Raw genomic sequence first — 56,323 nt, 5'->3', positions numbered from 1 at the left:
AACTGCCGCGCCAGCTTGCGATAGGCGCGCTTGATCTCGTCGTCGGAGGCCTCCCGGCTCACGCCGAGAATGCCGTAGTAGTCCCTGGCCACTGCGTCTGGTGTCCTCATGTTCGTCTCGCGTTTGCGCGGTCGTCAGCCGGAGCCGGCCGCCGGCCCCTGCCCTGGGTCAGTTCTGGGCCAGCAGCTCGCCCACGTAGCGTGCCACGGCCCTCACGGTGGCGATGGTGCCGGGGTAGTCCATCCGGGTGGGTCCGAGCACCCCCAGACCACCGACGATGGTGGCGCCGGGGCCGTACCCGGTGCTGACCACCGAGGCGGCCCGCAGGTTGTCGACCTCGTTCTCGTCGCCGATCAGCACCCGGGTGGTGCTGGGCTCGGCCTCACCGATGAGTTTGAGCAGCACGACCTCCTCCTCGAGCGCCTCGAGGATGGGGCGCAGCGAGCCCTGGAAGTCGAGCAGGCCGCCGCGGGTCAGGTTGGCCGTGCCGGCCAGCGCGATGCGCTCCTCGTGCCGTTCGACCAGCGTCTCCAGCAGCACGGTGGAGAGCGTGGTCATCGCCCCGCGCAGGTGCGGGGCGGACTCGTCGACCAGCGCCTGGACCAGCGGCGGCGTCTCCGACAGCCGGCTGCCGACCAACTTCTCGTTGACCAGCCGGCGCAGGTCGATGACGTGGTCGGCGGGAATCGGCGCGGGCAGCTCCACCAACCGCTGCTCGACCCGGCCGGTGTCGGCGATCATGACCAGCATCAGCCGGGTGGTGGAGATCGGCACCAGCTCCAGGTGGCGCACCGACGAGCGGGCCAGGCTGGGGTACTGCACCACGGCGACCTGCCGGGTCAGCTGGGCCAGCAGCCGGACGGTGCGGTGCACCACGTCGTCCAGGTCGACCGCGCCGACCAGGAAGCGCTCGATCGCCCGGCGCTCGGCCGGGCTCAGCGGCTTGACCCGGGAGAGCCGGTCGACGAAGAGGCGGTAGCCACGGTCGGTGGGCACCCGGCCGGCACTGGTGTGCGGCTGCCGGATGTAGCCCTCCTCCTCCAGCACGGCCATGTCGTTGCGCACCGTCGCCGGGGAGACGCCGAGCTGGTGCCGCTCGACCAGGGCCTTGCTGCCGACCGGCTCCTGCGTGGCGACGTAGTCCTCGACGATCGCGCGCAGCACGGCGAGCTTGCGGTCGTCGAGACCCATCTCCCCACCTCCTGACGCACGTCGGCCCGGAGCAGCTGGCGCGTCCCCGGGCGAGCGCACTGGCACTCGACTGTAGCGAGTGCCAGTCTACGTCGGCGCCCCCGCCGACGTAATGATCGGCGACGGACCACGGGTGCGCCCCGCCGCCCGGACAGCACGGTAGAGCCGATCATCCGGACATCCGGGGCGGTGTCGCTCTGGTGGGGACTTGCCCACAACCCCTACCGTGACGTCCATGACTGAACCACCTCGCCCTCCCGGAGCGGGGGACCCCGGTGACCGGCCGGACCCGACCGCTCCCTCCGGCTCGTCGTACGAGCCGCCCACCGCACCACTGTCCGGGGCCCCGGGGGCGGGCGGCTATCCCCCGCCCGGTGGCTATCCGCCACCCACCGGTGACCAGCCGCCGTCCGGCGGCTACCCCCCGCCGAGCGTCGGTTATCCGACCGGTGGCGCCTACGGCGCTCCCTCCGGCGGGTACGGCAACAACGAGGACAAGACCTGGATCCTGGTGGCGCACTTCGGTGGCGCGGCGGGCATGTTCCTCGGCGGCGGCGTGCTGGGCTGGCTGGCCCCGCTGATCGCGCTGATCGCCCGGGGCGGCCAGTCGCCGATCGTCCGCGCGCACGCGGTCGCCGCGCTGAACTTCCAGATCCTCTGGTCGGTCATCGCGCTGGTCGGCTGGGTCCTGAGCTGCATCGTCATCGGCATCTTCATCGGCCTCGCCGCGATGATCATCGGCATCATCTTCGGCGTCATCGCCGGGATCAAGGCCAACGAGGGGCAGCCCTACCGCTACCCGATGTCCGCCAGCTTCATCAAGTGAGCCTCGGCCGGCCGCTCCCCCGGCCGGCCGGGCACCCTCAGGGCAGCAGGTCGCGGACCACGGCGTCGGCGAGCAATCGCCCGCGCAGGGTGAGCACGGCACGGCCGGCCGCGTACTCCGGGCCGGCCAGCAGGCCGTCGGCCAACGCCCGCTCGGCGCCCGCCCGGCCCGCCGGGTCGAGGGCGTCCAGCGGCAGGCCGGAGGCGAGCCGCAGCCGGAGCATGACGTCCTCCATGTGCGCCTCGTCCGCGGTCAGCACCTCCCGGGCCAGGCCGGGCGACTCCCCGGCGGCCAGGCGCTTCGCGTACGCCGTGGGGTGCTTGACGTTCCACCAGCGCACCCCGCCGACGTGGCTGTGCGCCCCCGGGCCGAGGCCCCACCAGTCCGCGCCGGTCCAGTAGAGCAGGTTGTGCCGGCACCGGGCCGCCTCGGAGCGGGCCCAGTTGGAGACCTCGTACCAGGAGAAACCGGCCGCGCCGAGGGCGGCCTCCGCGGCCAGGTACCGGTCTGCGGCGACGTCGTCCGAGGGGTACGGCAGCTCGCCGCGCCGCATCCGGGCGGCGAGCCGGGTGCCGTCCTCCACGATCAGGGCGTACGCGCTGACGTGGTCCACCCCGGCGGCGACCGCCTGGTCGAGAGAGGCGGCGAAGTCCTCCGCGCTCTCCCCCGGCGTGCCGTAGATCAGGTCGAGGTTGACGTGGTCGAACCCGGCGTCCCGCGCCTCCCGGGCGGCGGCGGTGGCCCGGCCGGCGCTGTGCGTGCGGTCGAGCACCGCCAGCACCCCCGGCGCCGCGGACTGCATGCCCAGCGAGATCCGGGTGTAGCCGGCCGCCCGCAGCGTCTTCAGCGACTGCGGGGTGACCGACTCGGGGTTGGCCTCGGTGGTCACCTCGACGTCGGCGGCCAGCCCCCAGGTGCGGTCGATGCCGTCGAGGATGCGGGCCAGGTCGTCGGCGGGGAGCAGGGTCGGCGTGCCGCCGCCGACGAAGACGGTGTCGACCCGCGGCGGCGAGGTGTCGCCGAGTACCCGGGCGGCCAGCGCCAGCTCGGCCAGCACGGTGTCGGCGTACGACTCCCGGCCCACACCGCCACCGAGTTCGGCGGCGGTGTAGGTGTTGAAGTCGCAGTAGCCGCAGCGGCTGGCGCAGAACGGCACGTGGACGTACACGCCGAAGCCGCGCGCGCCGACCGCGCTCAGGGCGGTGGCGGGCAGCGACCCGTCGACGGGGACGGTCTCGCCTTCTGGAAGGACGCCGGGCATGGCCACTAGTGTGCCCGGCATGACCTCTCCCGACCGCCTCGTGCGGGTCGCCACGGCCCGCGGGGTGACCACCCTCACCCTGGACAGCCCGCACAACCGCAACGCGCTCTCCACCCCGCTGATGACCGAGCTGCTGGCCGGGATCGCCGCGGCGGTCGCCGACGACGCCGTACGGGTGATCGTGCTGGACCACACCGGGCCGGTCTTCTGCTCCGGCGCGGACCTGAAGGAGACGGCCGCCGCGTACGCCGGCGGGACCGTCCCGGCCGGGATGCTCGGCGACGTGCTGGCGGCGGTCTGGGAGTGCCCCAAGCCGGTGCTGGCGAAGGTGGCCGGGCTGGCTCGGGCCGGCGGGCTGGGCCTGATCGCAGCGGCCGACCTGGCGGTCTGCGCCGAGGAGGTGACGTTCGCCTTCACCGAGGTGCGGATCGGGGTGATCCCGGCGGTCATCTCCGCCACCGTGCTGCCCCGGTTGCACCCGCGCGCGGCGGCCGAGCTGTACCTGACCGGGGACACCTTCGACGGCCGGCGGGCCGCCGAGATCGGCCTGGTGACCGCCGCCGTCCCGGCGGACGGGCTGGACGCGGCGGTGGAGCGTTGGTGCGCCTCGCTGGTGCGGGGGGCGCCGGGGGCGCTGACCGGGGCGAAGGGGCTGTTGCGCCGCCCGGCCGCCAACGACCTGCGCGGCGAGATCGCCGAGCTGTCCGCCCTCTCCACCGGCTACTTCCTCTCCGAGGAGGGCCGCGAGGGCGTGCTGGCCTTCCGCGAGAAGCGACCTGCTCGATGGGTGGCCGCTCTGGACGGTGGTCCGGCAGAGCAGGCACGGTAGCGCCCATCTCGGGCGGTTTTCTTCCTTTGCTCCCGGGAACGTGAACCGGTCGGCCGACCCGGCTCGCCTTTTCGGAGACGTACGCTGGGGAGGACCGTGAAACAGGAGGTGCGGGTGCGAACCAGGGCAATCGTGGCAGTCGGTGTCGTGTTCGCGGTCGTCGCCCTTCTCGGGGTCTGGGTCGTCGTCCGCCAGCTCGGTGGCCAGCTCCGGCTCCCCGTCGCCAGCCGCACCTGCACCGTCCAGGCCGACGGCACCGTGGTGCTGGACGCCGACCAGATGGCGAACGCGGCGACCATCGCGGCGATCGGCATCCAGCGGCAGATGCCCGAGCGGGCGGTGGTGGTCGCCCTGGCCACCGCGTACCAGGAGTCCGGGCTGCGCAACCTCGCCGGTGGCGACCGGGACTCGGTCGGCCTGTTCCAGCAGCGCCCCAGCCAGGGCTGGGGCACCCCGGAGCAGATCCGCGACCAGCGGTACGCGGCGAACCGGTTCTACGCCGCGCTGAAGAAGGTGCGCGGCTGGGAGAAGATGCGGGTCACCGACGCGGCCCAGGCGGTCCAGCGGTCGGCCTTCCCGACGGCGTACCAGAAGTGGGCGGACGAATCCGAGGTGCTGACCCGGGCGCTGCTCGGCGAGGCCACCGGCGCGGTGGCGTGCACGGTGGGCCGGACGCCGGCCATGCGGGGCGAGGCGGCCGCCGCCGCGCTGACCCGCGGCCTGGCCCTGGACTGGGGGCTGTCCGGCACCGGCACGGTCGCCGCGCTGACCGGGCTCACGGTGCCCGCCGCCGACCGTCGCGACGGCTGGCGGTACGCCCACTGGCTGGTCTCGCACGCGCCCGACCACGGCGTGAAGCGGGTCCGCTTCGCCGGCCTGGAGTGGACCGCCGAGGACGGCACCTGGGCCAAGGTGTCCGACGGCCGTCCCGCCGACGCCCAGGTGTTGGCGGAGGTCTTCGCCGAGGGGTGACCCCGGCCGCCCGCCGCTCGGACGGCTGCCGGGCCTCCCATTAGGGGCGGCTGCCCGCCACCCGGCGGCGCACCTTCTCCAGGATCGGCTCCGGCAGCTCGGCGACGTCGAGCAGCCGGGGCAGCAGCCCCGGTTCGAGGTTCATCGCCCGGAACACCTCGCCGATGGTGACCCCGTGCGCGGGCCGATCCACCACCTCGACCGGGTCGCCCGCGCCGATCTCGCCCGCGCGCAGCACCCGCAGGTACGCCCCGGGCGCCGCCCGCACCGTGAACCGCCTGATCAGGTCGGGTACGCCCCAGAAGCCGGCGAAGGTGGTGCAGGGGGTGCGCGGCTTGGTCACCTGAAGCACCGCCGAGCCGATCGCCCACTGTTCGCCGATGACCGCCCCGGTCACGTCCACCGCCCAGGTGGTCAGGTTCTCGCCGAACCCGCCGGGCGGGATCGTGCGCCCCAGCTCGGCCGACCACCACTCGGCGTCCTCCGCCGCGTACGCGTAGACCGCCTGGTCGGGGCCGCCGTGGTGGGCCCGCTCGCCGATGAAGTCTCCGGTCACCCCGTCGGCGCGCAGCAGCACCGGGCCGTCGACCGGCCGCTTGTCGATGCCGCTGCGGCCGCTCGGGTCGCCCGCCCACTCCGCCTCGGTCACCCCGCCGAGGTTCACCGCCGCCAGCCTGCCCGTCATGGCCGAGAGCCTAACCGTGGCCGAGGGATCCCGGCACCCGCCGGACCACCCCTCGACGGCCGGCCACCACGCCGCCGGCTCAGGCCTCGACGGCGGCGGCTCAGGCCTCGACGGCGGCGGCTCAGCCCTTGACGGCGCCGGCGACCAGGCCGGAGACCATCCGGCGCTGCACCAGCAGGAAGAAGACGACCACCGGCAGGGTGAACAGCGTCGAGGCGGCCATGACCGACCCCCACGCGGTGTCGTCCCGCCCGAAGAAGAAGGTCATCGCCACCGGCAGGGTGTACCGGTCCTGGTCGTTGACGAAGGTCAACGCGAAGATCAGCTCGTTCCAGGCGGTGATGAAGGAGAAGATGCTGGTCGCGACCAGGCCCGGCGCCACCAGCGGGAAGAGGATCCGGCGGAAGGTCTGGGCCCGGCTGGCCCCGTCGATCGCGGCGGCCTCCTCCAGCTCCTTGGGCACCGCCGCCACGAAGCCGCGCAGCATCCAGACCGCGAACGGCAGCGAGAAGCCGAGGTAGGTCAGGATCAGGCTGGGCAGGGTGTTGTAGAGGCCGAGCCGCTGGATCATCAGGAACAACGGGATGACGAGCGCCTCCAGCGGGATCATCTGCACCACCAGCAGCATGATCAGGAAGCTGGTCCGCAGCCGGAACCGGAACCGGGCCACCGCGGTGGCCGCGAGCAGCGCGACCAGGCCGCTGAGCAGCACCGTGCTCACCGCCACCAGGGCGCTGTTGAGGAAGAAGTCGGCGAACGTCACGCCCGGGATCAGGTTGCCGGTGAGGATCTCCCGGTAGTGCTCCAGGGTCGGTTCGGCCGGCACCGGCCGGGGCGCCGCCGAGAAGATCTCCCGGTTGGGCTTCAGCGACGTGGCGACCATCCAGTAGACGGGGAAGGCGGCGAAGAGCGCCACCAGCAGGCCGGCGCCGTTGAGCGCGACCCGCTTCACCATCGCGCCGCGCCTCACGCGTCCTCCTCCTGCTTGAGCACCATCCGGACGTAGAGACCGGTCACCACCAGCAGGATCAGCGTGAGGATGACCGCGATCGCGGAGCCCACACCGTACTTGGGCGGCGGCGAGAAGGCCTCGGCGTACGAGTAGATGGAGAGCATGAACGTCGGCCGGTCCTGGGTGCCGCCGGCCAGTACGAACTGCTGGGTGAAGACCTTGAAGTCCCAGATGGTGCTGAGCACGATCAGGATCCCGAAGACCGGCCGGAGCAGCGGGAAGGTGATCTTCCAGAAGACCTTCCACGGCCCGGCCCCGTCGACCCGGGCCGCCTCGTGCAGCTCGCTCGGCACGCTCTTGAGCCCGGCGAGCACGCTCACCGCGATGAACGGGAACGAGTGCCAGACCACCACCAGGGTGAGGATGGCGAAGAAGAGCAGGGGCGAGTTGAACCAGCCGTACCCGGTCCAGTCGCTGCGGCCGAAGAGCGCGGTCGACAGCCCGTCGGGCAGCTTGTTGAACAGCCAGGTCACCAGGCCGGAGGTGTCGTCGAAGATCCACTTCCAGACGATGGTGCCGGTCAGCGCCGGGGTGGCCCAGGCGAGCATCACGCAGCTCGCCACGAAGGTGGCCATCCGCCGGCCGAGCCGGTTGAGCAGCAGCCCGACCAGGGTGCCGAGGATCATCGTCAGCACCACGTTGGCCGCGGCGAAGAGCAGCGTGTTGCGCAGCACCGTACGGAAGAACGGGTCGCCGATGATCTGGGTGTAGTTGCCCAGCCCCACCCACGGCCACTCGCGGTCGCCGCGCAACTGCCGGACACTGTCCAGTTTGTAGAACGACATCGCCACCACCTGGCCGAGCGGCCAGAGCAGCAGCACGCCGATGACCGCCAGGCAGGGCAGCAGGAGCAGGTACGGCAGGCGGTCCACGCGGGGCCGCCGCCGCGCGGGTGTCTCCCGCGCGGCGGCCGTCCCGGTGCCCTTGGTCAGGGTGCTCACTTGGCGTTCAAAATGCCTTCCATCTCGGCGGCCGCCTCGGTGGTGGCCTGCTCCACCGTCTTCTGGCCCTTCATCACCGAGCTGTTCATCGCCTGAGTCACCGTCTTGGTGCGGCTGACCTCCACCCACTTCGGGGTCAGCGGGGTGACCTTGGTGTTCTGCATGGTGGTGGCGAACGCGGCCATGATCTTGTCGTTGGCGTATTCACCGCTGCCGACCAGGTCGGAGTAGACCGGGAAGAAGCCGAGGCTGCTGGCGAAGGTCTTGGCGTTCTTCTTGTTGAGCAGGACGGTCAGGTAGTCCCACGCCAGGTCCTGCTTCTTGCTGTCCTTCCACAGGGCGATGTCCGAACCGCCGGCGAAGGCCGGGGCCGGCTTGCCGTCCGGGCCGGGGATCGGGAAGGTGCCCCACACCTTCTCGATGTCGGGGTTGTCCTTCTTGATGGCGCCGCCCTGCCAGCTGCCGCCGAAGGCCATCGCGGCCTTGCCGGTGGCGAACTGGGTACGGGCGTCGATCTCGTTCCAGCCGGCGGCGGCCGGCGGGGCGACCTTGTGCACGGTGACCAGGTCGGTCCAGAACTTGACCGCCTTCTGCGCCTCCGGGCTGGTGTAGCCGGACTTCCAGGTGCCGCCCTGGTTGGTGGCGATCTCGCCGCCGGCGCCCCAGAGGAAGGAGTAGAAGGGCAGCTCGGAGTTGCCCGGCAGCGCGATGCCGTAGGTGTTCGGCTTCTTGGCCTGCACGGCCTTGGCGGCGGCGACCAGCTCCTCCCAGTTCGTCGGCGTCTGCACGCCGGCCTCGGCGAACCAGTCGGTGCGGTAGTAGATGCCGCGGACGCCGGCGTACCAGGGGACGCCGTACTGCTTGCCGTCGAGCTGGGCGTTGCGCACCAGGTCGGGCAGGAGGTCCTTGCTCTCGGCCCAGCCGGACATCTTCCCGGTGACGTCGGCGAGCGCCTCCTGGGCAGCCCAGCCCTGGGTCTCGGTGTTGCCCAGCTCGGTGACGTCCGGGCCCTCACCACCGGCGAGCGCCGCCTGGAACTTCTTCGGCGCCTCCAGCCACGGGATGTACTGGACCACCACGTCGGTGCCCGGGTGCTTCTGCCGGAACTCCTTCTCGACGCCGTCGAGGAAGGACGTCTGGGCGTCGCTGCCCTCGCCCATCATCCAGACCGTCAGCTTGCTCTTGTCGGCGGCGTCGTCGTCGCCGGAGCCCCCGCAACCGGCGAGCACCATCGCGGCCGAGGCCACGACGGCGGTGACCGGAGCCAGCCGCTTCCACCTGTTCACGCCACTTCTCCCTCGCGCCGTCTGGCATTAACCTTCTCTGCCGCACCCTAGTAGGAAAAATTCCTTTACGACAGGGGTGAGGGTCGGGCGAGGCGACGGTACCGCAGCCGACAGTTCACGGGGCAGACCCTTTTCCGGGTACGCGGACGGGCGCCCGACCGGGGGGTCGGGCGCCCGTCGAAACGCGGTGTCGCTGCTTACCGGTGGGTGACGCCGCGGCGGCGACCCACACCGGACACCAGGGCCACGCCGATGGCGGCGAGCACGACCTGGACCAGCAGCTCCATCCAGTCGATGCCGGCGGTCTCCGTCGCGATGCCGATCGCGCGAGCCAGCACGGTGCCCAGCAGGGCCGCGCCGATACCGATCAGCATGTGCAGCCAGATCGGCATGTCCTGGCGGCCCGGCACGACCAGCCGGCCCAAAGCGCCGACGATGAGACCAACAACGATCGCGGTGATGATGCCCCAAACGGTGAGCTCCACGGTCGCCCTCCTTCTGAAGATTGAGTCACACGGTGTGTGTGGTTCGTGTCGTGACCGCTAAGTTCCCGACCGTCCGAAAATCCAAACCGACCCAGCGGAACAGCTGTCGCCGCCCGTCGATGCGCGACCCCCGCGTCGATTGCCACTCGGGACGAGCAACCCGCAGCTCAGGGCGCGCGCGACGACCTCCGGGCAGGGCCGCTCGACCACCGGAAATTCCCGGGTACGACGTGGGAGCGCACGCGAAACGGCCGGCACCCACCTGTCGGGGGTGCCGGCCGTGGCCGTCGCGGCGGCGGGCGCTACTTCTTGCCGGGCGCCTTGGCGTCCCCGGAGTCGGAGGAGAGCGCGGCGATGAAGGCCTCCTGGGGGACCTCCACCCGGCCGACCATCTTCATCCGCTTCTTGCCTTCCTTCTGCTTCTCCAGCAGCTTGCGCTTACGGCTGATGTCACCGCCGTAGCACTTGGCGAGCACGTCCTTGCGGATCGCCCGGATGGTCTCCCGGGCGATCACCCGGCTGCCGATGGCGGCCTGGATCGGCACCTCGAACTGCTGGCGCGGGATCAGGTTGCGCAGCTTCGCCGCGATGGTGACCCCGTAGTTGTACGCCTTGTCCTTGTGCACGATCGCGCTGAACGCGTCCACCGGCTCGCCGTGCAGCAGGATGTCGACCTTGACCAGGTCGGAGGCCTGCTCCCCGGAGGGCTCGTAGTCCAGCGAGGCGTAGCCCTTGGTGCGGCTCTTCAACTGGTCGAAGAAGTCGAAGATGATCTCTGCGAGGGGCAGCGTGTAGCGCAGCTCCACCCGGTCGGCGGAGAGGTAGTCCATGCCGAGCAGGCTGCCCCGGCGGCCCTGGCAGAGCTCCATCACCGCACCGACGTAGTCGTTCGGGGTGAGCACGGTGGCGCGCACGACCGGCTCGTACACCTCGGCGATCTTGCCGGTGGGGTACTCGCTCGGGTTGGTCACCACGAGCTCCTGGCCGTCCTCGGTGATGGCCCGGTAGACGACGTTCGGCGCGGTGGAGATCAGGTCGAGGTTGTACTCGCGCTCCAGCCGCTCCCGGATGATCTCCAGGTGCAGCAGGCCGAGGAAGCCGCAGCGGAAGCCGAAGCCGAGCGCGCCGGAGGTCTCCGGCTCGTAGTCGAGCGCGGCGTCGTTGAGCTTGAGCTTGTCCAGCGCCTCGCGCAGGTTGGGGTAGTCGGAGCCATCGATCGGGTAGAGGCCGGAGTAGACCATCGGCTTCGGGTCCTTGTAGCCGCCCAGGGCCTTGGTCGCCGGCCGCGAGTTGATGGTGACCGTGTCACCGACCCGGGACTGGCGGACGTCCTTCACGCCGGTGATCAGGTAACCCACCTCGCCGACCCCGAGCGCGTCGGCCTTCACCATCTCCGGCGAGATGACGCCGATCTCCAGCAGCTCGTGCACCGCCGCGGTGGACATCATCTTGATCCGGTCGCGGGCGCTGATCCGCCCGTCGATCACCCGGACGTAGGTGACCACGCCCCGGTAGACGTCGTACACCGAGTCGAAGATCATCGCGCGGGCGGGCGCGTCGGCGTCGCCCACCGGCGGCTGGAACTGCCGGACGATCTCGTCGAGCAGGTACGGCACGCCCTCGCCGGTCTTGCCGGAGACCTTGATGCAGTCCGCCGGGTCGCCGCCGATCAGGTGGGCCAGCTCCTCGGCGTACTTCTCCGGCTGGGCGGCCGGCAGGTCGATCTTGTTGAGCACCGGGATGACGTGCAGGTCGTTCTCGAGCGCCAGGTAGAGGTTGGCCAGCGTCTGGGCCTCGATGCCCTGCGCGGCGTCGACCAGCAGGACCGCGCCCTCACAGGCGGCCAGCGAGCGGGACACCTCGTAGGTGAAGTCGACGTGGCCCGGGGTGTCGATCATGTTGAGCACGGCCTGCTCGCCGGCCCGCTCGCCCTCCCGGATGGTCCACGGCATCCGGACGGCCTGGCTCTTGATGGTGATGCCGCGCTCGCGCTCGATGTCCATCCGGTCGAGGTACTGCGCGCGCATCTGCCGCGGGTCGACCACGCCGGTGAGCTGCAACATCCGGTCGGCCAGGGTCGACTTCCCGTGGTCGATGTGGGCGATGATGCAGAAGTTCCTGATGCGCGCCGGGTCGGTGGCACCAGGAGCGTTCGCGCCGGGATCGAGCGTCGGTGGCACAGCGGTCCGTTCTGGTCGGCTGACGTGAGCGGGCCGGCGCGCCGCCGGCCCCCTCTATGCTCCCACGTCGCTCCGGACGCGCTCCGATCACTCCTGGGTGCCGCGGCTCACCGTCCGGTGCTCCGCCACCGCCTTCCCCGGCCGTGCCGGGTCACTCCTCGGGCGGTTCGACGAAGAGCGCCGCGAGCCGGGGCAGCCGGCGCCGGGCCTCGTCCTCGTCGTCGAAGTCCCAGAAGTCGTTGAGGTCGGGCACGGCGACCGGGTCCCGCTCCGCCGGCAGCTCGGTCGCGGTCGCCTTCCGGTACGCCTCCCACGGCACCGCCAGCATGTCCTCGCACTCGAACTCCTCGCCGCTGAGCGCGGCGGCCCGCACCCGGGGCAGCTCCGCCAGGGAGTCGGGGTCACCGACCGCCCGGGCGAACACCGCCCGGCCCTGGGTCATCAGCCAGCCACGGAAGTACTCGAAGCCGTCGTCGGAGGCGCCCCCGTTGATCAGGTAGGCCGCGCCCCAGAGGTCGACCCGGTAGGAGGCGGACAGCACCCGCTGCTGGTGGCGCGCGTACCCGACGATGTCCTCCGGGTCCCGCTCGGCCAGCAGGGCGACCGCGCGGGCGGCGACCGCGTCGGGCTCTCCCCCGCCGCCGGCCCGCGCCTCGTCGATCAGCTGCCAGAAGTCGTCGGTCCTCATGGCCCGGCAGTCTCCCAGACCCACTCCCGGCCGCCGTCCGGCAGCGGGAACATCGCGGCGAGTCGCGGATACCGGCGAGCCAGTTCGGCCCGGTCCCCGAGGTCCCACTTCTCGTCCGCCGGGTCGGGCGAGCAGCTCAACTCCCGCCCCCGCGCCTCGACAGCGTCGTCCAGGCCCTCCTGCTCGCCGGTGACCCGCTCGTACGCCTCGTCCGCGACGTAGTCCAGGCACTCCCAGTCCGGCCACTCCTCCTCGGCCCACTCGCGCGGGTGCCGCCCGGCCAGGCGGCCCACCTGGGGAACGTCGGCGAGCGCGTCCGGGTCGTCGGCGACCCGCTCGAAGGCATCCCGGCCGAGCCCGACCAGCCAGGCCTGGAAGTAGTGGAAGCCGTCGTCGGAGCAGAGGCCGCCGCAGACGAGCAGCGCGGCGCCCCAGTGCCGCCAGGTGTCGACCCGCCTGCGCAGCTCGTCGAGGAGGACGGCGAAGTCCACCACGTCGGCGGCGGGCCGGTCGGCCAGACGGTCGGTGAGCCAGACCAGTCGCTCGTCGGGAGTGCCGGTGACGGCGGCGGACCGCTCGATCAGCACCCAGAACTCGTCCATCTGCACGCTGCGGATGCTGCCAGCGCGGTACGACACTCTTCCGGTGAGCGGCCGGCCGGGAGGGACCGGCCCGACGGGCCGACCGCCCGCGCCCGCGTCGGATGGGCGCGCGCGCCCCGGCAGGGCAGCATGGTGGCGTGCCCGCGATCTCGCCGCCCCCGGTGCCGTACCACGCCACCGCCGTCCGACCGGACTGGTCGGCGCTGCCGGCCGGGCTGCGCGACGCGGTGGCCGCCCGGCTCGGCGCGCCGGTGGCGTCGGCGCGTACCGCGGGGGCCGGCTTCACCGGCGGGTTCGCCGCCCTGCTGACGGCCGCCGACGGCGGCCGGGTCTTCGTCAAGGCCGCCGACCTGACCCACCAGCGTCACCTCGCCGACTGGTACGCCCGGGAGGCGGCGGTCCTCGCCCGGCTCCCGGCCTGCCTGCCGGTCCCCCGCCCGCACTGGGCGCTGACCGCGTCCGGCTGGTACGCGCTCGGCCTGGACGCCCTCGACGGCCGCACCCCCCGGCTGCCCTGGGACCCGGCCGAGCTGGACGCCGTCCTCGCCGGATACGCCGAGCTGGTCGCCGCGCTGGCCGAACCGCCCGCCGACCTGGTCGCCCTCGGGCTGCCACACCTGGCCGAGCTGGCCCGCGACGACATCCTCTGGTGGGGCGAGGTGGCCGCCGGCCGCGAACCGGCGCCACCGATGCCGGCCGAGGCGCGCGACCGGCTGCCGGAGCTGGTCGCGCTGGAGTCCCGACTGCCCGGGTACGCCGCCGCCGGCCGCGGTCTGGTCCACGGCGACCTGCGGGTGGACAACGTGCTGCTCGACGCCGGCGGCCGGGCCTGGTTCTGCGACTGGAACTGGCTCTGCCACGGCCCCGCGTGGTTCGACCTGGCCGGCCTGCTGATCACCGGGTACGCCAGCGGCCGGCCCGTGGACGCGATCTTCGCCGGCCACCCGGCCACGGCCGACGCCCCGCCGGACGCCCTCGACGTGACGCTGGCCGCACTGGCCGGCTACTACCTCACCTCCGCCGCCGCCGGCCCGCCCCCGGCCCCGCCGGCCCCGGTACCCGTGCCGGCGGTCTCCCCGCACCTGCGCGCGCACCAGCGGTTCAGCGGGGAGCAGGCGCTCGGCTGGCTGGCCGCTCGGCGGGGCTGGAGCTGAGTCGTTTTGGCTCGTCCCGGCCGACCTGGTAACCTGGCTCTTCGCGCAGCGATGACGCCTGCTTGTCGCGCGCGGAAGCAGACCAAACCGAGCTATCAAGACGAGGCTGTCGCGTGGCGAACATCAAGTCCCAGATCAAGCGCAACCGGCAGAACGAAAAGCGCCGGCTGCGCAACAAGTCGGTCAAGTCGTCGCTGAAGACCGCCATCCGGAAGTTCCACGAGGCTGCGGAGGCCGGTGACGCCGAGAAGGCCACCGTTCTCATGCGTGACGCGGCCCGCAAGCTGGACAAGGCCGCCAGCAAGGGCGTCATCCACGCCAACCAGGCGGCGAACCGGAAGTCGGCGATCGCGAAGCGCGTCGGCTCGCTCTCGGTCTGACCGAGCGACCTCAGACCTGACCTGAAGCCCCGGGCGACGCCCGGGGCTTCAGGCTGTCCGCGTTCCTGAGCCCGGCCAGGCCGTCCCGACCCCGCGGGTCGCCCATCACCTTGGGCACCATCAGCCTCGGTCGCTGCCAAGACCGCGCAGGCGGGAGGCGGGAGGCGGGAACGATATCGGGCAGGTCAGGGTCGGCCCGCGGAGTTGGCGTCCGGGCCTTCGGGCCAGCGCCCCGCTCCCGAGCGCCACTCCGGCGCGCCCTGCGGCCGCTCCCACGGCGGCATCGGCGCCGGTTCGGCGGCGACGACCACGCCCGGCAGGGTCCGGGGCACCCGCGCCCGCCCGACCACCGGCTCCATCTGCCGCCGGAACCGGTCCCGCTCCTGCTCCGGCACGAGCGCCGCCGAGCAGACGACCCGCTCGGCCACCATGTCGTTGAGCTTGACCATCAGCGCCACGGCGACGGGCAGCAGCACCACCGCCCACCAGCTCACCAGCTCGGCCAGGGCGAGCAGCACGGCGAGCGCCACCGCGCCTTCGAAGAAGAGGAAGCAGAGCACCCCACCCGGGTTGACGACGCGCAGTCCGAGCGCCCGGGCGTAGAGCGGTCGGTACCGCTCCTCCTCGGTGGGCACGGTGCTCCACGCCGTCCGGGTGAGGCCGGTCACCGGGCGCCGCCACGCCGGGCGGCCGCGACGGAGAAGACCGCCTTCTCCAGCGCGTACGCCCGGTCGTCCGCGCCGCCCTTGACCGCCGCGTTGCACTCGGCGGCCGCCCGCATCGCCTCGACCAGGCCCTCCGGGGTCCAGCCCCGGGCCCGCTGCTGCGCGTTCTTGATCTTCCAGGCGGGCATGCCGAGGGTGCTGGCCAACTGGTACGGGTCGCCCCGGCCGGCGGCGGCGACCCGGGCCACGGTGCGCACCCCGTCGGCGAGGGCGTCGGCGATCGGCACCGGGTCGACCCCGACATGCAGGGCCCAGCGCAGCGCCTCCAGCGCCGCCGGGATGTCCCCGATCATGGTCGCGTCGGCGACCGTGAAGCCGCTCACCTCGACCCGGCCGCGGTAGTACCGGGCGACGGTATCCGCGCCGATCCGCCCGTCGGTGTCGGCGACCAGCTGGGAGCAGGCGGCGGCCAGCTCCCGCAGGTCCCCGCCGACGGCGGCGATCAACGCCTCGGCCGCGTCCTCGGTGCACTTCCCACCGCCCCGGCGGATCTCGTCCCGGACGAACGCCACCCGGTCGCGGTGCCCCTTGAGCTTCATCGCGGGCACCACGGTGGCGCCGGCCGCCTTCAGCCCGTCGGCGAACGCCTTGCCCTTGGCCCCGCCCAGGTGCAGCACCACCAGCTGGACGTCCGGGTCGGGGTTCTTCGCGTACGCGAGCAGCGCGGTCACCAGGTCCTTCCGGGCGTCCTGGCCGGCCCGCAGGACCAGCACCCGGCGCCCGCCGAACAGCGACGGGCTGAGCATCTCGGCGATCTCGCCGACCGTGAGGGACCCGGCCTGGTACTCCCGGACGTCCACGTCGGGGTCCACGCTCCGGGCCGTCGCCACGGCTTCCGTCACCGCGCGCGTGGCGAGCAGCTCCTCGTCGCCGAGGACGAGCAGAATGGGAGCGAGGCTGGCGGCGGTCACGTGGCCCATCTTGGCACGGCCCGCAGCGGGATCGTGCCTGCTCATCGGCGGCTGTGACGGCAGAGCCCGCACTCAGCGCAAATCCAGACATTTACGTCGATTGCCGGGCTCACCCCAACAATGCGACCCGATCCAGCGACCACCGAGCCCGTTCAGCGGCGCCCCGGTGCGATGCCCCGCGTCACCACCGCCAGGCCGTGCCGGCCCGCCACCACCGCCACGTCCCCGTCCGTGTCGGTACGCAGCACCCGGACGCCACCCCGGGCCAGCCCGGCCAGCATCGACGGGCTGGGGTGCCCGTAGTCGTTGTCGACGCCGACCTCGACCACCGCGACGGCGGGCCGGACCGCGTCGAGGAAGGCCGGATCCTGGTACGCGCTGCCGTGGTGGGCGACCTTGAGCACCTCGGCGCGCAGGGCGTCGGGCGGCACCCGGTCCAGCAGGGCGCGCTGCTCCTCGGTCTCGGCGTCCCCGGCGAGCAGGATGCGCACCCCGGCCACGGTGGCGCGCAGCACCAGGGAGTTGTTGTTCGGGTCGGACCGGGTGCCGTGCAGCGCGTACGGCGGACCGAGCGCGACCAGCTCCACTCCGCCCGCCCGGTACGACCAGCCCGCCGGGGCGGCCCGGGGTACGACGGCACCGGCTGCGGCGGTGGCGACCAGGTCCCGCCCGGCCGCCGGCTCGGCGAGCCCCGGGGTACGCACCTCGGCCACCCGCCGGCCCCGGAAGACCCCGGCGACGCCGCCCACGTGGTCGGCGTGGAAGTGGCTCACCACCAGCAGCGACACCTCCCGTACGCCGAGCCGGCGCAGGCAGCCGTCCACGGCGGACGGTTCCGGGCCGGCGTCGACCACCACGGCGCGACCGGCCGCCACCGGCAGCACCAGGGCGTCACCCTGACCCACCGCGCAGCCGACGACCACCCAGCCGGCCGGCGGCCACCCGCTGGCGAGGATCCGGACCGGGAGGGTGCCCAGGATCACCGCGGCGGTGCCGACCGCCACCAGCCGACGCACCACCGGCCGCCGGATGGCGAGCAACAGCGCCACCGTCAGCCCGGCCAGCAGCAGGGCGCCCGGCACCCCACCGGGCCAGGGCAACGTGCCGGCCGGCAACCGGGCGCCGACCCGGGCCACGGTCACCAGCCACCAGGCCGGCCAGCTCGCCAGCCAGGCGGCGAACTCCGCGCCGGCCGGCCAGACCGGGGACACGACAGCGGCCAGCACGCCGAGCACCGTGGCCGGCGCGATGGCCGGCACCACCAGCAGGTTCGCCGGCACCGCGACCAGACTCACCGTGCCGGAGATGCCGGCCACCACCGGCCCGCAGGCGAGCTGCGCCGCCGCCGGGACCGCCAGCGCCTCGGCCAGCCCCGCCGGTACGCCCCGCCGGCGCAGCGCGTCCCGCCACCTCGGCGCCAGCAGCAGCAACCCACCGGTGGCCAGCACGGAGAGCGCGAAGCCGGCGTCCCCGGCCAGGTCCGGGTCGACCAGGACCAGGACACCCACCGCGGCGCTCAGCGCGGGCAGTGCCGCGCGGGGCCGCCCGGCGGCCAGCGCCGCCAGCCCGATCGCCCCCATGGTCGCGGCGCGAACCACACTCGGCGACGGGCGGACCAGGATCACGAAGCCGACCAGGGCCAGCCCGCAGAGCACCGCCGCCGCCCCCGGGCCGGCCCGCGCCCAGCGGATCAGGAGCAGCACCGCCCCGACCACGATGGCCACGTTGGAGCCGGAGACCGCGTTCAGGTGCGTCATTCCGGTGGCCTGGAAGTCCTCCTCCACGGTGGCCGGCAGCCGGCTCGTGTCCCCCACGACCAGCCCGGGGAGCAGGCCACCCTGCTCGTCGGGGAGCGGGGCGCAGGCCCGTTGCAGGCCGGCGCGGAGCGTACCGGCGGCACGCTGGAGCCACGGCGGTGGCCCGTGCGCCACCGGCGGGCCCGGCACGATCAGCACCGCGGCGGTCAGGTCGCCGCCGCGCGGCGCGGTCAGCCGCCCCTCGGCGGTGAGCCGCTGCCCCGGCAGCCGCCCCCGCCAGGCCGGGTCGGTGGCCAGCACCAGCACCCGCACCGGGGCGCTCACCCGCCGGCCGTCGGGGCCGGTGAGGCGGGTCAGCTCGGCGGCCACCAGCAGGGTCGCCCGACCGGGAACGCCGCGGATCGGGCGGGGATCGTCGCGGACCACCAGCTCGGCGGTGACCCGGACCCGCTCGTCGACCAGCGCACGCAGCGGGGCGGCGTCGCGGACGTGCAGCCGGGCGGCGGTGACGCTGGCGCCGCAGACCACCCCGATCAGCACCGCGACGGCGATCCAGCCGTACCGGCGGGCGGCCCCGGCGGGACGGCCGAGCACGCCGAGCAGGTGGACGGCGACCAGGGCGGCGAGACCGGCGGCGGTGGCGGCCAGCAGCGCCGCCGCCGGAGCGGTGAGGTGCAGGCAGGCCAACGCGGCGAGCCACGCCGCCACCGCCAGACCGGCGAGCCGCAGGTCCGGTAGATCACCGGCCGCTTCCACGCCGGGGGCCGACCCACCACCCTGGTGCGGTCCGGCTGCGGCCCCAGCGGCACGATCCGAGGTGCCGCCGACCGTCGGCTTCACACCGTCACCAGATCCTTGAGCTGCTCGTAGCGGGCGTCGCCGATGCCGTCGACCTGTCGCAGGTCGCCGACCGAGCGGAACCCGCCGTGCTGGTCACGGTGGGTCAGGATCCGCTGGGCGAGCACCGGCCCGACGCCGGGCAGCCCGTCGAGCTGCGCCAGCGTCGCGGTGTTGAGGTTGACCAGGCCGCCCGGGGCGGGCGCAGTACCGGCGGCCGGTGGCGCGGCGGCGCCGGGCTGGCCGGGCGGCGCGGCGACCCCGACCAGGATCAGTTCCCCGTCGGCCACCTTGCGGGCCGGGTTGAGCAGCGCCACATCCACGCCGGGGAGGGCACCGCCGGCGGCCTGCACCGCGTCGGCGACCCGCGCGCCGGCCGGCACCCGGACCAGGCCGGGGCGGCGTACCTTGCCAGCCACCGCGACGACCAGCTCGCCGGAGGGGGTCACGGTCGCCTCGGCAGCGGTGGACGGGTCGGACGCGGCCACCGGCGACACCGGGCGGACCGGTTCGGCCTGCGGCCGTGACCGCCAGGCCCAGAAGCCCGCCCCGAGCACCACGACCACCGCGACGGCCGCCAGCGCCCGTACGCCGCGGCGACCCGGATCGAAGGCGCCAGGCCCGGGCAACCGCGACGCCGGGGCGACGGAAGGAGGGTCCTCGCCGGGTACCGGCCCGTCGTCGACCTCCCCGACAGACGCCCAGGGGGTGTCGGTCACCGCACCGGAATGTCGCCGTGCTCCGGGCCGGGACGGCGGCATGGCCGGATCGGCGAACGCGCCGGCTCGGAAACCAGGAGCCGCATCGGAAGACGGCCCGGACCGGGACGCTGCAGCCAGGCCGGCGTGTCCTGGCGGGGTCGGCGGGAGACGCGATGCCCCGTCCTCCGACGGCGTCGCCCCGACCAGCCGGAACAGCCGCTGCCGCACCATCGTCTCCTCGTCGTGTGACACGACGCGAGGCTAGGGAGGGTGGGGCGGAAACAACCGGCCGACGGTCACCGCCTGTGGACGACGCAGCGCCCTGTGGACAAGTGCCTGATCATGCGCCGCCGTGCTATGTCGAGCCCGTGCAATGGCGAGCCGGCGGATCAGCTGGCCTCCGGGTCGAGGCCGAGCACCGCCCGGCCCCCGTCGACCGGCAGGGTCACCCCGTTCACGAAGGTCGCCGAGAGCAGGTACGCCACGGCGTCCGCCACCTCGTCGACGCGGCCGGTCCGGCCGACCGGATGCAACCGGGTCAGCTCCGCCTCGATCCACTCCGCCTCGGCGGGCTCCCGCCCGGCCAGGAACGCCGTGTGCCGCTCGGTGTGGATCGAGCCGAGCGCGACGGCGTTCGTGCGCACTCCCCGGGGTCCGTACTCCACGGCCAGCGCCCGGGTCAGCCCCTCGACCGCCGCCTTCGCGGTGGCGTACGGCAGGCAGCCCGGCACCGGCCGGCGGGCCTGGTGGGACGAGACGTTGACGATCGCGCCTCCGGTGCCGGCGGCGAGGAACCGGCGCACCGCCGTCGCCGCCCCGACCACAGCCGGGCGCAGGTTGAGCCCGATGAGTTCCCACACCTCGGCCACCGGCGTCGAGTGCACCGAGGCGTCCCGGAACACCGCCGCGTTGTTGACCCAGCCGGCCAGCGGCGCGGCCCGCTCGGCCAGATCGGCGGCGTGCCCGGCGACCCGTTCGTCCGCCGCGTCGCCGACCACGGATTCCAGCCGGTCGGCGGCGGGGTGCGCCGGCACCCAGGCCACCGCGTCCGGGTCCCGCTCGACCACCACCACCGTGCCGCCGGTGTCGAGCAGCCGTTCCGTCACGGCGCGGCCGATCCCCCGTCCACCGCCGGTCACCACGTACGACATGCCACTCCCCCGTCCACCGCACGCCCTCGCCCGGTCGAGGCGGGAGCAGCCCCCGTGACCTCAGGGTGCCGGATCAGGGCCGGCGGTGCACGACCACGCTGGCCAGGCCCGGCCCGGCGTGGGCGGCGACCACCGCGCCCGCCTCGGAGACGTACGTGTCGTGCAGCCGGTCGCCGAACCGCTCGGTGAGCGCCTCGAGAAGCTGCTGGGCCCGCTGCGGCGCGGCGAGGTGGTGCACCCCGAGGTCCACCTGGGCGTCGCCGGCCGCCTCGACGGCCAGGTCGACCAGGCGGGCCACGCCCCGGCTGGCGGTGCGCACCTTGTCCCTGACCACGATCGCCCCGTCCGGCATGTGCATGATCGGCTTCACCGAGAGGGCGGTGCCGAGCAGCGCCTCGGCCGCGTTGATCCGGCCGCCCCGGCGGAGGAACTCCAGCGTGTCGACGTAGAAGTAGATGGTGGTCCGGTCGACGGCGTCCCGGGCCGCCTGCCGTACCCCGGAAAGGTCGGCGCCGGCCTCGGCGGCCGCGGCGGCGGCGAGCACCGGGAAGCCCAGGCCCATGCCGGTCGAGCGGCTGTCGACCACCTCGACCCGGTCGCCCAGCTCGGCGGCGGCCAGCCGGGCCGCCTCGACGGTGCCGGAGAGCTCCGCCGACAGGTGCACCGACACCACGCCGTCCGCGCCGCCGTCCAGCAGTTCCCGGTACGTCCGCGCGAACTGCTCGGGGGCCGGGCGGGAGGTGCTGACGGTGACCCGCCGGCCGCCGAGCACGCGGGTGGCGTCGGCGGGGAAGGTCTCCACCCCCTCCAACCCTTCCGCCCCGTTGAGCACGACGGTCAGCGGCACCACGGTCAGCCGGTGCGCCTGCACCAGTTCGGGGGAAAGGTAGGCGGTGGAGTCGGTGACGACCGCGACGGGCATGACCGGCACGCTAGCCGATGCCGCGGCCGGATGCCCGGGCCGGATGGCTCAGACCGGCTCGCCGGGTGCCGGTCGGGTGATCAGCCCGACATTGTGGGCGCGCAGGTGCCAGCCCCGGACGTCGTCGTGGCGCAGCTCGGTCCAGTGGCAGTTCTGCAGGGAGCCCACGGTCCGCAGCACCGCGTGGTCCCAGCCGAGCAGGTAGCCACAGCCCTGCCGGGCCCCGCCCCCGTGGGTGGCGACCACGACGGTGCCACCGGGGACGAGATCGGCGGCGTCCTGGAAGGCAGCGCCGACCCGCTTGCCCAGGTCGTCGAGAGTCTCGATCTCGGCGCCCGGGTCCGGGTCGCCGGCCCGCCAGCGCGCGTACTCCTCGGGGAAGCGGGCGGCGACGTCGGTGAGGGCCAGCCCCTGCCAGCGGCCGAAGTAGCGCTCGCGCAGTCGGGCGTCGGTACGTACCGGCAGCCCGGTGACCGCGGCGAGGGCGGCGGCGGTGTCCGCGGCGCGGCTGAGATCGCTGGCCACGATGGCGTCCGGACGCAGGGCCGCGAGCAGCGGCGCGGCCTCGCGCGCCTGCTCGCGGCCCAGGTCGTTCAGCGCCACGTCGGTCTGACCCTGGACCCGGCTGGCGGCGTTCCAGTCGGTGTTGCCGTGCCGCCAGACGATCAGGCGGGTCATTCCGCGCTGGAGGTGCCGGCGGAGGCGTCCGCCTCGACCAGGTCCCGGTCCACGAACGGGATCTGGGGGCAGTCCTTCCAGAGCCGGTCGAGGGCGTAGAACTCGCGTTCCTCGGTGTGCTGCACGTGCACCACGATGTCGACGTAGTCGAGCAGCACCCAGCGGCCGCCCCGCTCACCCTCGCGCCGGACCGGCTTGGCCTTCTCCGGCAGCTCGAGCAGGCGCTCCTCGATGGCGTCGACGATGGCCAGCACCTGACGCTCGTTGGGTGCCGCGGCGAGGACGAACGCGTCGGTGATGGCGAGCTGGTCGCCCACGTCGATGATGACGATGTCCTGCGCCTTCTTGTCGGCCGCGGCCTGGGCGGCGGCCATCGCCAGCTCATGAGCGCGTTCGGAAACTGTCACCGTTCTCCTTCGATCAACCGTACGACCCTCCAAGGATGTCACACCCGGCGGCGCGACGACTTGTCAGTTCTGGTCGATTACCCGGACAGACGCTCATATACCCGGCGGATTCACTGCTGGTAGAGCCGGCGTTTCGCGATGTACTGCACCACACCGTCGGGCATCAGGTACCAGACCGGCTCCCCCCGGGCCACCCGGGCCCGGCAGTCGGTGGAGGAGATCGCCATCGCCGGGACCTGGACCAGGCTCACCGTGTCGGCGGGCAGGTGCTTGTCGGTGAGCTCGAACCCGGGGCGGGTCACCCCGATGAAGTGGGCCAGCTCGAAGATCTCGTCCAGGTCCTTCCAGGAGAGGATCTTCTCCAGCGCGTCGGCGCCGGTGATGAAGTACAGCTGCACCTTCGGGCCGTACTCGGCGTGCAGGTCGCGCAGGGTGTCGACGGTGTAGGTGGGGCCACCGCGGTCGATGTCCACCCGGCTCACCTGGAAGCGCGGGTTGGAGGCGGTGGCGATCACCGTCATGAGGTAGCGGTCCTCGGCGGGGCTGACCGGCTCGTCCGCCTTCTGCCACGGCTGGCCGGTCGGGACGAAGACCACCTCGTCCAGGCCGAACCGGTCGGCCACCTCGCTGGCCGCCACCAGGTGCCCGTGGTGGATCGGGTCGAAGGTGCCGCCCATGATCCCGATCCGCCGGATGTCTTCCTCCACCCGATGATCGTAGGCCGGGGACGGCCGGCGGCCCGTCGGGGCCGCCGGACCGTCCCAGCCTCCGATCCGACTCAGGCGGACGCGGCGGCCACCGCCGTCCGGGCGACCAGCGCGCGGCGCAGGTCGTCGTCCAGGTCGGTGACCCAGCGACGCAGCCCGGGCGTGAGGTCGTCGCGGGCCAGCAGCGCCGCGGCCAGCTCCCGGGTGGGCTGCGCCACGGCGTAGCGGGGGAACGCCAGGGTGGTCACCCGGTCGGCCGTCCAGGCGGTACGCAGCCGCGCGGCGGCCGGCATGTCGGCGAAGTACCGCTCAACGTACGGCGCGGTCAGCTCGGCCTGCTCGGGCTGCCAGAAGCCCTCGGCGGCCGCCTCCACCAGGCGGTTGGACAGTTCGGTGCTGCTGGTCACGATCTCCCAGGCAGCCCGCTTGGCGGCGGCGTCCGGCAGCGCCGCCCGGCAGCACGCGGCCCGCTCCGCCCCGGTGGCGCTGCGGTCGGCGGCCGCCTCGGCGGCGATCTCCGGCTCGCCGGCCGCGCCCAGCACCACCAGCCGTAGCAGCAGCGCCCAGCGCAGGTCGGTGTCCACCGCCAGCCCCTCCGGCACCCCGTCACCGGCCAGCCAGCCGCGCAGCAGCGCGGTGTCGGTGGTGGCGGCGATCAGGCCCCGGGCCGCGGCGAGCTGCAACGAGCCGCCGGCCGGTGCCCCGGTGAGCAGCGCGGCGCACGCCCCGGCGACCCGCAGCAGCGCGGCGTCGCGGGCCAGCGGGTCGAGGTAGCGGTCGATCAGGCCGCGGCTCAGGGTGAGCACGTCCTCAGCGATGATCACCTCGGTCTCGGCGGGCAGCGCCGCCGCGATCAGCGAGACCACTGCGGCCAGCGGGCGCTCCCCGTCCCGGGCCGCGTCCAGCGCCTCACCCCAGAGCAGCGCCCGGGCCAGCGGGTCGTCCAGGCCCGGCAGCACCATCGGCACCGCGGCCGCGGAGGCCGGGTCGAGACGGATCTTGGCAAAGGTCAGGTCGCCGTCGTTGGGCAGCAGCAGACCGGTGGCCGGCTCGCCGATCAGCTCGGTCAGCTCGGTGCGGCCCTTGTCGGCGTCCGGGTCGAGGTCCACCTCGATGCGGCGCACCGTGCCGTCGGTGGCGTACCGGCCCACGCCGATCCGGTGCGGACGCAGCACGGGGTGGGCGTCCGGGGCGGTCTGCACCACGGCCGCGTCGACCCAGCGGCCGTCGGCGTCCACCGCCGTCTCCATCCGCAGCGTGTTGACCTGGGGCCGGCGCAGCCAGCGCTCCGCCCAGTCGGCGAGGTCCCGACCGCCCGCGGTGCTGAGGCTGCTCAGCAGGTCGGCCAGGGTGGCGTTGCCGAACCGGTGGGCGGCGAAGTGGGCGTTGAGGCCGGCCAGGAAGGCCTCGTCGCCGAGCCAGGCGACCAACTGCCGCAGCACGCTGGCACCCTTGGCGTACGAGATGCCGTCGAAGTTGAGCAGGGCCTGGGCGGCATCGGCGACCTCCTCCGGGGCCACCGGATGGGTGGAGGGACGCTGGTCGGCGGTGTAGCCCCAGGCCTTGCGGCGCATCGCGAAGGTCGTCCAGGCCTGGTCGAAGCGGGTCGCCTCGGCGGTCACCCGGGTGCCCAGGTACTCCGCGAAGGACTCGTTCAGCCAGAGGTCGTCCCACCAGCGCATGGTGACCAGATCGCCGAACCACATGTGCGCCATCTCGTGGGCGATGGTGGTGGCCCGCAGCTCACGCTGGGTGTCGGTGACCGCCGACCGGAAGATGTAGTCGTCGCGGAGGGTGACCAGGCCGGGGTTCTCCATCGCGCCGGCGTTGAACTCCGGCACGAACGCCTGGTCGTACTTGCCGAACGGGTAGCGCTCGGCGAAGAGCTGGTGGAATCGGTCGAGGCACTGCCTGGTGACGGTGAGGATCTCGTCGATGTCGGCGTCCAGGTGCGCGGCGAGGGAGCGGCGGCAGTAGACGCCGAGCGGGATGCCGTCGTGCTCGGCGCGCCGCACGTGCCAGGGGCCGGCGATCAGCGAGACGAAGTACGTGGCCAGCGGCGCGGTCGGGGCGAACTCCCAGCGCCCCGGGCGGGGGTTGACGGCGAGCTGCCCGTTGGCGGCGACCGTCCACTCCGGCGGCGCGCTGACCGACAGGGTCACCGGCGCCTTCAGGTCGGGCTGGTCGAAGGCGGCGAAGAGGCGCTGCACGTCGTCCAGGAACGACATCGCGTAGAGGTAGGTCTCGCCGTCGGCGGGGTCGACGAAGCGGTGCATCCCCTCGCCGGTGTTCGAGTACGCCATCGCGGCGGTGACGGTGAGCGTGTTCTCCCCGGCCAGCCCGGTCAACGGCAGCCGGTTGTCGTCCAGCGAGTCCGGGTCGAGGTCCCGGTCGTTGAGGCGTACCCCCAGCAGTCGCGCGGGTTTGACCTCGACGAAGGTCTCGGCTCCGGGGGTGGCCCGGAACCGGATGGTGGCGGTGGAGTGGAACCGCTCGTCGCCACCGGTCAGGTCGAGGTCCACCTGGTAGGACTCGACGGTGATCAGCGCGCGACGCGCGGTCGCCTCTACACGGGTCAGGCTCGGCATCCGCTTATCCTGCCCGACGGGGAACCGGACGGGTTCCCCCTGACGCGTGGTGATGGAGGACGAACAATGGGTCAGCACCCCAAGGGCGATTTCGACCAGTCCCGGGCGGTCTGGCAGCGGGCCGAGGGGGACACCTCCGACAGCGCGGTCGAGGTGGCCTTCGTCGACGACCTGATCGGCATGCGCAACTCCGCCGAGCCGGACGGGCCGGTGCTGGTCTTCACCCAGGCCGAGTGGGACGCCTTCGTCGCCGGCGCGCAGGACGGCGAGTTCGACCTCGACTGAACGCCGCGCCACGAGACGGGCCACGACCCGTCGACTCCGGGCCGGCGGTCCGGCGGTGTCACCTCCACCGTGGCACCGCCGGGTCGCCGGCCCGAAGCGCGTCACCCGTCGCCCTCGCCCCAGCCCAGGCCACCGGGGCCGGGGGCGTGGTGGAAGCCGGGGTGGCCCGCCACGTCGGCGCAGCGCTCGCCGTCCGGCCCCGACGCGCCGCAGAAGAGCCGCTCGGCCCGGTGCCAGGCGTCGGCCGGCGAGAGGGCGGCCGCGCCGAGCGCCAACTCCGGGCGGAGCAGGCTCAACGCCTCGGCGTACGCGACGGCGAGGTCGCGGGCCTGCTCCGGCCCGTCCGCCTCGAAGCCGAGGTGGGCGGTGAACCGCCGGGGCGGCCGGGGTGCCCGCCGGGCGGGGCCGATCAGCGGCCCGCCGTCCGCGCCGCCGGGCCGGGCGCTTCCGAACGCCTCGACCACCCGCCGCTGCCGCCAGTACGGCGGCCTGCTGTCCCGCATCGGCCCTCCCCGTCGTCACGCCGGCTGCACACCCGTGGCCGGCCCGGTGACGAGCCAACCAGGTTTCCGGCGTCCTGGGAGGGGCCAGCGGAGGGCTCGCCAACTGGCCCACACCCCCGGGGCGCGCCCGCCCCACCGTCCGGCCGGCGACCCCGGCGGGATTCGGCGGGACCTGCCTGGGTAGATGCCAATGGCCGACCGGTGCGGCCGGCCGCGTCACCCGCGTCAGGAGAGCCCGATGGCCACCACCCCCGTCGACCGCAGCCCGGAGAGCACGCTGGCGTTCCTCCGCGAGGGTTACCGGTACATCGGCTCCCGCTGCGACCGCTACGACAGCGACGTCTTCCAGACGCGGCTGCTGCTGGAACCGACGATCTGCCTACGCGGCCGGCCGGCGGCGGTGCTCTTCTACGACCCGGATCGGTTCCAGCGCGAGGGCGCGATGCCCAAGCGGGGCCAGCGGACGCTGACCGGCCGGGGCGGCGTGCAGGGGCTGGACGGGCCGTCGCACACCGACCGCAAGGGCATGTTCCTGTCGATCATGACGCCGAACGCGGTCCGGCAGCTCGGGCAGCTCTTCGCCGACGAGTGGCGGGCCCGCGTCCCCGCCTGGGAGGGGTCCGGCCCGGTGGTCCTCTACGACGAGGTCGGCCGGATGCTGACCCGGGCGGTCTGCGCCTGGGCGGGCGTCCCGCTGGCCACCGGCGAGGTCGCCCGGCGGACCGACGAGCTGCACGCGATGATCGACGGGCTGGTGGCGCTCGGGCCCCGGCACTGGCGCGGGCTGCTCGGCCGCCGCCGCGGCGAACGCTGGGCCGGCGACGTGGTGGAGCGGGCCCGGATCGGCACGCTGCCCGCGCCGGAGGGCAGCCCGCTGCGGGCGATCGCCGAACACCGGGACGCCCGGGGCCGGTTGCTGCCCCGCCGGATCGCCGCGGTGGAGCTGCTCAACGTGCTGCGCCCCACCGTCGCCGTCGACCGGTACGTGGTCTTCGCCGCCCTGGCCCTGCACGACCACCCCGCCTGGCGGGAGCGGGTCCGGGCCGGCGACGAGGCCGTCGAGTGCTTCGTGCAGGAGGTCCGCCGCTATTACCCGTTCTTCCCGGTGGCCGCCGCCCGGGTCCGGCGCTCGTTCGACTGGCAGGGCCACCACTTCCCGCGCGGCCGGCGGGTGCTGCTCGACCTGTACGGCACCAACCACCACCCCGACCTGTGGCCGGAGCCGGAGCGCTTCCGGCCGGAGCGCTTCGTCGGCTGGCGCGACGACCCGTACGGCTTCGTGCCGCAGGGCGGCGGCGAGCACCTGGGCGGGCACCGCTGCGCCGGCGAGTGGATCACCATCGAGCTGATGAAGCGCGCGGTCACCCTGCTGACCAGCGCGATGCGGTACGAGGTACCGCCGCAGAACCTGGCGCTGGACCTGAGCCGCATGCCGACGCTGCCGCCGAGCGGCTTCGTCATCGACGACGTCCGCCACGCCGACTGAGCCCCGGCCGGCGCTCAGTCGGCCACCGCCAGCTTCTGGCAGCTGTGGAAGACGTCCGGCTCCTCGCGCCCCGCCGGTCAGGCCGTCGCCGGGTGCAGGACACTGCGCAGGCAGGCGTCCTGCTTCTTCTCGAAGATCTCGTAGCCGCGCACGCCCTCTTCCAGCGACATCGGGTGGGTGGCCAGGTAGCCGGGGTCGATCTCGCCGGCGGCGAGGCGGTCCAGCAGCATCGGGATGTAGCGCTGGGCGTGCATCTGCCCCATCCGCAGCACCAGGGCCTTGTTCATCGCCGCGCCGAGCGGGAACTTGTCGACCAGCCCGCCGTAGACGCCGACGATGCTCACCGTGCCGCCCTTGCGGCAGGCCATGATCGCCTGACGAACCGAGGTGGGGCGGTCGGTGCTCAGCCGGGCGTTCTGCTTCGCCTTGTCGTACGCGTACCCCGGGCCGACGTCGTGCGCCTCCATACCGACCGCCTCGATGCAGGCGTCCGGCCCCCGGCCGGCGGTCATCTCCCGCAGCGCCTCCAGCACGTCGGTCTCGGCGTAGTTGATCGTCTCCACCCCGAGTCGGTCGGCGGCCGTGGCGAGCCGCTCCGGCAGCCGGTCGATGACGATGACCCGCTCGGCGCCGAGCAGCTGGGCGGCGCGGGCGGCCAGCTGACCCACCCCGCCGGCGCCCCAGACCGCCACCACCTCGCCGCCGGAGAGCCCGCAGAAGTCGGCGGCCATCCAGCCGGTGGGCATCGCGTCGGAGGCGAAGACCACGACGTCGTCGGGCACCCCGGCGGGGACCTTGAACGCGCCGACGTCACCGAACGGCACCCGGATGTACTCGGCGTGGCTGCCGGAGTAGCCGCCGGAGGCGTGCGAATAGCCGAGGATGCCGGCCGGCGAGTGGCCCCACAGCTTCTCCGGGACGACCGGCTGCGGGTTGGAGTTGTCGCAGAGCGAGAACTGCTCGGTACGGCAGTACCAGCAGCCGCCGCAGGCCACCACCGAGCCGACCACCACCCGGTCGCCGACGCGCAGCCGCCGCACGCCCGGCCCGGTCTCCACCACCTCGCCCATGAACTCGTGGCCGAGGATGTCCCCCTCCCGCGTCGCCGGCAGGAACCCGTTGATCAGGTGCAGGTCGGAGCCGCAGACGCTGCTGGCCCGGACCTTGACGATGACGTCCCCCTCGGCCCGGACGCGCGGCTCGGGCACGTCCCGTACCGCCAGCTTGCCGACCCCCTCCCAGCACAGCGCCCTCACGCCCGTCCTCCCGTCATCAGCCGCTCGCGGACCTTGTCGGTCGCCTCCTCCTGGGCCGACGTGCGCCCGGAGGGGTCGTGCCGGGTGTCGATCATCTGGCCGCTCTCGATCAACGACTTGATCCGCCGCAGCGCGTCCCGCAGCGCCAGGTCGGGTTCGTCGCCCCGGGCCAGGCCCAGCAGCCGGCCCAGCGGCCCGCCGGCGCGGTAGCGCAGCTCGGCCCGGATCTCGGTGCCGCGGTCCTGCGGCGCGGGGGTCAGGTCCACGTGCCCCTGCTGTGGCACGGGGCCGTCGGTGACCCGCCAGCTGAGCCGGCCCGGGCCGTCGACGGCGATCTCGGCCCGCCACTCGGTGCCGCCGCCGGCGGGGTCGCTGGCGACGCAGCGCCACCTGTTCTCGCCGAGCTGTTCCAGGGTGGCCCACTCGGCCAGGGCCCGGTCCAGCCGTTCCCGGTCGGTCCAGAAGCCGATCACGGCGTCCATCGGCCGGTCCACGGTGATCCCGCGGCGCACCACGTACCAGCCGCCCTGCCGTTCGGGCTGGTGACGGCGCCGCCGCCGGGCCACCAGCCGGCCGACCCCGACGGCGGCCACCGTGGTGGCACCGAGCAGCGCCCACCTCGTTCCGTTGCTGGTCATCACGTCTCCTCCGCCGGGGCGCCCGGGGATGGCCGCCCGCATCCCGGTGCGCTACCCGGCGTGAACCGGTCGAAACGCCCGGTTCGGCCGGCCGATCCGCGGGCCTGCCCGAACCACCACCAGCAGGGGAGCCGTCGATGTCTCTTCGCCCGGGCAGGACCATCCGCAGCGCGCCGCCCGTGGTGGCGCCGGGCCGACCCCACGCCGGCCGGGCGCCGTCGGAGGCCGCCGGCACCCGCCCGCTCCGGCTTCCCGTCGAGTACGTCCTGCCGTTGCGCTGGTCCGACGACGCCGGCCTGGCCGAGCTGACCGGGTACCTGCGGTCGATCGCCGCGCTGGTCGACGTGACCGTGGTGGACGACTCCCCGCCGGAGGTCTTCGCCTGGCACGCCGCCGCCCGGCGCGGCGCCGTCCGGCAGGTGGCCCCCGACCCGGCGGTACCCGGCGTCAACGACAAGGTTCACGGCGTGCTCACCGGACCCATGCCTGATTCGCCATTTCTCCGCACTCCGCGTCCGGACGATTACAGAATGGAGGATCGTCCGGCTGTGACCGGCAGCCGCTCCGTGGAGGTGACATCGATGGCACGTGGCGGGCACGGACGTGGCGCGGCCGGGCCGAGACCCCGGATCCAGCTGGTCGCACTGGCGGTGTCCGTGATCTTCCTGGTGATCGGCGTGCTCGGCTTCGTCCCGGGCGTCACCACCGGGTACGGCGACATGACCTTCGCCGGTCACCACTCGGGCGCGAAGCTGTTCGGCCTGTTCCAGGTGTCGATCCTGCACAACGCGCTGCACCTGCTCTTCGGCCTGCTCGGGCTGGTGCTGGCCCGCGGGGTCGGCGGCGCCCGGCTGTTCGTGGCCGGCGGCGGCGCCGCCTACCTGGGACTGTGGCTGTACGGCTTCGCGATCGACGGGGCGGCCGGGGCGATCAACTTCATCCCGCTCAACGACGCCGACAACTGGCTGCACCTGGGGCTCGGCTTCGGCATGCTCGTCCTCGGCCTGCTGCTCTCCAAAGACGCCGGCACCGGCGGCCGGCTGGACACCCCGGCCGACCGGCCCTGAGCCACGCCGCCCGGAGCACCCGGCGGATCCGAGTTTGATCGCTCTCGGAACCGGGCACCGGACACCGCGTCAGGCGGAGGGCGAGGAGGTCGGGATGCCACGGTGGATCCGGAACAACGCGCTCAGCATCGCCATGCTGGGCGCCTTTCTCGTCTTCCTGGTTCCAGTCCATGCAGAACTGGCAGAGCGAATTCCTGGCCGTCGGCGCGCTGATCCTGCTGAGCGTCGTCCTGCGCCAGCACGCGTCCCCGGAGTCCAAGCCGGTCACCGTGGCGCACGCCGAGACCGGCGCCTGACGCATGCCTCAGGCGGCCACCGGCAGGCGCCTGGCGAAGCAGACGCTGTACGGGTTGTCGACGTACTCGCCGTAGACCGGGATCGGCTCGTAGCCGCAGGAGGTGTAGAGCCCGATCGCCGCCGGCAGGTACACGCCGGTCTCCAGGCAGACCACCGAGTGCCCCCGCTGGAAGGCCAACTCCTCCAGCGCGGTCAGCAACTGCCGGGCGATGCCCCGGCCCCGGTACGCGGGGCGGACGTACATCCGCTTCAGCTCGCCGGTGGCGGCGTCCAGCGACTGGATCCCCCCGCAGGCCACCGCCCGACCGTTGACGACCACCGCGAGGTAGCGGATGTCGTCGTGCGTGACGGTGACCTGCCCGTCCAGTCCGCCGTCGGACGCGCGCAGCTCACGCTGCTGGGCGACGACGAGGGCGTCGATCTCCGGGTCGCTGGAAGGACGGGACTCGATCAGCATCCGCCCACGCTATGCCGGCGCGATTTCACGGAGGTTTCCGGCGAACGACCCGGACAGGGACATTGCCGAGCTATTCGGCGTCGTCGTCCAGGTCGTCGGAGAGGTCCGCGTCCAGGCCACCGGCCTCCACCTCGTCGTCCGGGCGCTGCCGGCGCGCCTTGCGGGCGGCCAGCCGCTCGGCCGCCCGGACCCGGGTCGACGTCGCCTCCAGCCGCACGTCGGTGCCCCGGTTGCCCGGGACGAAGTCCACGCCGGCGTAGAGGGTGGGCTGCCAGTCGAATTCCCGCTCGCCGATGCGCACCAGGTCACCCGGGTCGGCGCCGGCCTTGGCCAGCTTCTCCTCGACGCCGAGGCGGGCGAGCCGGTCGGCGAGGAAGCCGATGGCCTCGTCGTTGTCGAAGTTCGTCTGCCGGACCCAGCGCTCGGGCCGCACGCCGCGCACCGTGAAGGAGCCGTCCTCCTCCGCCTCGATGGTGAAGCCGGCGTCGTCCACCGCCTTCGGGCGGATGACGATCCGGGTCGGCTCGGCCGGCGGGGCCGCCTGGCGGCTCTGCTCGACCAGCTCGGCCATCGCGTACGTCAGCTCCTTGAGCCCCTCACGGGTGGCCGCGGAGACCTCGAAGACCCGGAAGCCGCGCGCCTCCAGGTCCGGCCGGACGATGTCGGCCAGGTCACGCCCGTCCGGCACGTCGACCTTGTTGAGCGCGACCAGCCGGGGCCGGTCGGCGAGACCGCCGTACTCGGACAGTTCGGCCTCGATGGTGTCGATGTCGGCGAGCGGGTCGCGGCCCGGCTCCAACGTCGCGGTGTCGACCACGTGCACCAGCACGGCGCAGCGCTCGACGTGGCGGAGGAACTCCAGCCCCAGCCCCTTGCCGGTGGCCGCCCCAGGGATCAGGCCGGGCACGTCGGCGACGGTGAAGGTGTGGTTGTCGACCCGGACCACGCCCAGGTTGGGCACCAGGGTGGTGAACGGGTAGTCGGCGATCTTCGGCTTGGCGGCGGAGATCACCGAGATCAGCGACGACTTGCCGGCGGACGGGAAGCCCACCAGGCCGACGTCGGCGACGCTCTTGAGCTCCAGCACCACGTCCAGCCGGTCGCCGGGCTCGCCCAGCTCGGCGAAGCCGGGGGCCTTGCGCCGGGCGTTGGCCAGCGACGCGTTGCCGCGCCCGCCGCGCCCGCCCCGGGCCGCCTCGAAGGTGGTGCCCGCGCCGACCAGGTCGGCCAGGACGGTGCCGTCGGGGGTCTGCACCACGGTGCCGTTCGGCACCTTGATCACCAGGTCGTGGCCGTTGGCGCCGTCCCGGTTCGAGCCGGCGCCGCCCTTGCCGTTCTCGGCCTTGAGATGCGGGCGGAAGTGGAAGTCCAGCAGCGTGGTCACCTGCGGGTCGACCACCAGTGAGACGGTGCCGCCGTGCCCGCCGTTGCCGCCGTCCGGGCCGCCGAAGGGCTTGAACTTCTCCCGGTGGATCGAGACACAGCCGTGCCCGCCGTCGCCGGCCTGCATGTGCAGGACGACCCGGTCAACGAACGTCGTCACGACGCCAATCCTTCCAGCGAGGTCCGCCCCCGCCTGCGAAAAGACGAAGCGGGCCGGGACACGAGGTCCGCGGCCCGCAACGCCTGCGTATTACTGCTGCGGCACGATGCTGACGGTCTTACGACCGCGCTTGGTGCCGAACTGGACCGAGCCGGCGGCCAGCGCGAAGAGCGTGTCGTCGCCACCACGGCCGACCAGGTCACCGGGGTGGAACTTGGTGCCCCGCTGACGGATGAGGATCTCACCCGCGCTGACCACCTGACCACCGAAGCGCTTCACGCCGAGTCGCTGGGCCGCGGAGTCACGGCCGTTGCGCGAGCTGGACGCACCCTTTTTGTGAGCCATCTGAGGACGACCTACTTCCCGCTGGAGATGCCGGTCACCTTGACCTGGGTCAGCGGCTGGCGGTGACCCTGGCGCTTGTGGTAGCCGGTCTTGTTCTTGAACTTGTGGATCCGGATCTTCGGGCCCTTGGTGTGCGCGGCGATCTCGCCGGACACCGCGACCTTGGCGAGCTTCGCCGCGTCGGTCACCAGGTCGTCACCGTCGACGAGGAGCACCGCGGTGAGCTTCACCGCGTCGCCGGGGGCACCGACGAGCTTCTCGACCTCGATCACGTCGCCCTCGGCGACCTTGTACTGCTTGCCGCCGGTCTTGACGATCGCGTACATCGGAGGCGGACTCCCTGTCGTTGAGGCTGCTGGCTGGTCATTCCCACGGCGACTCGCCAGGTAGCAGTGACACCGGCGGCGCGGGCACGCGGGAACTCGGCACACCAAAGTGCGCCGCAGGCAAGCGTACGCCATGCACCGGCCGACACTCAAACCGGGCCCGCCGGTCAGCGGCCGCAGAGCTGGTCGAGGCGCTGCTGGAGGCGGTCGAGCTCGGTCTCGTCGATCGACTCGACGTCGGCGCCGAGCGAGCCGACCTCGGTCGCCAGCTCGGTGAGCAGGATCTTCAGCTGCGGGTCGGTGGCCCGGGCGGACTGCTCGCGCAGCGCCGACCGCCAGGTGGTCAACGCCGACTCCGCCCGCTTGCGGGCGGTTTCCGCCCCGCTGCTGTCGTTCGCGCCGACCGCGGCGATCATCTTGCCCAGTTCCTCGACGTACGTCCGGACGGCCGCCGAGGAGGCCTGCTCTGCCTCGGCGCACACCTGCGGCCCGTTGCCCCCCGCCGGGGCGACGCTGACCGGGGCGGACGGCAGGACGGTCGGGCCGGCGGGCGCGCCGGAGGTGGCCGGGGCGGCCTCGTCGGACCGGTCGCCGGAGCAGCCGGAGCCGGTCAGCAGGACGGCGGTCAGGGTGACGGCGAGCAGGCGGCGCATTGATCTCTCCTAGCCGGGGGGACCGATCGTAGCCGGGGCCGGAGAACGCGGCAGGGCCCCTCCCGCCGGCACTGTTGCCGGGGAAGGGGCCCCGCGAAACGTCGGGCTGGTTCAGCCGGTCACGGGCGGGTACGCCGCCGGGGACCGCCCCGCCGGGACCGGCGCCGGCCGGTGCCGCCCTCGCCGCTCTCCTCCTCGGTGTCGGCGTCGCCCAGCGCGTCCGGGTCGTCCGCCCCGGCCAGGCGGGCCGACTCGCCCTCCAGACTGTCGGCGACCGCCGGCGCGGCCGGCGTCTCCGTCTCGTACCGGGACAGGTCGTAGCCCATGGTGTCGTGGTAGTCGGGCTCGGTCGGGGCGCCGGTGTCGCTGTCCTCGGTCGTCTCCACCACCGTGCGCTCCGGCGCGGCGGCGGCCTTGCGGGAACGCCGCCGCGACAGCCCGCCGGTCTGCTCGGTCACCGGGGCGGGGCCGGCCACCGAGGAGGCGACCGCCTTGACCTTCTCCCCGGCGCCGCCGCCGGAACGCGGCTTCTCCGGCACCGGCTCGGTGTGGATGATCAGGCCGCGGCCCTTGCAGCACTCGCAGGTCTCGCTGAACGCCTCCAGCAGACCCGCGCCGATCCGCTTGCGGGTCATCTGCACCAGGCCGAGCGAGGTGATCTCGGTGACCTGGTGCTTGGTCCGGTCCCGGCCCAGGCACTCGGTCAGCCGGCGCAGCACCAGCTCGCGGTTCGACTCCAGCACCATGTCGATGAAGTCGATCACCACGATGCCGCCGAGGTCGCGCAGCCGGAGCTGGCGCACGATCTCCTCGGCCGCCTCCAGGTTGTTGCGGGTGACCGTCTCCTCCAGGTTGCCCCCGGAGCCGGTGTACTTGCCGGTGTTGACGTCGATGACCGTCATCGCCTCGGTGCGGTCGATGACCAGCGACCCGCCGGAGGGGAGGAAGACCTTCCGGTCCAGCCCCTTGATGATCTGCTCGTCGATCCGGTACTCGGCGAAGACGTCGGTGGTGCCGACGTGCCGGCGCAGCCGGGCCACCAGGTCGGGCGAGACGTGCGACAGGTACGACTCGACCACGTCGTACGACTGCTCGCCCTCGATGACCAGCTCGCGGAAGTCCTCGTTGAACAGGTCCCGGACGACCCGGATGACCAGGTCCGGCTCCTCGTAGAGCAGTACCGGGGAGCCGCCCTCGGCCGCCTTGGCCTGGATGTCCTCCCACTGCGCCTGCAGCCGCTTGACGTCGCGGGCCAGTTCGTCCTCGCTGGCTCCCTCGGCGGCCGTCCGGACGATCACGCCGGCGCCGTCCGGCACCAGCTTCTTGAGCACGTCCCGCAGCCGCTTGCGCTCGGTGTCCGGCAGCTTGCGGCTGATGCCGGAGGCGTTGCCGTTGGGCACGTAGACCAGGTGCCGGCCGGAGAGCGCGATGTGACTGGTCAGCCGGGCGCCCTTGTGCCCGATCGGGTCCTTGGTCACCTGCACCAGCACCGAGTCGCCGGAGCGCAGCGCCTGCTCGATCGAGCGGGCCCGCCCCTCCAGGCCGGTGGTGTCCCAGTTGACCTCGCCGGCATACAGCACGGCGTTGCGGCCGCGCCCGACGTCGACGAACGCCGCCTCCATGCTGGGCAGGACGTTCTGCACCTTGCCGAGGTAGACGTTGCCGGCCATGGTGCCGGAGGAGTTGCGGGTGACGTAGTGCTCGACCAGCACGCCGTCCTCCAGGACCGCGATCTGGGTACGGTCGCCGCGCTGGCGTACCGCCATCACCCGGTCGACCGCCTCCCGGCGGGCCAGGAACTCCGACTCGCTGAGGATCGGCGGCCGGGTACGGCGCTGCTCACGGCCGTCCCGGCGGCGCTGGCGCTTGGCCTCCAGCCGGGTCGAACCGGAGACGCCCTGCACCTCGTCGACGGCCTTGCGCGGCTCGCGGATCTTGACCACGGTGGGCACGCCGTCGTCGGCGCCCCCCTCGACGTCCCCGGCGCCCCGGCGGCGCCGGCGGCGCCGGCGGCGGGTCAGCCCGTCGCCCTCGCCCTCCTCGTCCTCGGGCTCCTCGGCCTCGGCCTCCTCAGCCTCGGCCTCGACGGCCTCCTCGGCCTCCTCCTCGTCGCTGTCCTCGGCGCCGCCCTTGCCGCGACCGCGACCCCGACGACCACGACGACGCCGACGGCGGGCCGCCGCGGTCTCGTCCTCGTCCTCGTCCTCGGTCTCGGTCTCGACGGCCTCCTCGGCCTCGCCGGTGGGCTCCTCCTCGACCTCGGGCACCTCGGCCGGCTCGGCCTCGCGGCGACCCCGGCGGCGTCGGCGACCGGTCTCGGCCGGTTCCTCGACGGTCTCCTCGGCTGCCGGGCCGGGCTCGACCACGCGGACGGCCGGCAGTTCCTCGGGCAGCGGGGCCATGAAGAGCACGGTGGGCGCGGAGAGCGCGGCCCGCCGGCGACGGCTACGCGGCTCCGGCGCGGCCTCCGCCGGCTGCTCGCCGCCGGGCACCGCGACACCGGGCGGGACCTCGCCGGCCCGGCTCTCGGCGCCGGACGCGGCGACATTCGGCTCGGCGGTGCCCGGCTCGGCCCCGGCCGGCCCGGTGGCGGGCTCGGTGGCCTCCTCGTCGACCGCGGTGGGCTCGGTGGGCGCCGCCGCCTCGACGGCGGGCTCCTCCTCCTCGACCGGCTCGACGACCGGTGCCGCGCCCTCGGCCGGCTCGGCCGGGGTCTCGGCGGCCGGCTCGGCCACCGGGGCGGCGGCCTTCTTGCGCCGGGTGCGGGTGACCTTCACCGGCGGTACGACCTCCGCGGAGTGCTCCTCCGCGCCGGTGGCCACCACCGGCTCCTCGGCCGCCTTGGCGGGCGTCGCCTTGCGCCGGCGACGGGTGGTCTTCGGCGCGGTGTCCAGTTCACCGGCGACCGGGGTGACCACCTCGGCCTGGTGCGCCTCGTCGGTGGCGGAGGCGGCGGTCGCGGACGCCTCCGCGGGGGCCTCGACCTGCTCCGGCTGGTTCAGCGGGGCCACCTTGCGTCGGGTGGTACGCCGACGCTTCGGCGCGGCCTCGGTGGCGCTGTCGGTGGTGGCGTCGGCGGTCTCGCCGGTCGGCTGTGAGCCGGTCCGTTCGCCGCCCTCGGGCTCGTTCTCGAGCATGGACGTTCTCCAGTTCTGGCCGCCCCGGGCGCGGGTGAGCGCTGCCACGCAGGGTTGCCGCAAAAGTGTTTCCGCCGGGCGCGCGAGGTGCGCGACCGCCGAAGTCTGCCTGCCTAGAGCACTGACCGTCGGTCAGTGCCCACCGATGGTTGCCCCGTCGCGGTCCGCGTCCAACGGATCCACGATCGCGCCCTGCGCGGTCACCGTGCCCTGCGCCAGCCGGATCACCCTTGGCGAGACCGGCGGCTCCAGGTCGGCCACCACGCGGAGGCCGGAAAGGACGTCATCGGGCCGTACGGACGGGGTGACCTGCCGCACGACCAGTTCGAGTATCGCACACGACACGCCCGGTGCCCCGGAAGGCGTCTGCACGGGCGACACCACATCGATGCGCATGACGGCGGCGCGGGCGTCGAAGGTGCGCCGACCCTGTTTGGTCATCCGCTCGACCTGGATCTCGTCGGCGGCGGTGAAGGCGGCGACGGCGCGTTCCAGCACGGCCGGCTCGACCTCGGGCAGCTCGATGCGCCAGTGCGAGGCCTCGATCCGGTCGGCCAGGCTGCCGCTCGCGGCGACCACCGCGTCGAGCACGTCCAGCCCCGGGGAGAGCGCCGCGTCCAACGCGGCGCGCAGCTGCTCCGGGTCGACCGGCTCGCGCAGGCCGATCTCGAGGTACTCCGCCTCGCTGGCGACGCCGGTGGGGGCGGCGCTCGCGTAGGAGATCTTGGGGTGCGGGGTGAAGCCCTGGGAGAAGGCGATCGGGACGCCGGCCCGGCGCAGCGCGCGCTCGAAGGCCCGGGCGAAGTCCCGGTGCGAGGTGAACCGGAGCGGTCCGCGCTTGGCGTACCGGATCCGGACGCGCTGGACGACCGGCGCCTGCCCGCCCTCCGGCTGTGGTTTCCTGCTGATCGTCGTGCTCCTCGGTGTCAGGACCGGTCGGTCATGAAGGTGTCGCGGACTGCCCGTGACGATAACTTCATGATCGCCGGGGCGGGGCGGGCGGCGCGCCCACCCCGCGGGACGGTCACTGCTGTACGCCGGTGGGGACCTTCAGGCCGTTGACCGGGGTGAGCGGGAGCAACTTCCTGCCGGTCGGGCCGATCTGGATCTCGGTGTCCATCGACGGGCAGACGCCGCAGTCGAAGCAGGGGGTCCAGCGGCAGTCGTCCTGCTCGTACTCGGACAGCGAGTCCTGCCAGTCCTGCCAGAGCCAGTCCTTGTCCAGGCCCGAGTCGAGGTGGTCCCAGGGCAGGACCTCCAGCTCCTCGCGCTCCCGGGTGGTGTACCAGTCCAGGTCCACGCCGAAGGTCGGCAGCACCTCGGCGGCGGCGTCCACCCAACGCTGGTACGAGAAGTGCTCGCTCCAGCCGTCGAACCGGCCGCCGTTCTCCCAGACCCTGCGGATCACCGCGCCGACCCGCCGGTCACCGCGGCTGAGCAGGCCCTCGATCAGCGACGGCTCACCGTCGTGGTAGCGGTAGCCGATCGCCCGACCCAGCGAACGGTCCGAGTTGATCGCCTGCTTGAGCAGCCTGAGCCGGTGGTCGATCACCTCCGGCCGCGCCATCGCCGCCCACTGGAACGGGGTGTGCGGCTTCGGCACGAACCCGCCGATGGAGACCGTGCAGCGGATGTCCTTGGACCCGGTGGCGGCCCGGCCGGCCTTGATCACCTCGTGCGCCATGTCCGCGATCTCGAGGACGTCGGCGTCGGTCTCGGTGGGCAGGCCGCACATGAAGTAGAGCTTCACCTGCCGCCAGCCGTTGGTGTACGCGGTGACGACGGTGCGGATGAGGTCTTCCTTCGACACCATCTTGTTGATGACCTTGCGGATCCGCTCCGACCCGCCCTCCGGGGCGAAGGTCAGACCGGTGCGCCGGCCGTTGCGGGACAACTCCTGGGCCAGGTCGATGTTGAACGCGTCCACCCGGGTCGACGGCAGCGAGAGCGACACGTTGGTGCCCTCGTACTGCTGGGCCAGGCCGGAGCACATGTCGCCGATCTCGGAGTGGTCGGCCGACGACAGCGACAGCAGGCCGACCTCGTGGAAGCCGGAGAACTCCAGGCCATCGCGGACCATCTGGCCGACGGTGGTGATCGAGCGCTCCCGCACCGGACGGGTGATCATGCCGGCCTGGCAGAACCGGCAGCCCCGGGTGCAGCCGCGGAAGATCTCCACCGCGTACCGCTCGTGCACGGTCTCGGCCAGCGGCACCAGCGGCTTCTTCGGGTACGGCCAGGCGTCCAGGTCCATCGTCGTGCGCTTGTGCACCCGGAACGGCACGTCCGCCCGGTTCGGCACGACCCGCTGGATCCGGCCGTCGGGCAGGTAGTCCACGTCGTAGAAGCGCGGCACGTAGACGCTCTCGGTGCGGGCCAGCCGCAGCAGCAGCTCGTCCCGGCCGCCGGGCGAGCCCTCGGCCTTCCATTCCCGGACGATCGCGGTGATCTCCAGGACCGCCTCCTCGCCGTCGCCCAGCACGGCGGCGTCGACGAAGTCGGCGATCGGCTCCGGGTTGAACGCGGCGTGACCGCCGGCCACGATCACCGGGTCGACGTCGGTGCGGTCGGCGGCGAGCATCGGGATACCGGCCAGGTCGATCGCGGTGAGCAGGTTGGTGTAGCCCAGCTCGGTGGAGAAGGAGACGCCGAACACGTCGAAGTCGCGCACCGGGCGGTGCGCGTCGACGGTGAACTGCGGCACGCCGTGGGCGCGCATCAGCTTCTCCAGGTCCGGCCAGACCGCGTACGTGCGCTCGGCGAGCACGTCGGGCAGCTCGTTGAGCACCTCGTAGAGGATCTGCACGCCCTGGTTGGGCAGGCCCACCTCGTACGCGTCGGGGTACATCAGCGCCCAGCGCACGGTCGCCGCGTCCCAGTCCTTGACCACCGCGCCCAGCTCGCCACCGACGTACTGGATGGGCTTGGTCACCCGGGGCAGCAGCAGCTCCAGCCGGGGCCAGACGGAATTGGCCGCGGCGGGGCGCGGCGTCGTGGACGGGGCACTCATGATGCCCAAGGGTACGCGCCCGCCGGCCGGCCGCCGCGCCGCACCGCCCGCGGGCCCTGACCGGGGCGAACCGGACGGACCCGGACCGCCGGCGGTCAGGCGGGGCCCGCGGGGCGCCGGCGGTGGACGGGTTCGTCGGCGGTGGCATGCCGGTACTAACCTCGCAACCGGCGCGAGAGGAGATTGCGCGATGCCGCAGCCGCAGCCGGGAGCAGACCGGCCGGCCGACGGGAGCACCCCGGTCACCGACGTCGGCCAGGAGCCGGCGGTCGCCGGGGAGCCGGCCCTCTCTCCCGTACCCGACGAGGCCGGGCCCCGCACGGGCCCGGAGGGCACCCTTGAGCTGCCCACCGACCGGGCCGACGCCCCGGGCGAGCCGGAGCGGACGGCGGCGGAGCAGGTCGCCGCGCCCCCGGACGAGGCCACCGCGCCGACGTCGCCCGCCCCGCCCGCCGGTGGGGCGACGCCCGACGGGCCGGCGTCCGCCCCGGTCGACGCCGCCCCGGCCCCACGGCCTGACCTCGTCGACGACGCGCCGCCACCGACCCCGACCGACGCCGGGCCACCGCCCACCCGCGCGGACGTCGCGCCGCCGTCCATCCCGGCCGGCGAGGCGCCGCCACCCACCCGGGTCGACACCGGTCTGCCGGCGACGCCGCCGGAGCCGACCCGGGTCGAGTCGGAGCCGCCCGCGCCGAGATGGAGCGGTTCGGCGCCGGTTCCGCCCCCGCCGCAGCGCCGGCGCGCCTGGGGCGAGTCGGCGGAGCCGACCCCCGTTCCGCCCGCCCCGGTCGAACTGCCCGAGCACCGCACCCCGGTGGACCCGTGGGCGGGCGTGGACACCGGCTCCTGGGAGCTGGAACACCACCTCCCCGCGCTGCCGCCGACGCTGCCCTACCCGACGTCGCCGCCCACCCGGCCCTACGAGGCCGCGCCGCCGCCGACCCGCCCGTACCCGGCGCCGCCGGCCGCCGCGCACCCGGTGTCGCCGCCGCCGGTCGCTCCGCCCCGACCGGCCCCACCGCCCCCGCCGCCCGCGCCGGCCCGGCCGCCGAAGCAGCGCCAAGGCCGCCAGCCGAAGGCGGTCGCCCCGCCGCCGGGGTGGCAGGCCCCCCGCGGATACGTCCCGGTGCCGGTCCGGCGTCGCCGGCGCTGGCCCTGGGTGCTGCTGCTCAGCCTGCTCTGCTGCTGCGGCTGCCCGGCCTGGTTCGGCAAGCCGATGTGGGAGCAGTACCCGGCCGACGCCGCGCTGCCCGGCCAGGTGGCCGACCTGACGCTGCGGCAGGACGCCGGCAGCCAGGCGACCGCCAAGCGGCTCAAGGCCGAGGTACGCGCGGCGAACCTGCTCTCCGAGGACGTCTTCGCCGGCGTCTACGGCACCGGCGACGGCAAGCGGGTCACCGTGTTCGGCGGCACCGGCTTCCGGTTCAACCCGGAGTCCGACGCGGACGACGAGATGACCCGGCTGGCCGAGACCTACCGGCTCGACAACCCCCAGCCGGTGGAGACCGGCGTGCGCGGCCGGTACGAGCGGTGCGCCACGGGCCGGTCGGACGGCACCGACGTGGTGGTCTGCACCTCGGTGGACTACGGCAGCATCACCACCGCCGTCTTCACCCGGCTCTCCGTCGACGACAGCGCCCGCCTGCTGGGCACCCTTCGGGAACAGATCGTCACGCCGGCGCAGTCCTGAGGTCCACCGAGGGTTTCTCGCCGTTCGGTTCCCGGGCAACCGCCCGCCCGTGCACAGTCGGGACCTGTCCCGGGGCGCGAGCCAGCGGGCCGCGGGGGCCAGGCGGGCGAGGTGGTTCAGGCGGGGGTGTCGCCGGGGGCCGGGGCGCGCGGCGGAGCGTAGCGCGCGACGTACTCCTGGCCGGTGAGCTTCTGGATCTCGGCCATCAGCTCGTCGGTGATCGCCCGCAGCGAGGTGCGGTCGTCGGACCGGCCGGTGAAGTCCATCGGCTTGCCGAACCGTACGGTGATCTTCGCTCGGCCGGGTCGGGGCACCCGGGTGCCGATCGGCTGGGCCTTGTCCGTGCCGATCATGCCGACCGGGATGATCGGCACGCCGGCCGCCACCGCCAGCCGGGCCGCGCCGGTACGCCCCCGGTAGAGCCGCCCGTCCGGCGAGCGGGTGCCCTCCGGGTAGACCGCGACCAGGTCGCCGCCGCGCAGCGCGGGGATGGCGGCGTCGAATGCGGACAGCGCCGCCCGGCCGCCGGCCCGCTCGACCGGGATGGCCCCCAGACCGGTGAGGACGAACTTGGAGAAGGCGCCCTTCGGCCCGGTGCCCTTGAAGTACTCCGACTTGGCCCAGAAGGCCAGGTGCCGGGGGACGACGGTGCCGAGGAAGAGCTCGTCGGCGACCGAGAGGTGGTTGCCCGCGAAGATCGCACCACCGGTCTCCGGGATGTGCTCCAACCCCTCCACGGTCGGACGGAAGGCCAACCGGAGCGCGGGCGCCACGGTGAGCTTGCCGATGGTGTAGAGCAGGGGCACTGGTCCTCCGGCGGTCGTGCGTGAACAGGCGGTGTCACGGTAGCGGACGGGTCCACGGAGCCCCGCACGGGTGGCCGGCCGACCGGCTGGTGAGCGGGCCCGTCGGGGCTCGGTCGGGGCCGGTGGTGGCGGCCCGGCGCGACACCGCCGGACCGCCACCGCCGCACTGCCTCATACCCGGCGGACGGCCACCGTCACCCGCTCGCCCTCGCCGACCTCGCCGGCGAAACCCTCGACGCCCTCGGCGAAGTCGACGGTGTCGGCCAGCACCTCCCGGGCCACGAAGTCGGTGTACGCGGCCACCGCCGCGCGCACCTCCTCGGAGGCCGAGACCGACACCACGATCCGGTCCGAGACGTCCAGGTCGGCGTCCCGGCGGGCCTGCTGCACGACCCGGACCACGTCCCGGGCCAGCCCCTCGGCGGCCAACTCCGGGCTGACCTCGGTGTCCAGCACGACCACGCCCTCGCCGCCGGGCAGCGGCGCGGAGTGCTCGGCGTCGGCCGCGACCAGGCGCAGCTCGTACTCGCCCTCGGCCAGGGTCACCCCGGCGGCGACCGGGGCGCCGTCGACCAGCTCCCACTCCCCCGCCTTGACCGCCTTGATGACCTGCTGGACCTGCTTGCCGACCCGGGGGCCGAGCGCCCGCGGCACCACGGTCAGCACCTGCTGGCAGTACGCGGACACCTCGTCGGTGACCTCCACCGCCTTGACGTTGACCTCGTCGGCGACCAGGTCGGCGAAGGGCCGCAGCTGCGCCGCGACCGGCGAGGCCACGGTCAGCTTCGACAGCGGCAGCCGGACCCGCAGCCCCTTGGCCTTGCGCAGCGACAGCGCCGCCGAGGCGACCGACCGGACGGCGTCCATCGCGGCGACCAGGTCGTGGTCGGCCGGAAACTCCTCGGCCGACGGCCAGTCGGTCAGGTGCACCGACCGCTCGCCGGTGAGGCCGCGCCAGATCTCCTCGGCGGTCAGCGGCGCCAGCGGCGCCACCACCCGGCAGAGCGTCTCCAGCACCGTCCAGAGGGTGTCGAACGCCTCGGCGTCGCCCGACCAGAACCGGTCCCGGGAGCGGCGCACGTACCAGTTGGTCAGCGCGTCCAGGTAGGACCGGACGGTGGCGCAGGCGCCGGAGATGTCGTACGCCTCCATCTGTGCCTGGACCGTCGACACCAGCTCGTTCGTCTTCGCCAGCACGTACCGGTCGAGGAGATGGGTCGAGTCCGTCCGACGGCGAGCGGTGTACCCGTCGGCGTTGGCGTAGAGCGAGAAGAAGTACCAGACGTTCCACAGCGGCAGCAGCACCTGCCGGACGGCGTCCCGGATGCCCGCCTCGGTGACCGCCATGTCACCGCCGCGCAGCACCGGCGAGGACATCAGCATCCAGCGCATCGCGTCCGAGCCGTACGCGTCGAAGACGTGGTAGACGTCCGGGTAGTTGCGCAGGCTCTTGGACATCTTGCGCCCGTCCGAGCCGAGCAGGATGCCGTGGCTGAGGCAGTTGCGGAACGCCGGCCGGTCGAACAGCGCGGTGGCCAGCACGTGCATGGTGTAGAACCAGCCGCGGGTCTGTCCGATGTACTCGACGATGAAGTCGCCCGGGTAGTGGTGCTCGAACCAGTCGCGGTTCTCGAACGGGTAGTGCACCTGGGCGAACGGCATCGAGCCGGACTCGAACCAGCAGTCCAGCACCTCCGGCACCCGGCGCATCATCGAGCGCCCGGTCGGGTCGTCCGGGTTGGGGCGGACCAGTTCGTCCACCGCCGGCCGGTGCAGGTCGGTCAGGCGTACGCCGAAGTCCCGCTCGATGTCGGCCAGCGACCCGTACACGTCCAGCCGGGGGTAGTTCGGGTCGTCGGACTTCCACGCCGGGATCGGCGAGCCCCAGAACCGGTTCCGGCTGATCGACCAGTCGCGGGCGTTGGCCAGCCACTTGCCGAACGAGCCGTCCTTGATGTGCCCGGGCGTCCAGTTGATCTGCTGGTTGAGCTCGACCATCCGGTCCTTGAACGTGCTCACCGCCACGAACCAGGAGGACACCGCCTTGTAGACCAGCGGGGTCTCGCAGCGCCAGCAGTGCGGGTACGAGTGGGTGTAGGTGTCCTGCTTGAGCACCACCCCCCGCTCCTTGAGCTCGCGGATCACCGGCTTGTTGACGTCGAAGACCTGCTCACCCTGGTACGGCGGGACCAGGGCGGTGAACCGGGTGTGGTCGTCCACGGTGACCACGGTGGGGATGCCGGCGGCGTTGCAGACGTTCTGGTCGTCCTCGCCGAAGGCCGGGGCCAGGTGCACGATCCCGGTGCCGTCCTCGGTGGTGACGAACTCTGCCCCGAGCACCTGGTACGCGTTCTCCCCGGCCTGCTCGACGAGGAAGTCGTAGAGCGGGGTGTACCGGCGCCCGACCAGGTCCGCGCCGCGCACGGTGCCGACCTGCTCGTACCCCTCCAGCTCCTTGGCGTACGCGCCGAGCCGGGCCGCGCCGACGACGTAACGGTCACCGTCGCGCTCCAGCACCGCGTACTCGATGTCGGGGCCGACGGCGAGCGCCAGGTTCGACGGCAGGGTCCACGGCGTGGTGGTCCAGACGCCCAGCTTCACCGCGCCGCGCACCAGCTCCGGGGCGGACTCGTCGGGGGTCAGCCCGAACCAGACCGAGAGCGTCGGGTCGTGCCGGTCCCGGTAGACGTCGTCCATCCGGGTCTCGGTGTTCGACAGCGGCGTCTCGCAGCGCCAGCAGTACGCCAGCACCCGGAAGCCCTCGTAGACCAGACCCTTGTCGTGCAGGGTCTTGAAGGCCCACATGACGCTTTCCATGTAGTCCAGGTCGAGGGTCTTGTAGTCGTTGGCGAAGTCGACCCAGCGGGCCTGCCGGGTGACGTACCGCTCCCAGTCCTGGGTGAACTCCAGCACCGAGGTGCGGCAGGCCTCGTTGAACCGGGCCACGCCGAGGTCGAGGATCTCCGCCTTGCTGGTGATGCCGAGCTGCTTCTCGGCCACCACCTCGGCGGGCAGGCCGTGGCAGTCCCAGCCGAAGCGCCGCTCGACGTGCCGGCCGCGCATGGTCTGGTAGCGCGGCACCACGTCCTTGACGTACCCGGTGAAGAGGTGGCCGTAGTGCGGCAGGCCGTTGGCGAACGGCGGGCCGTCGTAGAAGACGTACTCGTTCCTGCCGTCGTCGCCGGTGGGACGGGCCTCGACGCTGGCCTCGAAGGTCTTGTCGGCCGTCCAGTGCTCCAGGACCCGGCGCTCGACCGCGGGCAGGTCCGGGCTCGCCGGGACACCGGCGGCGGTCGGGTCGTGCATCGGATAGGCCATCGGGGGTCGCTCTCCTCGCGCAGCTCACTCATCTGTGGGTCTGCGAGGACGAGCCTTCCGGGTACGCCTCGACGGCATCGCCCGAACGGCCCGCGGTACCACCCCGCTTGGCGGTCGAGGTGCGACCGCCCGCTCGTTGGCCGGCTGTGACGGGCCGGACCCGTCCGGTTCTACTGGGCCGGTCACCCGGCTGTTCTTCCGGAGGCTCGCCGGTGATGGCCGGGTCATCGCCTTACGGTCGCCAAGGATACTCGACCCTCGGCGGCACCCGCCGCCGACTTTCCGCCCGGCGCTCCTCGCCCTGCTTGATCATTCTCGACCCCGTTTGACCATTCGCAGGTCACTGGCCCAGACTTCCCCGGATGCGGACACTCAGCCATGCCGACTTCCTGGCGATGCGCCGGTTCGACGCGCTCGACGGGCTCCGGGCCATCGCCGCGGTCATCGTCGTCGCGTTTCACTTCGGCGGCTCCGCCTGGGGCTGGACGTCCGGCTGGATCGGCGTACACCTCTTCTTCGTGCTCTCCGGGTTCCTGATCACCACCTTGCTGCTGCGCGAGGAGAGTTCCCGGGGACGGGTGTCGCTGCGCGCGTTCTACACCCGGCGGTTCTTCCGGATCCTGCCGGTCTATTTCGTGGTTCTCGCCGCCACCTGGGCCCTCGCCCACGTCAACGGCAGGGGCAAGGGGGTCGAGCAGTCGCTGATCCACTACCTGCTCATGGTGAACGAGTTCGCGCCGACCAAGTCGTTCCTGCACTCCTGGACGATCGCCATCGAGCAGAAGTTCTACCTGGTCTGGCCGCTGCTGGCCTTCGTCCTGGTCAGCGGGGCGTTCTACCGCCGGCTGGCGGTCACCGGCGTGGCCGTGCTCGCGCTGCTCGCCCTGGTGCCGGTCGCGACCGACTGGCCGTACTGGCCGATCCAGTACGTGGTGATCCTGGCCGGCTGCCTCCTGGCGATCATCATGCACAACCCCCGGTCGTACGCCCTGGTCCGCCCGCTGACCCACCCGGTCGCGGCGGTGGTGGTGGTCATCGGTTTCACCGCGCTGCACCTGTCGCTGCCGTACTGGCCCCCGGCGGCGGACGGACACAACGACACCCGGGTGGCCATCTACGCCGTCGGCGCCGCCCTGCTGCTGCCCGCCCTGCTCACCCGGAGCCTCCCGGCCCGGATCCTGGCGCTGCGGCCGTTGGCCTTCATCGGCGAACGCTCCTACTCGCTCTACCTGGTGCAGTACATCGCGGCGGCCGTGGTCGCCGGACTCGCACCGTCGGTGCCACGGGGCACCACGTTCTTCCTGGCCACGGTGGTGGTGGGGCTGCTCGCGGCCGACCTGCTCCACCGTTGGGTGGAGCTGCCGATGATCGACCTGGGGCGCCGGCTCGCCGCCCGGGGCCGGAAAGCGGCGCCGGAGGCGGCAGCGCCGTCCGCGGAGGTCCCGGCCGAGCCCGTCGCGCCGCCCGGGACGTACGCGGCCCAGCGGATGCCCGTCGGGACGTACCCGGCCCAGTTCCCGCACCCCGACATGCACCCGGTGACGTCCGCCGCCGCGTACCCGTCGCAGGTCCCGCCGGTCGGCGCCCAGCCGGTGGGGTCGCCCGATCCGGACGCCACCTGGGCGGGGCCCGGCCGGGCCTGACCGGGCCCCCGCCGGCGCGACCCCGGGCGGCTCATCGCCTCATCGTCGCCAGGGACAATCGACCCGGGCCGGGAGCGGCATGAGACGGGCGTCACAGGCAGGGACCGTCACGCCGCACCCTGTCGACCCGTCCTGTCGGTGTCGAACACCGACCAGGGAGGTTGTCATGCAGCGGACGAACGGGGCCGAGGTGGCGCCGGAGGGTTACCAGGCCGTGCTGGGGCTGGAGAAGTACGTCCAGGCCAACGTCGAGCACAGCGTGCTGGAACTGGTCAAGCTCCGGGCATCGATGCTGAACGGCTGCGCGTTCTGCGTCGACATGCACAGCCGGGACGCACTGGCCGCGGGCGAGTCGAGCCGGCGGCTCTTCGCCGTGGCCGCCTGGCGGGAGGCGCCCTTCTTCACCGAGCGGGAGCGGACCGCGCTGGCGCTCACCGAAGCGGTCACCAGGCTGGGCGAGCAGGGCGTGCCCGACGAGGTCTGGGACGCGGCCGCGGCGGTGTGGTCGGAGAAGGAACTGGCCGACCTGCTCATCGCAATCGCCACGATCAACGTGTGGAACCGGCTCGCGGTGGCCACCCGGACGCAGCCCCCGACCGACGTGTGACGAGGGCCGGGGTGGCACAGACGGGCCGGTGGGCCGCCGGCGTACCGGCCCGTCCGCCGTGACCGGCCCTGATCAGCCCAGCTCTGGGAACCAGAGCGCGATCTCCCGCTTGGCGCTGTCGGTGGAGTCGGAGGCGTGCACCAGGTTCTCCCGGTTGGACAGGGAGAGGTCGCCGCGGATGGTGCCGCCGGCGGCCTTGCGACCGTCGGTGGCGCCGACCAGCCCACGCACCACGTCGATCACCTGGTCGCCGGAGAGGATCAGGGCGACCAGCGGGCCGCTGGTCATGAAGTCCTTCAGCGGCGGGTAGAACGCCTTGTCGACGTGCTCGGCGTAGTGCTGGTCGGCCAGCGCGGCGTCCATCGTCCGGGTCACCATGGCATCGATCCGCAGGCCCTTGCGCTCGAAGCGGGAGATGATCTCGCCGACCAGGCCGCGGCGGACCGCGTCGGGCTTGATCAGTACGAGCGTGCGCTCATCCGGGCTGCTGCTGGACACGCTGGGTTCCTCCTGTGCGCGGAAGACGGCCGGGCTGGGTACGGTCAGCCTAGCGACCCGGTCCCGGCGTCGGCGCGGCGGCTGCTCTTTCCAGCGGCTGCCGATCCCGCCTAGCCTGGCCCTGACCCCTGGGAGGTCCACTGTGGCGAATGGCGGGAACCGACCCATCGCGCCGGTACGCAAGCTGATCGCCGCGGTCCTCGGCACCGTGGCGACCTTCGTGGTCCTGTTCGGGCTGGGCATGACCAGCTGGTCGATCGTGGCCCTCGGCGCTGCCCTGCTGGTGCTCGCGGTCGCCCTGGCCACCGTGCGCGGCGGCGGGCGTACCTGGGTGATCGGCGTGGGGCACGTGCACAGCGCCTCCGAGCCCCCCACCCAGTACGCCTTCGGCCGCTGCGAGCTGCAACTGGTGATCGACGCCCCGGGCCTGCCGCCCCGTTCCAAGAAGATCATCGAGCCGCGGGTGCCGGTGTCCAAGTGGCCCTCGCTGGGGCAGACCCTGCCGATCCGGGTGGCCCTGGACGACCAGCGGCACGTCCGGGTCCTCTGGGACGAGGTGCCCACCCACGCCGAGAGCAACGCCGCCACTGCCGACCTACCGCCCGAGTACGCCGACGCCGAGCCGGTCGACGAGGTGCTGATCGCCCAGGAGGCCCCGCCGTGGGCCGGCCGTACGCCCGACGACGACTTCCACGACGACCTGCGCGACGAGTTCCGCGACCCGCCCCCGGCCGACCCGCTGCGCGCCGAGCCCGTGGTGGTGCCGGAGGAGCGGGAGCCGGTGGTGGTGCACCAGCGCCCCGGCGGCCCGGTCGTGCTCGAAGGCACCCTGGTCGAGCCGCCCTCGTCCAGCGGGCTGCCCCGCCGGGCGGCCACCCCGTCCCCGCGCCCGCCGGCGGACGAGCGTTTCGACGCTCCCGTCGTCGACCCGGTGGACGTGCCGCTGGACGACCCGGAGCCGCAGGACCGGATCAGCCCCGACGAACTGGACGAGGCGATCTTCGGGTACGACCCGGACGCGGGCCGGGTGGACGAGGCCGCCCCGATCAGCGGGGTCGGGCTGACGCTGCTGGTCACCGACCTGTCCCGCTCGCTGGGCTTCTACCGGTCGCTGGGCTTCGGCGAGATCGACCGGGGCTCCGGCAACGCGGTGCTCGCCTCCGGCGCCACCCGGCTGGTGCTGCGCGAGGTCACCGGCGCCGCCCCGATCAGCCGCCGGCTGGTGCACGTCAACCTGGAGGTGGACGACATCGACGCGGCCTACCGGCGGCTGAAGGACTCGGGCGTGAAGTTCACCTACGCGCCCCGGGTGGTCAACCGGGGCACCAAGCTGGAGGTCTGGGCGGCCGCCTTCCGCGACCCGGACGGCCACGGCATCGCGCTGACCCAGTGGCGGGAGCGCGCCGAGGCCTGAGACCAGTCAGCCGAGGATGACCCGGCGGACGTGCAGGGCGTACGCCCAGACCAGGCCGAAGATGATCCCCAGCACCAGCAGCGACCAGTGCAGCAGCCCGGAGAGCAGCAGCAGGCCCTGCACGGCGGTGCCGGCGTGCCAGGCCCAGGGCCGCCCCATCCGGCCGACCAGCACCACGCAGGCGACGGCCAGCGCCACGATCGCCGTGACGGCGGCCCCGCTCAGGTTCCCGCCGACCGCCCGGATGGGCTGGATGGCGAGCAGCAGCACCAGCGCCTCCAGGGCCAGCGTCCCGGCGCCCAGGCCGCGCACCGCCTTCTCGGGGTTGCGCAGCCCGGAGCGCCGCTCCCCCGGCCCGCCGCCGTCTACGCCCGGCACTCCGCCACCGCCCGGCACTCCGCCACCGCCCGGCACTCCGCCACCGCCCGGCGGCCGGGCCGCCTCCGTAGCCCCGCCCCGGGAGGTCGGCGCGTCCGCTTCCCCGAGCCGGGGCGCGGGCGGGATCGGCCGGTCCTCGTCGGGGGCGCTCATCGCTTGAGCAGCCGTCGTGCGTCGGCCACGGTCACCACCGACCCGGTGATCAGCACCCCGACCCCGGCCAGCTCGCCGGGCACGTCGGACTCGGCCTCGGCGATGGCCGCCTCGATGGCGTCGGGCATCTCCTCGGCCACCTCCACCCGCTCCGGCCCGAACACCTCGCGGGCCAGCGCGGCCAACTCGTCGGCCGGCATCGCCCGGGGCGAGCTGTTGCGGGTCACCACCAGCGAGTCGAGCACCGGCTCCAGCAGCTCCAGCAGGTGGGGGGCGTCCTTGTCGGCCAGCACGGCGAGCACGCCGACCAGCTTGCTGAACGCGAACTCCTCCTGCAGGGCGGTGACCGTGGCGGTCATGCCGTGCGGGTTGTGCGCCCCGTCCAGCAGGATCGTCGGGGCGGTACGCACCTTCTCCAGCCGGCCCGGGGAGCTGGCCGTGGCGAAGCCCTCCCGGACGGCCTCCACGTCGAGCTGCCGCTTCGTCCCGGCCCCGAGGAACGCCTCGACGGCGGCGAGCGCCACCGCGGCGTTCTGCGCCTGGTGCGCGCCGTGCAGCGGGATGAAGACCTCCTCGTACACCCCGCCGAGGCCCTGGATGCTCAGCACCTGCCCGCCGACGGCGACGGCCCGGCGCAGCACCCCGAACTCGGTGCCCTCCCGGGCCACGGTCGCGCCGACCTCGGCGCAGCGCTCCAGGATGGGCCGGGCGGCCTCGTCGTCCTGCGCCGCGCAGATCACCGTGGCGCCGGAGTGGATGATCCCGGCCTTGTGCAGGGCGATGTCCTCCAGGGTGTCGCCCAGCCACTCGGTGTGGTCCAGCCCGATCGGGGTCAGCACGGCCACCCCGGCCTGGAGCACGTTGGTGGCGTCCTCGGCCCCGCCGAGCCCCACCTCGACCACCGCGACGTCGACCGGCGCGTCGGCGAAGGTGGCGAAGGCCAGCGCGGTGGTCATGTCGAAGTAGGTCAGCGGCTCCGACGAGCGCTGGTCGACCAGTTCGGCCAGCGGCTCCACCTCGCGGTAGGTGGCGACGAAGCGTTCCTCGCTGACCGGCTCCCCGTCCAGGGCGATCCGCTCCCGCACCGTCTCGAGGTGCGGGCTGGTGTAGCGGCCGGTGTGCAGGCCGAAGGCCCGCAGCAGCGAGTCGATCATCCGGGCCGTGGAGGTCTTGCCGTTGGTCCCGGTCAGGTGGATCGACGGGTACGCCCGCTGCGGGCTGCCGAGCAGGTCGAGCAGGGACTCGATGCGGTCCAGCTCGAAGACCATGCGGGTGAAGCCCCGCCCGGCCAGCGCGGCGTCGACGGCGGCGAAGTCGGTGCGATCGGTGCGGTCGGTCACGAGGGAAGCGCCTCCAGCGCGGCGTCGATCCGGACCAGGTCCGCCTCGGCCACCGCCAGCCGGTCGCGGATCTTGGCGACCACCGGTTCGGGGGCCTTGCCGACGAACGCCGGGTTGTCGAGCTTCGCCCGGGCCTGCGCGACCTCCTTCTCGGCCGCCGCGCGGTCCTTGGCCAGCCGGGCCCGCTCGGCGGCCACGTCGATCGAGCCCCGGGTGTCCAGCTCGACGCTGACCTCGCCGGGCATGGCGAGGGTGGCGCTGGCCTGGAAGTCGGCGGCCGGGGCGTCGAGCCGGACCAGCGAGCGGATCAGCGGCTCGTGCGCCGCGATGCCCGCGACGGTGAGGCCCTCCAACCGCGCGGCGACCCGCTGCGTCGGCCGCAGCCCCTGGTCGGAGCGGAACCGCCGGATCTCGGTCACCACCCGCTGGACGGTGCCGACCTCGCCCTCCGCGGCGTCGTCCACGAGGGTACGGTCGGCGACCGGCCAGGCGGCCGTCATGACCGTCTCGCCGCCGGTGAGGGCGGTCCACAGCTCCTCGGTGACGAACGGGATGACCGGGTGCAGCAGTCGCAGCAGCTGGTCCAGCACGTGCCCGAGGACCCGTCGGCTGGCCTCGGCCGCCGGCCCGCCCTCGGCGAGCACCGGCTTGCTCAGCTCGACGTACCAGTCGCAGACGTCGTCCCAGGCGAAGTGGTACAGCAGGTCGCAGACCTTCGCGAACTCGTACGCCTCGAACTGCTCGTCCACCTCGGCGGTGACGTGGGCGAGCCGGGACAGGATCCACCGGTCGACGGTCGACAGGTCAGCGGCGGCGGGCAGCGTCCCGTCGGTGTGCGCGCCGTTCATCAGCGCGAACCGGGTGGCGTTCCAGAGCTTGTTGCAGAAGTTCCGGGAGCCCTGGCACCACTCCTCGCTGACCGGCACGTCCTGTCCGGGGTTGGCGCCCCGGGCGAGGGTGAACCGGGTGGCGTCGGCCCCGAACCGGTCGATCCAGTCCAGCGGGTCGACCACGTTGCCGAACGACTTGGACATCTTCTTGCCGTGCTCGTCGCGGACCATGCCGTGCAGGGCGACCACGTCGAACGGCTGGACACCGTCCATCGCGTACAGGCCGAACATCATCATCCGGGCGACCCAGAAGAAGAGGATGTCGTAGCCGGTGACCAGCACGCTGGTCGGGTAGAACTTGGCCAGGTCCGGGGTCTGCTCCGGCCAGCCGAGGGTGGAGAACGGCCACAGGCCGCTGGAGAACCAGGTGTCCAGCACGTCCTCGTCCTGGTGCCAGCCCTGACCGTCACCGGAGCTGCTCGGCGGTTCCTCATCGGGTCCGACGCAGACGATCTCGCCGTCCGGGCCGTACCAGACCGGGATCCGGTGGCCCCACCAGAGTTGCCGGGAGATGCACCAGTCGTGCATGTTGTCGACCCAGGCGAAGTAGCGCTTGGCCAGCTCGGCGGGCTCGATCTTCACCCGGCCGTCGCGGACCGCGTCGCCGGCCGCCTTCGCCAGCGGGGCGGTGTTGACGAACCACTGCAGCGACAGCCGCGGCTCGACCGTGGTGCGGCACCGCGAGCAGTGCCCCACCGCGTGCACGTACGGCCGCTTCTCGGCCACGATCCGCCCCTGCTCGCGCAGCGCGGCGACGATCGCCGGGCGGGCCTCGTACCGGTCCAGGCCCTGGAACGGGCCGTGCGCGGTGATGATGCCCCGCTCGTCCATGATCGTCAGCGACGGCAGGTCGTGCCGCTGGCCGATCTCGAAGTCGTTCGGGTCGTGCGCCGGGGTCACCTTGACCATGCCGGTGCCGAAGGTCGGGTCGACGTGCTCGTCGGCCACGATCGGGATCCGCCGGTCGGTCAGCGGCACGGCCACCTCGGTGCCGATGAGGTGCTGGTACCGCGCGTCGTCGGGGTGCACGGCCACCGCGGTGTCGCCGAGCATCGTCTCGGCCCGGGTGGTGGCCACCACCACGTCGTCGCTGTACCGGATCGAGATGAGCTCGCCCTCGTCGTCGGTGTGCTCCACCTCGATGTCGGACAGGGCGGTCAGGCAGCGTGGGCACCAGTTGATGATCCGGTTGGCCCGGTAGATCAGGCCGTCGTCGAAGAGCTTCTTGAACATGGTCTGGACGGCCCGGGACAGGCCCTCGTCCATGGTGAAGCGCTCGCGGTCCCAGTCGACGGCGTCGCCGAGGCGGCGCATCTGGCCCAGGATGGCCCCGCCGGACTCTGCCTTCCACTGCCAGACCCGCTCGACGAACTTGTCCCGGCCGAGGTCGTGCCGGGACAGCCCCTCGCCGGCGAGCTGCCGCTCGACCAGGTTCTGGGTGGCGATGCCGGCGTGGTCCATGCCGGGCAGCCAGAGCGCCTCGTACCCCTGCATCCGCTTGCGCCGGTTGAGGGCGTCCATCAGCGTGTGTTCGAACGCGTGGCCCATGTGCAGCGAGCCGGTGACGTTCGGTGGCGGGATGACGATGGTGAAGGGGGGCTTGTCGCTGTCCGCCGACGCCCGGAAGTGGCCGGCGGCTACCCACTGCTCGTACCGTCGCTGCTCTACCTCGCCGGGCTGGTACTGGCCGGCAAGGGTCGGGGCGTCGGGGCGTCGGGCATCCAGTCTCTCGGTCACCCTGAAAGTCTACGGAGCGCTTCCGCGGACCCGACGTGCGCCACCTGTCATTCGCGTACGGTGGCGGACATGTCCGACGCACATCTCACCGAGCGTCAGCTCATCGAGGGGCCCGACCCGGTCGACCTGACCGACGAGCCGATCCAGCTGAGCAATCGGGATCCGGAGAGCGACCAAGCCCGCCGGGCCCCGGCGTCCCGCCGCCGGCGGATCGTCCTGGCCGTGGCGCTCGCCGTCGGCCTGGCCGGCGCCGCCGCCCTCGGCACGGCCGGCTGGCGGGTGGCGCAGGAGAAGGACACCCGGCTGAACGCCCCGGACCGGGTCGCCGGTCTGACCCGGGACGACTCGGAACGGGCCCGCAGCACGGCCGACTATCTGCGCAGCGGCTTCGCCGCCGACATCGAGCTGGACCGCAGCTTTGGCACCGTCTACCGGGACCCGGCGGACGAGACCCGGGCGGTGCTGCTCTTCGGTGGCACCACACTGCTCTGGCAGCCGGAACGCGACCTGGACAGCCTCTTCGGGCTGATGGCCGACGAGACCGGCAAGGTGGCCGGGCTGCGCGAGGTGTCGGCCGGCGGGCTCGGTGGGGTGATGAAGTGCGGCACCACCAGCGGCGACGGGGGCGACTTCGCGATCTGCGGCTGGGCCGACCACGGCAGCGTCGCGATGGCAATGTTCCCCAACCGGTCGGTCGACGACGCCGCCGCGCTGTTCCGCCAGATCCGCGAGGCCGTCCAGACCCGCGGCTGAGGCCATTCGAGGGCTGCGGGCGCCGACCGCTGCGGCCCTTTTCCCGCGTACGACGTCACGCCCGACTTTTCGGGGTGGAAATGCATTCAGGCCCACCCCCGAGGGGGTGGGCCTGAATCAATGTTTGTCCGGCGGTGTCCTACTCTCCCACACCCTCCCGAGTGCAGTACCATCGGCGCTGGAGGGCTTAGCTTCCGGGTTCGGAATGTTACCG

Annotated in this window: 52 protein-coding genes and 1 rRNA gene (1 of these 53 cut by a window edge); 14 read left to right on the top strand and 39 right to left on the bottom strand. The window is 73.4% G+C overall.

All coding sequences use genetic code 11. From position 1 onward, the window contains the following. A protein-coding gene (gene dnaJ / locus AB0I41_RS20060) for a molecular chaperone DnaJ (protein ID WP_357109578.1) crosses the window boundary here: on the bottom strand, window positions 1-92 show its start. The gene continues 1,048 nt to the left of window position 1, outside the view; 92 of the gene's 1,140 nt are visible here — the first part of the coding sequence; its start codon is at window positions 90-92; its stop codon lies beyond the left edge, outside the window. A gap of 76 nt (window positions 93-168) precedes the next feature. Further along, on the bottom strand, window positions 169-1,191 hold the full coding sequence (hrcA, locus tag AB0I41_RS20055) for a heat-inducible transcriptional repressor HrcA (RefSeq protein WP_357109469.1): 1,023 nt from the start codon (window positions 1,189-1,191) through the stop codon (window positions 169-171). Between the two features lie 235 nt (window positions 1,192-1,426). Between hrcA and AB0I41_RS20050 the strand changes: the two genes are divergently transcribed. Beyond that, a complete protein-coding gene (locus AB0I41_RS20050; RefSeq protein ID WP_357109466.1) occupies window positions 1,427-2,017 on the top strand; it encodes a DUF4870 domain-containing protein in 591 nt (196 codons plus the stop codon). Between the two features lie 37 nt (window positions 2,018-2,054). On the opposite strand, the gene hemW is transcribed toward AB0I41_RS20050, so the two are convergent. Then, window positions 2,055-3,278 (bottom strand): radical SAM family heme chaperone HemW, encoded by a 1,224-nt coding sequence (hemW, locus tag AB0I41_RS20045; RefSeq protein WP_357109463.1) that lies wholly within the window; start codon window positions 3,276-3,278, stop codon window positions 2,055-2,057. Between the two features lie 19 nt (window positions 3,279-3,297). Here hemW and AB0I41_RS20040 point away from each other — a divergent pair, with 19 nt between their 5' ends. Together AB0I41_RS20040 and AB0I41_RS20035 are read left to right on the top strand one after the other, a co-directional pair. Then, window positions 3,298-4,107, top strand: a complete 810-nt coding sequence (locus AB0I41_RS20040; RefSeq protein WP_357109460.1) for an enoyl-CoA hydratase-related protein — start codon at window positions 3,298-3,300, stop codon at window positions 4,105-4,107. Window positions 4,108-4,215: 108 nt separating this feature from the next. Then, on the top strand, window positions 4,216-5,079 hold the full coding sequence (locus AB0I41_RS20035) for a hypothetical protein (RefSeq protein ID WP_357109575.1): 864 nt from the start codon (window positions 4,216-4,218) through the stop codon (window positions 5,077-5,079). A gap of 40 nt (window positions 5,080-5,119) precedes the next feature. On the opposite strand, the gene AB0I41_RS20030 is transcribed toward AB0I41_RS20035, so the two are convergent. From AB0I41_RS20030 to AB0I41_RS19995, 8 genes are all read right to left on the bottom strand, one after another. Next, on the bottom strand, window positions 5,120-5,764 hold the full coding sequence (locus tag AB0I41_RS20030; protein WP_357109457.1) for an MOSC domain-containing protein: 645 nt from the start codon (window positions 5,762-5,764) through the stop codon (window positions 5,120-5,122). Window positions 5,765-5,885: 121 nt separating this feature from the next. Next, the gene (locus AB0I41_RS20025; RefSeq protein WP_357109572.1) at window positions 5,886-6,719 is read right to left on the bottom strand and encodes a carbohydrate ABC transporter permease; all 834 of its coding nucleotides are present in this window, start codon (window positions 6,717-6,719) and stop codon (window positions 5,886-5,888) included. An 11-nt stretch (window positions 6,720-6,730) separates the two neighbouring features. Further along, the gene (locus AB0I41_RS20020) at window positions 6,731-7,717 is read right to left on the bottom strand and encodes a sugar ABC transporter permease (RefSeq protein ID WP_357109454.1); all 987 of its coding nucleotides are present in this window, start codon (window positions 7,715-7,717) and stop codon (window positions 6,731-6,733) included. Continuing rightward, the gene (locus AB0I41_RS20015; protein ID WP_357109451.1) at window positions 7,714-9,003 is read right to left on the bottom strand and encodes a sugar ABC transporter substrate-binding protein; all 1,290 of its coding nucleotides are present in this window, start codon (window positions 9,001-9,003) and stop codon (window positions 7,714-7,716) included. Before AB0I41_RS20015 ends, AB0I41_RS20020 begins: the two co-directional genes overlap by 4 nt. Window positions 9,004-9,200: 197 nt before the next feature. Next, complete coding sequence (locus AB0I41_RS20010) at window positions 9,201-9,488, bottom strand: GlsB/YeaQ/YmgE family stress response membrane protein (RefSeq protein WP_357109448.1); 288 nt, start codon at window positions 9,486-9,488, stop codon at window positions 9,201-9,203. A gap of 302 nt (window positions 9,489-9,790) precedes the next feature. Next, entirely contained in the window at window positions 9,791-11,668 is a 1,878-nt protein-coding gene (gene lepA, locus AB0I41_RS20005) for a translation elongation factor 4 (protein ID WP_357109445.1), read from the bottom strand. A gap of 151 nt (window positions 11,669-11,819) precedes the next feature. After that, a complete protein-coding gene (locus AB0I41_RS20000) occupies window positions 11,820-12,356 on the bottom strand; it encodes a DUF4240 domain-containing protein (protein ID WP_357109442.1) in 537 nt (178 codons plus the stop codon). After that, window positions 12,353-12,958, bottom strand: coding sequence for a DUF4240 domain-containing protein (locus tag AB0I41_RS19995; protein ID WP_357109569.1), 606 nt, complete (start codon window positions 12,956-12,958; stop codon window positions 12,353-12,355). The genes AB0I41_RS20000 and AB0I41_RS19995 overlap by 4 nt, the downstream gene beginning before the upstream one ends. Before the next feature lie 101 nt (window positions 12,959-13,059). On the opposite strand from AB0I41_RS19995, the gene AB0I41_RS19990 reads away from it, so the two are divergent. Together AB0I41_RS19990 and rpsT are read left to right on the top strand one after the other, a co-directional pair. Beyond that, window positions 13,060-14,112 carry an aminoglycoside phosphotransferase family protein gene (locus AB0I41_RS19990; protein WP_357109439.1) on the top strand — a complete coding sequence of 351 codons (1,053 nt, stop codon included), beginning with the start codon at window positions 13,060-13,062 and terminating at the stop codon, window positions 14,110-14,112. A gap of 113 nt (window positions 14,113-14,225) precedes the next feature. Continuing rightward, window positions 14,226-14,492, top strand: coding sequence for a 30S ribosomal protein S20 (gene rpsT / locus AB0I41_RS19985; RefSeq protein WP_357109436.1), 267 nt, complete (start codon window positions 14,226-14,228; stop codon window positions 14,490-14,492). 185 nt (window positions 14,493-14,677) lie between these two features. On the opposite strand, the gene AB0I41_RS19980 is transcribed toward rpsT, so the two are convergent. From AB0I41_RS19980 to pepN, 10 genes are all read right to left on the bottom strand, one after another. Next, on the bottom strand, window positions 14,678-15,160 hold the full coding sequence (locus tag AB0I41_RS19980; RefSeq protein ID WP_357109434.1) for a hypothetical protein: 483 nt from the start codon (window positions 15,158-15,160) through the stop codon (window positions 14,678-14,680). Beyond that, complete coding sequence (gene holA, locus AB0I41_RS19975) at window positions 15,157-16,137, bottom strand: DNA polymerase III subunit delta (RefSeq protein ID WP_357109431.1); 981 nt, start codon at window positions 16,135-16,137, stop codon at window positions 15,157-15,159. The genes AB0I41_RS19980 and holA overlap by 4 nt, the downstream gene beginning before the upstream one ends. Before the next feature lie 143 nt (window positions 16,138-16,280). Beyond that, window positions 16,281-18,641, bottom strand: coding sequence for a ComEC/Rec2 family competence protein (locus AB0I41_RS19970; RefSeq protein WP_357109428.1), 2,361 nt, complete (start codon window positions 18,639-18,641; stop codon window positions 16,281-16,283). Between the two features lie 80 nt (window positions 18,642-18,721). Beyond that, window positions 18,722-19,675 carry a helix-hairpin-helix domain-containing protein gene (locus tag AB0I41_RS19965; protein WP_357109426.1) on the bottom strand — a complete coding sequence of 318 codons (954 nt, stop codon included), beginning with the start codon at window positions 19,673-19,675 and terminating at the stop codon, window positions 18,722-18,724. A 137-nt stretch (window positions 19,676-19,812) separates the two neighbouring features. Further along, the gene (locus AB0I41_RS19960) at window positions 19,813-20,574 is read right to left on the bottom strand and encodes an SDR family oxidoreductase (protein WP_357109423.1); all 762 of its coding nucleotides are present in this window, start codon (window positions 20,572-20,574) and stop codon (window positions 19,813-19,815) included. A gap of 73 nt (window positions 20,575-20,647) precedes the next feature. After that, on the bottom strand, window positions 20,648-21,496 hold the full coding sequence (locus AB0I41_RS19955) for a DegV family protein (RefSeq protein WP_357109420.1): 849 nt from the start codon (window positions 21,494-21,496) through the stop codon (window positions 20,648-20,650). A 48-nt stretch (window positions 21,497-21,544) separates the two neighbouring features. Next, entirely contained in the window at window positions 21,545-22,174 is a 630-nt protein-coding gene (locus tag AB0I41_RS19950; RefSeq protein WP_357109418.1) for a histidine phosphatase family protein, read from the bottom strand. After that, the gene (gene rsfS / locus AB0I41_RS19945) at window positions 22,171-22,581 is read right to left on the bottom strand and encodes a ribosome silencing factor (RefSeq protein ID WP_238450564.1); all 411 of its coding nucleotides are present in this window, start codon (window positions 22,579-22,581) and stop codon (window positions 22,171-22,173) included. Before rsfS ends, AB0I41_RS19950 begins: the two co-directional genes overlap by 4 nt. 110 nt (window positions 22,582-22,691) lie before the next feature. Next, complete coding sequence (nadD, locus tag AB0I41_RS19940; RefSeq protein ID WP_357109413.1) at window positions 22,692-23,288, bottom strand: nicotinate-nucleotide adenylyltransferase; 597 nt, start codon at window positions 23,286-23,288, stop codon at window positions 22,692-22,694. Between the two features lie 71 nt (window positions 23,289-23,359). Further along, window positions 23,360-25,876 (bottom strand): aminopeptidase N, encoded by a 2,517-nt coding sequence (pepN, locus tag AB0I41_RS19935; RefSeq protein ID WP_357109411.1) that lies wholly within the window; start codon window positions 25,874-25,876, stop codon window positions 23,360-23,362. A 66-nt stretch (window positions 25,877-25,942) separates the two neighbouring features. Here pepN and AB0I41_RS19930 point away from each other — a divergent pair, with 66 nt between their 5' ends. Then, a complete protein-coding gene (locus AB0I41_RS19930; RefSeq protein WP_357109408.1) occupies window positions 25,943-26,161 on the top strand; it encodes a DUF397 domain-containing protein in 219 nt (72 codons plus the stop codon). A 101-nt stretch (window positions 26,162-26,262) separates the two neighbouring features. On the opposite strand, the gene AB0I41_RS19925 is transcribed toward AB0I41_RS19930, so the two are convergent. Then, entirely contained in the window at window positions 26,263-26,664 is a 402-nt protein-coding gene (locus tag AB0I41_RS19925) for a hypothetical protein (protein ID WP_357109405.1), read from the bottom strand. A 238-nt stretch (window positions 26,665-26,902) separates the two neighbouring features. Between AB0I41_RS19925 and AB0I41_RS19920 the strand changes: the two genes are divergently transcribed. After that, complete coding sequence (locus tag AB0I41_RS19920) at window positions 26,903-28,150, top strand: cytochrome P450 (RefSeq protein ID WP_357109403.1); 1,248 nt, start codon at window positions 26,903-26,905, stop codon at window positions 28,148-28,150. Window positions 28,151-28,227: 77 nt separating this feature from the next. Here AB0I41_RS19920 and AB0I41_RS19915 read toward each other — a convergent pair whose 3' ends face one another. Further along, on the bottom strand, window positions 28,228-29,406 hold the full coding sequence (locus AB0I41_RS19915) for a zinc-dependent alcohol dehydrogenase (RefSeq protein WP_357109401.1): 1,179 nt from the start codon (window positions 29,404-29,406) through the stop codon (window positions 28,228-28,230). Next, the gene (locus AB0I41_RS19910) at window positions 29,403-30,044 is read right to left on the bottom strand and encodes a cyclase (RefSeq protein ID WP_357109398.1); all 642 of its coding nucleotides are present in this window, start codon (window positions 30,042-30,044) and stop codon (window positions 29,403-29,405) included. Before AB0I41_RS19910 ends, AB0I41_RS19915 begins: the two co-directional genes overlap by 4 nt. Window positions 30,045-30,625: 581 nt before the next feature. Here AB0I41_RS19910 and AB0I41_RS19905 point away from each other — a divergent pair. Both AB0I41_RS19905 and AB0I41_RS19900 read left to right on the top strand, forming a co-directional pair. Further along, window positions 30,626-31,111, top strand: coding sequence for a DUF4383 domain-containing protein (locus AB0I41_RS19905; RefSeq protein ID WP_357109567.1), 486 nt, complete (start codon window positions 30,626-30,628; stop codon window positions 31,109-31,111). A 170-nt stretch (window positions 31,112-31,281) separates the two neighbouring features. Beyond that, complete coding sequence (locus tag AB0I41_RS19900; protein WP_357109396.1) at window positions 31,282-31,407, top strand: DUF6766 family protein; 126 nt, start codon at window positions 31,282-31,284, stop codon at window positions 31,405-31,407. An 8-nt stretch (window positions 31,408-31,415) separates the two neighbouring features. Here the strand turns inward: AB0I41_RS19900 and AB0I41_RS19895 are convergent, their stop codons facing one another. From AB0I41_RS19895 to AB0I41_RS19860, 8 genes are all read right to left on the bottom strand, one after another. Then, entirely contained in the window at window positions 31,416-31,865 is a 450-nt protein-coding gene (locus AB0I41_RS19895; protein ID WP_357109394.1) for a GNAT family N-acetyltransferase, read from the bottom strand. Window positions 31,866-31,935: 70 nt separating this feature from the next. Next, window positions 31,936-33,408 carry a GTPase ObgE gene (gene obgE, locus AB0I41_RS19890; protein ID WP_357109392.1) on the bottom strand — a complete coding sequence of 491 codons (1,473 nt, stop codon included), beginning with the start codon at window positions 33,406-33,408 and terminating at the stop codon, window positions 31,936-31,938. A gap of 90 nt (window positions 33,409-33,498) precedes the next feature. Beyond that, entirely contained in the window at window positions 33,499-33,753 is a 255-nt protein-coding gene (rpmA, locus tag AB0I41_RS19885) for a 50S ribosomal protein L27 (RefSeq protein WP_013288010.1), read from the bottom strand. A gap of 11 nt (window positions 33,754-33,764) precedes the next feature. Beyond that, a complete protein-coding gene (gene rplU, locus AB0I41_RS19880) occupies window positions 33,765-34,079 on the bottom strand; it encodes a 50S ribosomal protein L21 (protein WP_088975625.1) in 315 nt (104 codons plus the stop codon). A gap of 167 nt (window positions 34,080-34,246) precedes the next feature. Then, the gene (locus AB0I41_RS19875) at window positions 34,247-34,732 is read right to left on the bottom strand and encodes a hypothetical protein (protein ID WP_357109389.1); all 486 of its coding nucleotides are present in this window, start codon (window positions 34,730-34,732) and stop codon (window positions 34,247-34,249) included. 119 nt (window positions 34,733-34,851) lie between these two features. Further along, window positions 34,852-37,869 carry an Rne/Rng family ribonuclease gene (locus tag AB0I41_RS19870; protein ID WP_357109386.1) on the bottom strand — a complete coding sequence of 1,006 codons (3,018 nt, stop codon included), beginning with the start codon at window positions 37,867-37,869 and terminating at the stop codon, window positions 34,852-34,854. Between the two features lie 132 nt (window positions 37,870-38,001). Then, window positions 38,002-38,721, bottom strand: coding sequence for a TIGR03936 family radical SAM-associated protein (locus tag AB0I41_RS19865; protein WP_357109565.1), 720 nt, complete (start codon window positions 38,719-38,721; stop codon window positions 38,002-38,004). A gap of 172 nt (window positions 38,722-38,893) precedes the next feature. Beyond that, window positions 38,894-40,879: a TIGR03960 family B12-binding radical SAM protein gene (locus tag AB0I41_RS19860; protein WP_357109383.1), complete on the bottom strand. Its 1,986-nt coding sequence runs from the start codon at window positions 40,877-40,879 to the stop codon at window positions 38,894-38,896. A gap of 190 nt (window positions 40,880-41,069) precedes the next feature. On the opposite strand from AB0I41_RS19860, the gene AB0I41_RS19855 reads away from it, so the two are divergent. Then, a complete protein-coding gene (locus tag AB0I41_RS19855) occupies window positions 41,070-42,572 on the top strand; it encodes a hypothetical protein (RefSeq protein ID WP_357109380.1) in 1,503 nt (500 codons plus the stop codon). Between the two features lie 116 nt (window positions 42,573-42,688). Here AB0I41_RS19855 and AB0I41_RS19850 read toward each other — a convergent pair whose 3' ends face one another. Next, on the bottom strand, window positions 42,689-43,378 hold the full coding sequence (locus AB0I41_RS19850) for a lysophospholipid acyltransferase family protein (protein ID WP_357109377.1): 690 nt from the start codon (window positions 43,376-43,378) through the stop codon (window positions 42,689-42,691). A gap of 171 nt (window positions 43,379-43,549) precedes the next feature. Beyond that, the gene (gene ileS, locus AB0I41_RS19845; RefSeq protein ID WP_357109375.1) at window positions 43,550-46,696 is read right to left on the bottom strand and encodes an isoleucine--tRNA ligase; all 3,147 of its coding nucleotides are present in this window, start codon (window positions 46,694-46,696) and stop codon (window positions 43,550-43,552) included. 362 nt (window positions 46,697-47,058) lie between these two features. Between ileS and AB0I41_RS19840 the strand changes: the two genes are divergently transcribed. After that, complete coding sequence (locus tag AB0I41_RS19840; RefSeq protein WP_357109372.1) at window positions 47,059-48,339, top strand: acyltransferase; 1,281 nt, start codon at window positions 47,059-47,061, stop codon at window positions 48,337-48,339. A 166-nt stretch (window positions 48,340-48,505) separates the two neighbouring features. Next, window positions 48,506-48,946: a carboxymuconolactone decarboxylase family protein gene (locus tag AB0I41_RS19835; protein WP_357109369.1), complete on the top strand. Its 441-nt coding sequence runs from the start codon at window positions 48,506-48,508 to the stop codon at window positions 48,944-48,946. A gap of 72 nt (window positions 48,947-49,018) precedes the next feature. On the opposite strand, the gene ndk is transcribed toward AB0I41_RS19835, so the two are convergent. Continuing rightward, on the bottom strand, window positions 49,019-49,444 hold the full coding sequence (ndk, locus tag AB0I41_RS19830) for a nucleoside-diphosphate kinase (protein ID WP_357109366.1): 426 nt from the start codon (window positions 49,442-49,444) through the stop codon (window positions 49,019-49,021). A 142-nt stretch (window positions 49,445-49,586) separates the two neighbouring features. On the opposite strand from ndk, the gene AB0I41_RS19825 reads away from it, so the two are divergent. After that, a complete protein-coding gene (locus tag AB0I41_RS19825) occupies window positions 49,587-50,858 on the top strand; it encodes a VOC family protein (protein ID WP_357109363.1) in 1,272 nt (423 codons plus the stop codon). Between the two features lie 6 nt (window positions 50,859-50,864). Here the strand turns inward: AB0I41_RS19825 and AB0I41_RS19820 are convergent, their stop codons facing one another. From AB0I41_RS19820 to AB0I41_RS19810, 3 genes are all read right to left on the bottom strand, one after another. Continuing rightward, the gene (locus AB0I41_RS19820; RefSeq protein WP_357109360.1) at window positions 50,865-51,389 is read right to left on the bottom strand and encodes a DUF4233 domain-containing protein; all 525 of its coding nucleotides are present in this window, start codon (window positions 51,387-51,389) and stop codon (window positions 50,865-50,867) included. Beyond that, window positions 51,386-52,657 (bottom strand): folylpolyglutamate synthase/dihydrofolate synthase family protein, encoded by a 1,272-nt coding sequence (locus tag AB0I41_RS19815; RefSeq protein ID WP_357109563.1) that lies wholly within the window; start codon window positions 52,655-52,657, stop codon window positions 51,386-51,388. The genes AB0I41_RS19820 and AB0I41_RS19815 overlap by 4 nt, the downstream gene beginning before the upstream one ends. Window positions 52,658-52,725: 68 nt before the next feature. Then, complete coding sequence (locus AB0I41_RS19810; protein ID WP_357109357.1) at window positions 52,726-55,356, bottom strand: valine--tRNA ligase; 2,631 nt, start codon at window positions 55,354-55,356, stop codon at window positions 52,726-52,728. Between the two features lie 69 nt (window positions 55,357-55,425). Between AB0I41_RS19810 and AB0I41_RS19805 the strand changes: the two genes are divergently transcribed. After that, on the top strand, window positions 55,426-56,109 hold the full coding sequence (locus AB0I41_RS19805; RefSeq protein ID WP_357109354.1) for a hypothetical protein: 684 nt from the start codon (window positions 55,426-55,428) through the stop codon (window positions 56,107-56,109). A gap of 126 nt (window positions 56,110-56,235) precedes the next feature. On the opposite strand, the gene rrf is transcribed toward AB0I41_RS19805, so the two are convergent. Further along, a 5S ribosomal RNA gene (rrf, locus tag AB0I41_RS19800) occupies window positions 56,236-56,323 on the bottom strand; the annotation flags it as partial.

It is taken from the genome of Micromonospora sp. NPDC050200 (assembly GCF_040656135.1).
Lineage (GTDB): Bacteria > Actinomycetota > Actinomycetes > Mycobacteriales > Micromonosporaceae > Micromonospora.
This window is presented reverse-complemented; position numbering and strand designations above follow the sequence as displayed.

Bases quoted from the DNA above. Each gene is read 5' to 3' on its own strand.
- hrcA (WP_357109469.1), bottom strand. From the start codon at position 1,191: ATGGGTCTCGACGACCGCAAGCTCGCCGTGCTGCGCGCGATCGTCGAG.
- AB0I41_RS20050 (WP_357109466.1), top strand. From the start codon at position 1,427: ATGACTGAACCACCTCGCCCTCCCGGAGCGGGGGACCCCGGTGACCGG.
- hemW (WP_357109463.1), bottom strand. From the start codon at position 3,278: ATGCCCGGCGTCCTTCCAGAAGGCGAGACCGTCCCCGTCGACGGGTCG.
- AB0I41_RS20040 (WP_357109460.1), top strand. From the start codon at position 3,298: ATGACCTCTCCCGACCGCCTCGTGCGGGTCGCCACGGCCCGCGGGGTG.
- AB0I41_RS20030 (WP_357109457.1), bottom strand. From the start codon at position 5,764: ATGACGGGCAGGCTGGCGGCGGTGAACCTCGGCGGGGTGACCGAGGCG.
- AB0I41_RS20025 (WP_357109572.1), bottom strand. From the start codon at position 6,719: ATGGTGAAGCGGGTCGCGCTCAACGGCGCCGGCCTGCTGGTGGCGCTC.
- AB0I41_RS20000 (WP_357109442.1), bottom strand. From the start codon at position 12,356: ATGAGGACCGACGACTTCTGGCAGCTGATCGACGAGGCGCGGGCCGGC.
- AB0I41_RS19995 (WP_357109569.1), bottom strand. From the start codon at position 12,958: ATGGACGAGTTCTGGGTGCTGATCGAGCGGTCCGCCGCCGTCACCGGC.
- AB0I41_RS19990 (WP_357109439.1), top strand. From the start codon at position 13,060: ATGGGCGCGCGCGCCCCGGCAGGGCAGCATGGTGGCGTGCCCGCGATC.
- holA (WP_357109431.1), bottom strand. From the start codon at position 16,137: ATGGGCCACGTGACCGCCGCCAGCCTCGCTCCCATTCTGCTCGTCCTC.
- AB0I41_RS19960 (WP_357109423.1), bottom strand. From the start codon at position 20,574: ATGTCGTACGTGGTGACCGGCGGTGGACGGGGGATCGGCCGCGCCGTG.
- AB0I41_RS19955 (WP_357109420.1), bottom strand. From the start codon at position 21,496: ATGCCCGTCGCGGTCGTCACCGACTCCACCGCCTACCTTTCCCCCGAA.
- AB0I41_RS19950 (WP_357109418.1), bottom strand. From the start codon at position 22,174: ATGACCCGCCTGATCGTCTGGCGGCACGGCAACACCGACTGGAACGCC.
- pepN (WP_357109411.1), bottom strand. From the start codon at position 25,876: ATGCCGAGCCTGACCCGTGTAGAGGCGACCGCGCGTCGCGCGCTGATC.
- AB0I41_RS19930 (WP_357109408.1), top strand. From the start codon at position 25,943: ATGGGTCAGCACCCCAAGGGCGATTTCGACCAGTCCCGGGCGGTCTGG.
- AB0I41_RS19925 (WP_357109405.1), bottom strand. From the start codon at position 26,664: ATGCGGGACAGCAGGCCGCCGTACTGGCGGCAGCGGCGGGTGGTCGAG.
- AB0I41_RS19920 (WP_357109403.1), top strand. From the start codon at position 26,903: ATGGCCACCACCCCCGTCGACCGCAGCCCGGAGAGCACGCTGGCGTTC.
- AB0I41_RS19910 (WP_357109398.1), bottom strand. From the start codon at position 30,044: ATGACCAGCAACGGAACGAGGTGGGCGCTGCTCGGTGCCACCACGGTG.
- AB0I41_RS19905 (WP_357109567.1), top strand. From the start codon at position 30,626: ATGGCACGTGGCGGGCACGGACGTGGCGCGGCCGGGCCGAGACCCCGG.
- AB0I41_RS19900 (WP_357109396.1), top strand. From the start codon at position 31,282: ATGCAGAACTGGCAGAGCGAATTCCTGGCCGTCGGCGCGCTGATCCTG.
- AB0I41_RS19895 (WP_357109394.1), bottom strand. From the start codon at position 31,865: ATGCTGATCGAGTCCCGTCCTTCCAGCGACCCGGAGATCGACGCCCTC.
- rpmA (WP_013288010.1), bottom strand. From the start codon at position 33,753: ATGGCTCACAAAAAGGGTGCGTCCAGCTCGCGCAACGGCCGTGACTCC.
- rplU (WP_088975625.1), bottom strand. From the start codon at position 34,079: ATGTACGCGATCGTCAAGACCGGCGGCAAGCAGTACAAGGTCGCCGAG.
- AB0I41_RS19875 (WP_357109389.1), bottom strand. From the start codon at position 34,732: ATGCGCCGCCTGCTCGCCGTCACCCTGACCGCCGTCCTGCTGACCGGC.
- AB0I41_RS19870 (WP_357109386.1), bottom strand. From the start codon at position 37,869: ATGCTCGAGAACGAGCCCGAGGGCGGCGAACGGACCGGCTCACAGCCG.
- AB0I41_RS19860 (WP_357109383.1), bottom strand. From the start codon at position 40,879: ATGAGTGCCCCGTCCACGACGCCGCGCCCCGCCGCGGCCAATTCCGTC.
- AB0I41_RS19855 (WP_357109380.1), top strand. From the start codon at position 41,070: ATGCCGCAGCCGCAGCCGGGAGCAGACCGGCCGGCCGACGGGAGCACC.
- ileS (WP_357109375.1), bottom strand. From the start codon at position 46,696: ATGGCCTATCCGATGCACGACCCGACCGCCGCCGGTGTCCCGGCGAGC.
- AB0I41_RS19840 (WP_357109372.1), top strand. From the start codon at position 47,059: ATGCGGACACTCAGCCATGCCGACTTCCTGGCGATGCGCCGGTTCGAC.
- AB0I41_RS19835 (WP_357109369.1), top strand. From the start codon at position 48,506: ATGCAGCGGACGAACGGGGCCGAGGTGGCGCCGGAGGGTTACCAGGCC.
- AB0I41_RS19820 (WP_357109360.1), bottom strand. From the start codon at position 51,389: ATGAGCGCCCCCGACGAGGACCGGCCGATCCCGCCCGCGCCCCGGCTC.
- AB0I41_RS19815 (WP_357109563.1), bottom strand. From the start codon at position 52,657: ATGGTCTTCGAGCTGGACCGCATCGAGTCCCTGCTCGACCTGCTCGGC.
- AB0I41_RS19805 (WP_357109354.1), top strand. From the start codon at position 55,426: ATGTCCGACGCACATCTCACCGAGCGTCAGCTCATCGAGGGGCCCGAC.